This window comes from Blautia sp. AF17-9LB (genome assembly GCF_003479185.1).
Lineage (GTDB): Bacteria > Bacillota > Clostridia > Lachnospirales > Lachnospiraceae > Fusicatenibacter > Fusicatenibacter saccharivorans.
The window spans coordinates 1-54705 of the sequence record NZ_QUGU01000011.1 but is presented as its reverse complement, the minus strand read 5'-3'; the positions used below and the strand labels follow the sequence as shown (position 1 = coordinate 54705).

Annotated in this window: 84 protein-coding genes and 2 tRNA genes; all 86 read left to right on the top strand. The window is 33.0% G+C overall.

The window, feature by feature from the left end; all coding sequences use genetic code 11:
- Positions 1-38 precede the first annotated feature (38 nt).
- Positions 39-398, top strand: coding sequence for a hypothetical protein (locus DWX00_RS12440; protein ID WP_147398255.1), 360 nt, complete (start codon positions 39-41; stop codon positions 396-398).
- Between the two features lie 2 nt (positions 399-400).
- A complete protein-coding gene (locus DWX00_RS12435; protein WP_118595379.1) occupies positions 401-715 on the top strand; it encodes a hypothetical protein in 315 nt (104 codons plus the stop codon).
- Between the two features lie 2 nt (positions 716-717).
- Positions 718-978, top strand: a complete 261-nt coding sequence (locus tag DWX00_RS12430) for a hypothetical protein (RefSeq protein ID WP_118595378.1) — start codon at positions 718-720, stop codon at positions 976-978.
- Between the two features lie 30 nt (positions 979-1008).
- Positions 1009-1230, top strand: coding sequence for a hypothetical protein (locus DWX00_RS12425; RefSeq protein ID WP_118595377.1), 222 nt, complete (start codon positions 1009-1011; stop codon positions 1228-1230).
- A gap of 47 nt (positions 1231-1277) precedes the next feature.
- The gene (locus tag DWX00_RS12420) at positions 1278-2144 is read left to right on the top strand and encodes a DNA cytosine methyltransferase (RefSeq protein WP_118595376.1); all 867 of its coding nucleotides are present in this window, start codon (positions 1278-1280) and stop codon (positions 2142-2144) included.
- Between the two features lie 51 nt (positions 2145-2195).
- Positions 2196-2357 carry a hypothetical protein gene (locus DWX00_RS19660; RefSeq protein ID WP_158578832.1) on the top strand — a complete coding sequence of 54 codons (162 nt, stop codon included), beginning with the start codon at positions 2196-2198 and terminating at the stop codon, positions 2355-2357.
- Positions 2358-2370: 13 nt separating this feature from the next.
- Complete coding sequence (locus DWX00_RS12415; protein WP_118595375.1) at positions 2371-2877, top strand: hypothetical protein; 507 nt, start codon at positions 2371-2373, stop codon at positions 2875-2877.
- Positions 2878-2931: 54 nt separating this feature from the next.
- Positions 2932-3252, top strand: a complete 321-nt coding sequence (locus tag DWX00_RS12410; RefSeq protein ID WP_118595374.1) for a hypothetical protein — start codon at positions 2932-2934, stop codon at positions 3250-3252.
- Between the two features lie 5 nt (positions 3253-3257).
- Positions 3258-3536: a hypothetical protein gene (locus DWX00_RS12405; protein ID WP_118595373.1), complete on the top strand. Its 279-nt coding sequence runs from the start codon at positions 3258-3260 to the stop codon at positions 3534-3536.
- Positions 3523-3714: a hypothetical protein gene (locus tag DWX00_RS12400; protein WP_118595372.1), complete on the top strand. Its 192-nt coding sequence runs from the start codon at positions 3523-3525 to the stop codon at positions 3712-3714. Before DWX00_RS12405 ends, DWX00_RS12400 begins: the two co-directional genes overlap by 14 nt.
- The gene (locus DWX00_RS12395) at positions 3715-4134 is read left to right on the top strand and encodes a hypothetical protein (protein WP_118595371.1); all 420 of its coding nucleotides are present in this window, start codon (positions 3715-3717) and stop codon (positions 4132-4134) included.
- On the top strand, positions 4134-4682 hold the full coding sequence (locus DWX00_RS12390) for a hypothetical protein (RefSeq protein WP_118595370.1): 549 nt from the start codon (positions 4134-4136) through the stop codon (positions 4680-4682). Before DWX00_RS12395 ends, DWX00_RS12390 begins: the two co-directional genes overlap by 1 nt.
- A gap of 6 nt (positions 4683-4688) precedes the next feature.
- A complete protein-coding gene (locus DWX00_RS12385; protein WP_118595369.1) occupies positions 4689-5072 on the top strand; it encodes a hypothetical protein in 384 nt (127 codons plus the stop codon).
- Between the two features lie 8 nt (positions 5073-5080).
- A complete protein-coding gene (locus DWX00_RS12380) occupies positions 5081-5497 on the top strand; it encodes a hypothetical protein (RefSeq protein ID WP_118595368.1) in 417 nt (138 codons plus the stop codon).
- A gap of 40 nt (positions 5498-5537) precedes the next feature.
- Complete coding sequence (locus DWX00_RS12375; protein WP_118595367.1) at positions 5538-6662, top strand: hypothetical protein; 1125 nt, start codon at positions 5538-5540, stop codon at positions 6660-6662.
- Entirely contained in the window at positions 6655-7062 is a 408-nt protein-coding gene (locus tag DWX00_RS12370) for a hypothetical protein (RefSeq protein WP_118595366.1), read from the top strand. The genes DWX00_RS12375 and DWX00_RS12370 overlap by 8 nt, the downstream gene beginning before the upstream one ends.
- Before the next feature lie 17 nt (positions 7063-7079).
- On the top strand, positions 7080-7247 hold the full coding sequence (locus DWX00_RS19655) for a hypothetical protein (protein WP_158578830.1): 168 nt from the start codon (positions 7080-7082) through the stop codon (positions 7245-7247).
- Between the two features lie 45 nt (positions 7248-7292).
- A complete protein-coding gene (locus tag DWX00_RS12365; RefSeq protein ID WP_118595365.1) occupies positions 7293-7487 on the top strand; it encodes a hypothetical protein in 195 nt (64 codons plus the stop codon).
- Between the two features lie 312 nt (positions 7488-7799).
- A complete protein-coding gene (locus tag DWX00_RS12360) occupies positions 7800-8294 on the top strand; it encodes a hypothetical protein (protein WP_147398254.1) in 495 nt (164 codons plus the stop codon).
- Positions 8295-8387: 93 nt separating this feature from the next.
- Entirely contained in the window at positions 8388-8912 is a 525-nt protein-coding gene (locus DWX00_RS12355; RefSeq protein WP_199669510.1) for a hypothetical protein, read from the top strand.
- Positions 8900-9022, top strand: coding sequence for an AAA family ATPase (locus DWX00_RS20725; protein WP_442857809.1), 123 nt, complete (start codon positions 8900-8902; stop codon positions 9020-9022). Before DWX00_RS12355 ends, DWX00_RS20725 begins: the two co-directional genes overlap by 13 nt.
- 29 nt (positions 9023-9051) lie before the next feature.
- The gene (locus DWX00_RS12350) at positions 9052-9885 is read left to right on the top strand and encodes a GIY-YIG nuclease family protein (RefSeq protein ID WP_118595362.1); all 834 of its coding nucleotides are present in this window, start codon (positions 9052-9054) and stop codon (positions 9883-9885) included.
- Positions 9886-10094: 209 nt separating this feature from the next.
- On the top strand, positions 10095-10382 hold the full coding sequence (locus DWX00_RS12340) for a hypothetical protein (protein WP_118595361.1): 288 nt from the start codon (positions 10095-10097) through the stop codon (positions 10380-10382).
- On the top strand, positions 10379-10801 hold the full coding sequence (locus DWX00_RS12335) for a hypothetical protein (protein ID WP_118595360.1): 423 nt from the start codon (positions 10379-10381) through the stop codon (positions 10799-10801). Before DWX00_RS12340 ends, DWX00_RS12335 begins: the two co-directional genes overlap by 4 nt.
- Before the next feature lie 90 nt (positions 10802-10891).
- Positions 10892-13507 carry a cation-translocating P-type ATPase gene (locus DWX00_RS12330; RefSeq protein WP_118595359.1) on the top strand — a complete coding sequence of 872 codons (2616 nt, stop codon included), beginning with the start codon at positions 10892-10894 and terminating at the stop codon, positions 13505-13507.
- On the top strand, positions 13494-14267 hold the full coding sequence (locus tag DWX00_RS12325; RefSeq protein ID WP_118595358.1) for a VWA domain-containing protein: 774 nt from the start codon (positions 13494-13496) through the stop codon (positions 14265-14267). The genes DWX00_RS12330 and DWX00_RS12325 overlap by 14 nt, the downstream gene beginning before the upstream one ends.
- A 19-nt stretch (positions 14268-14286) precedes the next feature.
- Positions 14287-14925, top strand: a complete 639-nt coding sequence (locus DWX00_RS12320) for a TerD family protein (RefSeq protein ID WP_118595357.1) — start codon at positions 14287-14289, stop codon at positions 14923-14925.
- Positions 14926-14927: 2 nt separating this feature from the next.
- The gene (locus DWX00_RS12315) at positions 14928-15662 is read left to right on the top strand and encodes a PspA/IM30 family protein (protein WP_147398253.1); all 735 of its coding nucleotides are present in this window, start codon (positions 14928-14930) and stop codon (positions 15660-15662) included.
- Between the two features lie 87 nt (positions 15663-15749).
- Positions 15750-15962: a hypothetical protein gene (locus DWX00_RS12310; RefSeq protein ID WP_118595355.1), complete on the top strand. Its 213-nt coding sequence runs from the start codon at positions 15750-15752 to the stop codon at positions 15960-15962.
- 4 nt (positions 15963-15966) lie between these two features.
- Positions 15967-16377 carry a hypothetical protein gene (locus DWX00_RS12305; RefSeq protein ID WP_118595354.1) on the top strand — a complete coding sequence of 137 codons (411 nt, stop codon included), beginning with the start codon at positions 15967-15969 and terminating at the stop codon, positions 16375-16377.
- A gap of 15 nt (positions 16378-16392) precedes the next feature.
- The gene (locus DWX00_RS12300; RefSeq protein ID WP_118595353.1) at positions 16393-16608 is read left to right on the top strand and encodes a hypothetical protein; all 216 of its coding nucleotides are present in this window, start codon (positions 16393-16395) and stop codon (positions 16606-16608) included.
- 156 nt (positions 16609-16764) lie between these two features.
- Positions 16765-16845, top strand: a tRNA-Leu gene (locus DWX00_RS12295).
- Positions 16846-17001: 156 nt separating this feature from the next.
- Positions 17002-17074 (top strand) — tRNA-Ile (locus DWX00_RS12290).
- 26 nt (positions 17075-17100) lie between these two features.
- Positions 17101-17451 (top strand): hypothetical protein, encoded by a 351-nt coding sequence (locus DWX00_RS12285; protein ID WP_118595352.1) that lies wholly within the window; start codon positions 17101-17103, stop codon positions 17449-17451.
- Between the two features lie 47 nt (positions 17452-17498).
- A complete protein-coding gene (locus DWX00_RS12280) occupies positions 17499-17984 on the top strand; it encodes a hypothetical protein (RefSeq protein WP_118595351.1) in 486 nt (161 codons plus the stop codon).
- 510 nt (positions 17985-18494) lie between these two features.
- Positions 18495-18878, top strand: coding sequence for a DUF6275 family protein (locus DWX00_RS12275; protein ID WP_118595350.1), 384 nt, complete (start codon positions 18495-18497; stop codon positions 18876-18878).
- Between the two features lie 29 nt (positions 18879-18907).
- The gene (locus DWX00_RS12270) at positions 18908-19156 is read left to right on the top strand and encodes a DUF6440 family protein (RefSeq protein ID WP_118595349.1); all 249 of its coding nucleotides are present in this window, start codon (positions 18908-18910) and stop codon (positions 19154-19156) included.
- Between the two features lie 32 nt (positions 19157-19188).
- The gene (locus tag DWX00_RS12265) at positions 19189-19500 is read left to right on the top strand and encodes a hypothetical protein (RefSeq protein WP_118595348.1); all 312 of its coding nucleotides are present in this window, start codon (positions 19189-19191) and stop codon (positions 19498-19500) included.
- 210 nt (positions 19501-19710) lie between these two features.
- Complete coding sequence (locus tag DWX00_RS12260; RefSeq protein WP_118595347.1) at positions 19711-20919, top strand: hypothetical protein; 1209 nt, start codon at positions 19711-19713, stop codon at positions 20917-20919.
- Between the two features lie 68 nt (positions 20920-20987).
- Positions 20988-22130, top strand: a complete 1143-nt coding sequence (locus DWX00_RS12255; protein WP_118595346.1) for an AAA family ATPase — start codon at positions 20988-20990, stop codon at positions 22128-22130.
- Between the two features lie 12 nt (positions 22131-22142).
- Complete coding sequence (locus DWX00_RS12250) at positions 22143-22625, top strand: hypothetical protein (protein ID WP_118595345.1); 483 nt, start codon at positions 22143-22145, stop codon at positions 22623-22625.
- Positions 22618-24177, top strand: coding sequence for a DnaB-like helicase C-terminal domain-containing protein (locus tag DWX00_RS12245; RefSeq protein WP_118595344.1), 1560 nt, complete (start codon positions 22618-22620; stop codon positions 24175-24177). The genes DWX00_RS12250 and DWX00_RS12245 overlap by 8 nt, the downstream gene beginning before the upstream one ends.
- A 21-nt stretch (positions 24178-24198) precedes the next feature.
- On the top strand, positions 24199-25227 hold the full coding sequence (locus DWX00_RS12240) for a hypothetical protein (protein WP_118595343.1): 1029 nt from the start codon (positions 24199-24201) through the stop codon (positions 25225-25227).
- A gap of 22 nt (positions 25228-25249) precedes the next feature.
- Positions 25250-26809, top strand: coding sequence for a DHH family phosphoesterase (locus tag DWX00_RS12235; protein ID WP_158578828.1), 1560 nt, complete (start codon positions 25250-25252; stop codon positions 26807-26809).
- Positions 26787-30113, top strand: coding sequence for a PHP domain-containing protein (locus DWX00_RS12230; RefSeq protein WP_118595341.1), 3327 nt, complete (start codon positions 26787-26789; stop codon positions 30111-30113). The genes DWX00_RS12235 and DWX00_RS12230 overlap by 23 nt, the downstream gene beginning before the upstream one ends.
- A 25-nt stretch (positions 30114-30138) precedes the next feature.
- A complete protein-coding gene (locus DWX00_RS12225) occupies positions 30139-30636 on the top strand; it encodes an ERCC4 domain-containing protein (protein ID WP_118595340.1) in 498 nt (165 codons plus the stop codon).
- An 8-nt stretch (positions 30637-30644) separates the two neighbouring features.
- Positions 30645-30881, top strand: a complete 237-nt coding sequence (locus tag DWX00_RS12220; RefSeq protein ID WP_118595339.1) for a hypothetical protein — start codon at positions 30645-30647, stop codon at positions 30879-30881.
- Between the two features lie 12 nt (positions 30882-30893).
- Positions 30894-31352 carry a hypothetical protein gene (locus DWX00_RS12215; protein ID WP_118595338.1) on the top strand — a complete coding sequence of 153 codons (459 nt, stop codon included), beginning with the start codon at positions 30894-30896 and terminating at the stop codon, positions 31350-31352.
- A gap of 37 nt (positions 31353-31389) precedes the next feature.
- Positions 31390-32163 (top strand): metallophosphoesterase family protein, encoded by a 774-nt coding sequence (locus DWX00_RS12210; protein WP_118595337.1) that lies wholly within the window; start codon positions 31390-31392, stop codon positions 32161-32163.
- A 588-nt stretch (positions 32164-32751) separates the two neighbouring features.
- Positions 32752-33213 (top strand): hypothetical protein, encoded by a 462-nt coding sequence (locus DWX00_RS12205; RefSeq protein WP_118595336.1) that lies wholly within the window; start codon positions 32752-32754, stop codon positions 33211-33213.
- Positions 33214-33321: 108 nt separating this feature from the next.
- Positions 33322-33765 carry a YopX family protein gene (locus tag DWX00_RS12200; RefSeq protein WP_118595335.1) on the top strand — a complete coding sequence of 148 codons (444 nt, stop codon included), beginning with the start codon at positions 33322-33324 and terminating at the stop codon, positions 33763-33765.
- A gap of 17 nt (positions 33766-33782) precedes the next feature.
- Entirely contained in the window at positions 33783-34367 is a 585-nt protein-coding gene (locus DWX00_RS12195) for a hypothetical protein (RefSeq protein ID WP_118595334.1), read from the top strand.
- A 497-nt stretch (positions 34368-34864) separates the two neighbouring features.
- Positions 34865-35011, top strand: coding sequence for a hypothetical protein (locus DWX00_RS19650; protein WP_158578826.1), 147 nt, complete (start codon positions 34865-34867; stop codon positions 35009-35011).
- A 41-nt stretch (positions 35012-35052) separates the two neighbouring features.
- Positions 35053-35316 carry a hypothetical protein gene (locus tag DWX00_RS12190; RefSeq protein ID WP_118595333.1) on the top strand — a complete coding sequence of 88 codons (264 nt, stop codon included), beginning with the start codon at positions 35053-35055 and terminating at the stop codon, positions 35314-35316.
- Positions 35309-35590: a DUF3307 domain-containing protein gene (locus tag DWX00_RS12185; protein ID WP_118595332.1), complete on the top strand. Its 282-nt coding sequence runs from the start codon at positions 35309-35311 to the stop codon at positions 35588-35590. The genes DWX00_RS12190 and DWX00_RS12185 overlap by 8 nt, the downstream gene beginning before the upstream one ends.
- Positions 35591-35615: 25 nt before the next feature.
- The gene (locus tag DWX00_RS12180; RefSeq protein ID WP_118595331.1) at positions 35616-35879 is read left to right on the top strand and encodes a hypothetical protein; all 264 of its coding nucleotides are present in this window, start codon (positions 35616-35618) and stop codon (positions 35877-35879) included.
- A gap of 4 nt (positions 35880-35883) precedes the next feature.
- Positions 35884-36261 carry a hypothetical protein gene (locus tag DWX00_RS12175; RefSeq protein WP_118595330.1) on the top strand — a complete coding sequence of 126 codons (378 nt, stop codon included), beginning with the start codon at positions 35884-35886 and terminating at the stop codon, positions 36259-36261.
- Between the two features lie 197 nt (positions 36262-36458).
- Positions 36459-36656 carry a hypothetical protein gene (locus DWX00_RS19480; RefSeq protein ID WP_147398252.1) on the top strand — a complete coding sequence of 66 codons (198 nt, stop codon included), beginning with the start codon at positions 36459-36461 and terminating at the stop codon, positions 36654-36656.
- A 3-nt stretch (positions 36657-36659) separates the two neighbouring features.
- Positions 36660-36932 carry a hypothetical protein gene (locus DWX00_RS12170; RefSeq protein ID WP_118595329.1) on the top strand — a complete coding sequence of 91 codons (273 nt, stop codon included), beginning with the start codon at positions 36660-36662 and terminating at the stop codon, positions 36930-36932.
- Positions 36933-36964: 32 nt separating this feature from the next.
- Positions 36965-37171 carry a hypothetical protein gene (locus DWX00_RS12165; protein ID WP_118595328.1) on the top strand — a complete coding sequence of 69 codons (207 nt, stop codon included), beginning with the start codon at positions 36965-36967 and terminating at the stop codon, positions 37169-37171.
- Positions 37172-37305: 134 nt separating this feature from the next.
- A complete protein-coding gene (locus DWX00_RS12160; RefSeq protein WP_118595327.1) occupies positions 37306-37488 on the top strand; it encodes a hypothetical protein in 183 nt (60 codons plus the stop codon).
- A 234-nt stretch (positions 37489-37722) separates the two neighbouring features.
- A complete protein-coding gene (locus DWX00_RS12150; RefSeq protein ID WP_118595325.1) occupies positions 37723-38025 on the top strand; it encodes a hypothetical protein in 303 nt (100 codons plus the stop codon).
- A 180-nt stretch (positions 38026-38205) separates the two neighbouring features.
- On the top strand, positions 38206-38940 hold the full coding sequence (locus DWX00_RS12145) for a DNA adenine methylase (RefSeq protein ID WP_118595324.1): 735 nt from the start codon (positions 38206-38208) through the stop codon (positions 38938-38940).
- A 488-nt stretch (positions 38941-39428) separates the two neighbouring features.
- Complete coding sequence (locus tag DWX00_RS12140) at positions 39429-39752, top strand: hypothetical protein (RefSeq protein WP_118595323.1); 324 nt, start codon at positions 39429-39431, stop codon at positions 39750-39752.
- A gap of 195 nt (positions 39753-39947) precedes the next feature.
- On the top strand, positions 39948-41228 hold the full coding sequence (locus tag DWX00_RS12135; RefSeq protein ID WP_118595322.1) for a phosphoadenosine phosphosulfate reductase family protein: 1281 nt from the start codon (positions 39948-39950) through the stop codon (positions 41226-41228).
- A 30-nt stretch (positions 41229-41258) separates the two neighbouring features.
- Positions 41259-41615, top strand: a complete 357-nt coding sequence (locus DWX00_RS12130) for a hypothetical protein (RefSeq protein ID WP_118595321.1) — start codon at positions 41259-41261, stop codon at positions 41613-41615.
- 179 nt (positions 41616-41794) lie between these two features.
- Entirely contained in the window at positions 41795-42790 is a 996-nt protein-coding gene (locus tag DWX00_RS12125) for a phosphoadenosine phosphosulfate reductase domain-containing protein (protein WP_243038011.1), read from the top strand.
- Positions 42787-43056, top strand: a complete 270-nt coding sequence (locus DWX00_RS19475; protein ID WP_147398251.1) for a hypothetical protein — start codon at positions 42787-42789, stop codon at positions 43054-43056. The genes DWX00_RS12125 and DWX00_RS19475 overlap by 4 nt, the downstream gene beginning before the upstream one ends.
- Positions 43057-43128: 72 nt before the next feature.
- Positions 43129-43344: a hypothetical protein gene (locus tag DWX00_RS12120; RefSeq protein WP_118595320.1), complete on the top strand. Its 216-nt coding sequence runs from the start codon at positions 43129-43131 to the stop codon at positions 43342-43344.
- 96 nt (positions 43345-43440) lie between these two features.
- The gene (locus DWX00_RS12115) at positions 43441-43803 is read left to right on the top strand and encodes a hypothetical protein (protein ID WP_147398250.1); all 363 of its coding nucleotides are present in this window, start codon (positions 43441-43443) and stop codon (positions 43801-43803) included.
- Complete coding sequence (locus tag DWX00_RS12110; protein WP_243038009.1) at positions 43766-44050, top strand: hypothetical protein; 285 nt, start codon at positions 43766-43768, stop codon at positions 44048-44050. Before DWX00_RS12115 ends, DWX00_RS12110 begins: the two co-directional genes overlap by 38 nt.
- A 4-nt stretch (positions 44051-44054) precedes the next feature.
- The gene (locus DWX00_RS19470; protein WP_147398249.1) at positions 44055-44363 is read left to right on the top strand and encodes a hypothetical protein; all 309 of its coding nucleotides are present in this window, start codon (positions 44055-44057) and stop codon (positions 44361-44363) included.
- 17 nt (positions 44364-44380) lie between these two features.
- A complete protein-coding gene (locus tag DWX00_RS12105; RefSeq protein WP_118595318.1) occupies positions 44381-44590 on the top strand; it encodes a hypothetical protein in 210 nt (69 codons plus the stop codon).
- A complete protein-coding gene (gene ligA / locus DWX00_RS12100; RefSeq protein WP_118595317.1) occupies positions 44583-46616 on the top strand; it encodes an NAD-dependent DNA ligase LigA in 2034 nt (677 codons plus the stop codon). The genes DWX00_RS12105 and ligA overlap by 8 nt, the downstream gene beginning before the upstream one ends.
- A gap of 17 nt (positions 46617-46633) precedes the next feature.
- Positions 46634-46879: an HPr family phosphocarrier protein gene (locus DWX00_RS12095; protein WP_118595316.1), complete on the top strand. Its 246-nt coding sequence runs from the start codon at positions 46634-46636 to the stop codon at positions 46877-46879.
- A gap of 2 nt (positions 46880-46881) precedes the next feature.
- The gene (locus tag DWX00_RS12090; RefSeq protein ID WP_118595315.1) at positions 46882-47502 is read left to right on the top strand and encodes a hypothetical protein; all 621 of its coding nucleotides are present in this window, start codon (positions 46882-46884) and stop codon (positions 47500-47502) included.
- Between the two features lie 6 nt (positions 47503-47508).
- On the top strand, positions 47509-48066 hold the full coding sequence (locus tag DWX00_RS12085; protein ID WP_118595314.1) for a hypothetical protein: 558 nt from the start codon (positions 47509-47511) through the stop codon (positions 48064-48066).
- Positions 48059-48622, top strand: a complete 564-nt coding sequence (locus tag DWX00_RS12080) for a 5' nucleotidase, NT5C type (RefSeq protein ID WP_118595313.1) — start codon at positions 48059-48061, stop codon at positions 48620-48622. Before DWX00_RS12085 ends, DWX00_RS12080 begins: the two co-directional genes overlap by 8 nt.
- A 229-nt stretch (positions 48623-48851) precedes the next feature.
- Positions 48852-49022, top strand: a complete 171-nt coding sequence (locus tag DWX00_RS19645) for a hypothetical protein (RefSeq protein WP_158578824.1) — start codon at positions 48852-48854, stop codon at positions 49020-49022.
- Entirely contained in the window at positions 49019-51181 is a 2163-nt protein-coding gene (gene nrdD / locus DWX00_RS12075) for an anaerobic ribonucleoside-triphosphate reductase (protein ID WP_118595312.1), read from the top strand. The genes DWX00_RS19645 and nrdD overlap by 4 nt, the downstream gene beginning before the upstream one ends.
- A gap of 54 nt (positions 51182-51235) precedes the next feature.
- Positions 51236-51787, top strand: coding sequence for an anaerobic ribonucleoside-triphosphate reductase activating protein (nrdG, locus tag DWX00_RS12070; protein ID WP_118595311.1), 552 nt, complete (start codon positions 51236-51238; stop codon positions 51785-51787).
- Positions 51784-52062 (top strand): hypothetical protein, encoded by a 279-nt coding sequence (locus DWX00_RS12065; RefSeq protein WP_118595310.1) that lies wholly within the window; start codon positions 51784-51786, stop codon positions 52060-52062. The genes nrdG and DWX00_RS12065 overlap by 4 nt, the downstream gene beginning before the upstream one ends.
- Positions 52063-52115: 53 nt before the next feature.
- Positions 52116-52772 carry a hypothetical protein gene (locus DWX00_RS12060; protein WP_243038008.1) on the top strand — a complete coding sequence of 219 codons (657 nt, stop codon included), beginning with the start codon at positions 52116-52118 and terminating at the stop codon, positions 52770-52772.
- A 308-nt stretch (positions 52773-53080) separates the two neighbouring features.
- Positions 53081-53515, top strand: a complete 435-nt coding sequence (locus DWX00_RS20590) for a dUTP diphosphatase (protein WP_118595503.1) — start codon at positions 53081-53083, stop codon at positions 53513-53515.
- A 225-nt stretch (positions 53516-53740) separates the two neighbouring features.
- Positions 53741-53980 carry an HPr family phosphocarrier protein gene (locus DWX00_RS12050; RefSeq protein ID WP_118595502.1) on the top strand — a complete coding sequence of 80 codons (240 nt, stop codon included), beginning with the start codon at positions 53741-53743 and terminating at the stop codon, positions 53978-53980.
- A gap of 4 nt (positions 53981-53984) precedes the next feature.
- Positions 53985-54602, top strand: coding sequence for an SH3 domain-containing protein (locus DWX00_RS12045; RefSeq protein WP_158578822.1), 618 nt, complete (start codon positions 53985-53987; stop codon positions 54600-54602).
- The last annotated feature ends 103 nt before the right edge of the window (positions 54603-54705 follow it).

Here is a 54705-nt window from a genome sequence, read left to right as displayed (position 1 = left end):
ATGTTATTTTGTCGTATATCCAAATAAATGGGGTAGATATGGAATTTGAAAGACATTATCATAAGAGTGAGAAACTTTATATTGAATATTTAAATGTATATGGAACCGTGCATTTTGATTGTAATGAGTGTTTCTGTGGTAGATCATGGGTTCTTCTGACGGCAAGTAAAGGCGATGATTGGCATAAGCCATATACCATTACTGTGACTATTTGTGATCAGGATGATTATGATATTGGACAAATTTACTATTGCAGAGAAGAAAACTTTACACAGGTTCTAATAGAATTAATTAACTGGATGAATGATTTAGAACACGGAATGTGTTTTTACGATGAATTCATTGTAGATGTAGAAAACTTCTTTCCAGATTGTGGTTGTAGAAAAGAGTGGAGGTAATTATGGAACATATAGTTCAGTTTGGGATCAGTATTGATGATGATCAAATTAAGAAAACGATAGAGAACAATGTTAGATCTCAAGTTGTAGCGGAAATTAAAAAAGATTGTATGAAACAATTAATTGGAAATGACAATGCAAGTGCTTATCAATATTCTCAGAAAATTAAAGACATGGTAAATGATAACATCAAGTCATTTTTAGAAGAAAATAAGGAAACTATTATTAAAGAAGCAGTGAATCAGTTAGCAGAAAAATTATCAAGAACGAAAGCTGCGAAGGAAGCTTTAAGTAAGACGATTGGAGACATGTTTTAACAATGAAAACCAATATACATAAAGTAAATTACGATGGAACTCCAAACACGAATGGGAATTGGTGGGTATGGAGAGAAACATGTGATAGGTGTCAAAAATTGATATATGATGAGACAACGCAACATTCGGATTTTGAGGAAGCAGATGTGGATTTTTGTGCTGAATGTATCAGATATTTTATGAAAAAACATATTTCTTATAAAGAAGCTGAAATGAAATACACAAAGAAGAATTTGAATTTCAATTCAGATGAAAAATTTTAACTAAGAAATTGCACTTTCATAGGAGAAAATATGGTCAAAGAATATTGTGATATTTGTGGTAAAAAAGCGAAAACCACGAAGTACGTACTACCTTTTCGGTACAAAGAAAAAGCGAATGATAAATTTAACAATACAATCTTGTGTTTTGATGTGGTAAAACCAACGGAAGTAGATTTATGTACAAATTGTGCTTGGGATATAAATTCGTTAATATGTTATGATATTAAACAGGTCTTAGATAGAAATAAATAATTTATGAGTGTTCGCTCAAATAATTTCACAGAATAGGAAAATTAAATATGGGAATTACAGCAAAGAGTTATTTTAGTGGAGCTGGTGGCATGGATCTTGGGATTAAAGAAGCCGGTATCAACATTTTAGAGTCATTTGAAATTGACAAGAAATGTTGTGATACTTTGCGAAAGAATTTTAATCATAAGGTTAACGAATGTGATATTGCCAAAATAACAGTATTAGATCAGCAGGATGCGGACGTTTACATTGGGACATTTCCGTGTACTAAATATTCAACTGCTGCAGACATTAATGGAACACGAACAGGCGATGATTTGTTTTTACATTTCTTTCGACATATTGTATTAGCAAAACCAGAAATGTATGTTGTTGAGAATGTGCCTGGAATGCTTAAGTTTAGAGTTGTTATGGAAGCACTGACAAAACTTCCGGATTATTACGTTCGAATTGAATGTCCAGTTAATGCGAATATGTGGTTGCCACAGGAAAGAAAGCGACTGATTCTAATTGGCAGTAAAAAGCCTTTTAGTCGTTTTGAATATCCAGAAAGAAAACCATTGAGATTGAAAGATATTCTGGAAAAAGATAGTGAAGTAGATATTCCGCAATATGTTTTGAATCGTATTAATGGAAAATACAGGGACAACCCAATTGTATCTGATCCAGAAAATGATGATCTTGCACCAACATGTGTTGCTCACTATGCAAAGGATAAAGGGACAAGATTAATTAAGGATGGAAAGAGAATAAGACCATATACGGTTAGAGAATATGCGAGACTACAAGGATTTCCTGATTGGTTTCAGTTTTGCGGAACTGATAATGATGCTTATCGTCAAATTGGTAATGCAGTGGCGGTACCTATGGGTAGATGGATTGGAGAACAGATTGTAAGATATTTCGAACAATAGGAGATAGGTATGGAAGAAGATTTGTTTCATTTGGAGGGTAAAAAATAAATAATGAATACAAAAGAAAAAGAACTTAAAGAGGAATACGAAAAATTCATACTAACAAAAGAAGGTAAGGAATGGATAAATCATTGGCAGAAGATAATTGGTTCTGATACTGGCGGAGACTTTGGAGATTATTTATATGATTTCTATCCTGAAATGATTTCTTAGGAAGGAGAATATTATGAAGAAAACAAAAATTATTAGTGCATTTCCTGCTTGTGGCAAGACATATGCTTTTAAAAAATTAAATGAAAAAGGTTATAAGATTCTCGATAGCGATAGCAGTCGGTTCAGTTGGTGTTATGATTATGATCCAACCATTTCAGATCAAATTGAAGAGTATCGTAATCCTGAATTTCCAAAAAATTATATTAAGCACATTAAAGAGAATATTGGAAAAGTTGATTATATCTTTGTAAGTAGCCACAAAGAAGTAAGAGATGCTCTGATTGAAAATGGAATCTATTTTACACTGGTTTATCCAGATAGAAGCATGAAAGCTGAATGGGTTGGCAGATGTTTCTTGCGTGGAAGTGGCGAAAAGTTCTGTAAGCTCATTGCAGACAATTGGGATAAATGGATTAATGAAATGGAAGAAGTTGAGTGTGACAAATGGATTCTTGGAGATAAGGAATCAATTGACAGATATTATTATCTTGATGAATTAGCAGAGAACAAATTGATTTAACATGAGGTGAAAATTATGTATCAAAATTGCTGTAGAAAGTGTGGAAGTACATCTTTGCATACGGAAGTAAAGGGTAACAACACAGGGTTATATTGTGATGATTGTGGAGCATGGCAACGTTGGCTTGGAAAAGATGAATTGAGAGCATTTGAGCATTCACAAAAATCACAATTACCAAAAACAAGTTGCGATATTCCGATGCCGAAAGTCGTAGAATATTGCCCACCAAAAACAATTGCAAGAATCAAACTGTGTGGAGTGATGGTTTTTAATGTTACAGATATGATGCCATGGAAGAAACCGACCGAAGAACAGATTAAGAATCTGCATGATATGTTATGTGTCGATGTTGAGATTTTAGAAGATGGAGAATAGGTATTATGTACAGATGTGGTATGGGATACGAACTTCAAGATAATTTAGTTTCACTAGATAGATGTAACTCTGACGGTCATCCAGATTTTTGTAAAGATTGTCGTAATTATAATAAAGAATATGATTTAGTAGAACGTGTGATTGAGTCTGCTAAATGCCGGATATATCGGTTAAAAGCTAATTTTGGTAGCACAGAAGCACATCAAAAGAAATCAGAAAATCAGCAGGAATTGATGGAAATTACTATTAGAGCATTGGAGTTTTACAGAGATGAGTACGACTAATATTAAGAAAAATTCGAGAGGGCTTAGAGCAGAATTAAAAGTTTATGATGATTTCATGGTTGACAAGGAAGAGTACGATAAAGTTATAGAAGCATTTGCGAATATACCTGAGAAATATATTGTGCCATATGATTCGTTGTTATATGCAAGTTCTGCATGGAAAGATGGTGAAGAATAAATGGAAGTATTAGCAAACACAGAGTATCAAGATGTTTATAGAATTGTAGATGGTGTGCTGCTTATTGTAAATAAATTTAAAAGAATAATCTATGATGAAGATAAATATTTCAGAGTATCTTTTAGCAAAGCCAAGCTTAAATCATATAACAAAGGTTGTCAAAAATGGTTAAAGGTTCTTAAAGAAGATTACTATGATGCATATTCTAATATAACAGTTCCAAAGGGTACGGTTCTGTACCAAGATTATCCAATAAAATTATCAAATGTATATAAATATGAAGTAAAAACGACTGGTACTTCTTTTAGTGGCAATTATTCAACAGTAAAAAGTATCATTAATGATATTCGTGAAGTCATTGATTGCAACGAATTCAAAGATGTTGCATGTTATATCAATGCAAAGGATGGTGAAAAATAATGTCTGATCTATATGTGTATCTAATTCGTTCAAGAAATAAAGACAACAAAGATTTTCTTAATTTCAAAGAGCGTATAAAGATTATCTTAGAATATAAAGAAAACGAAGATAGAGTAATCAAAGAATTTCATAAGTTTGCAGCGGATGGAGTTCCAGGCGAACAGACAAGATTGTATCGGTCTGTAAATTCTAGAAATGAAGAAAAGATAAGAGAAGAACTTATTATTAGATTGCTTAGAGATAAACCAAGTATGACAAAGCTGAATCGTACATTAGCTTCAGTTGCACAGCAAGTAGAGAATCGTGATGAAAGCAAGTGGTTGTTTGATTTTGATGTAGACGATGAAGAAAAAGTAAATGATTTTATCGATGATATTTACTTTTATTCTGAACTAGAAAATCATGAATTATATAAAACTCCACATGGTTATGCGATTGTGGTTCCTCATAAATTTGATATAAGAGAATTAATGGAGAAGTGGAAAGATTATGATATCACATTAAAAAAAGATAGATTGTTATTCTTGGATATGATTACAAAGGAGTGAAGCGAATTGACGTTTGAAGAAAGAATACGTGAATATTGTCTACGATCAGACATAGTGTATAAAAGAATCCTTTCATCTCCATGTGAAAAAGACTTGTATGTTTTGTATCCATCAGAATTAGCAAATGAACAGATCCTTAAAGACAACATTCCAAAGATGCTAAAAGTTATAAAGGAATATATCAGTGAGTTGGAATTATGTGCATATTGTATGCGTAAAGTTGATAATCTTTATTTTGATTCTCAAAAAACAGTTATAATAAATGAAGCACATAACCATCAAGAAAAAGCAGATGAACTGGCAGAAATTATGAATGAAGGAATTAGTCCTTATGCTTGGTATTATTATGAAGTAATGAATGGATATATTGTGTGTTTAGATAAGACTTAGGAGTAATTATGGAGAAAGTAATTAGATATAAGTGTGATTATTGTGGTGAACTATTCAGTTCAGAAGAATGGTGCCTGGAACATGAAAAGGCACACAAGAGATCAGAAAAAGCCAACATGATGCTGGATGAAGGTAAAACATTGGAAGGAATTAACAATGAATGTCACTTGTGGCCCGAAGTGCCGAAATATCTAAAGAATGTAACAAAAGATAATTGCTTTGTCGTTAGTTACTGGCAATGTTGTGACAAGCCAGCTTATAGAATTGTTTCTATTACTCATAAAGGACGATTAGAACTTTGGGGTTGTGGTTCTTGGAATGGTTATTACGGTGGTGAGTTTAAGATTGGCAATGATAATTTAAAAGACCCAAGACCTAAAGAAGAGTTGTTTGTTGATCCGAGATATGAAGAATTATATTGGTAGGGTAACTTTGTAATAGAGAATAACTAAAGGAGGAAAACGATTGAGAAGTAGTATTTTTATCCCTAAAACAATTAATGTTGGTTATCAGAATCGTTCAGGAACATATACAGGAAAGCTTGCTTATGTAATTTACTATGACGAAAAGGGTAAGTTGCGAAAAGAGGCTTCATGGAATGGTTGGCGAGATGAGAATATTCCAAATAATGAATATGATAATATTCCAACCGAAGGATTTGTGCTTAATAAAAAAGCAGGTGATTATTCTACAGGTTGGGATCACAGACATGCTTATTGTAGAGTGTACGATCCACGAGGCTTTGAATTTGAGATTACTATCGAGAATTTATTATACATTCTTGAAAACGCAAATTGTATCAAGGGTAAGGGGCTTGAAGGAGAATTTGTATATGGATGGGACGGCAAAGATTTAGTTCTTATGCCAGTAGAATCACCTGATTATAAAGAGATTAGTGAGTTTAATAAGATTATCCATAATAATGAATGTGTTAAAGCAAAAGACTTAATTATAGGTGCCACATATTTAACCAAGGATAATGAGAATTGGATTTATATGGGTAAATTTGATGTCTATGATAGATATGAAAATTGGAAAAATAAAGGTAAACATTTTTGGTTTTGGAAAGGTAGTTATTTTGAGCATTATAGGTCGATGCCAAAGAATAAATTTATCAAATGTATTGATGATAAGTGCAATGAAAAGTATGCAGACATTTTTGATAAATTGGAAGGAGAATCTGAGTATTCTCCATATGATAGTAGCAAAGACGAATATAAATACTTTACACTTGATGAATTTAAAAAAGGCGATTACTGGGAAAGAATTCGTTTTATAAGCGAATATTATAGTGGGAATAAATATGTATTTGAGACTTATAAACGGGATGATAATTTATATATTATCTATAAAATACAAATGGAATATATGCATTACGGTCCATATGAAGAACGTGTTAAAGTAACTGACATATTTCCTACCACATCTAAAATGGTTAAGTCAAACCGATATCCATATAATGATAAAGAAGAAAAACATATGATTCCTGTTACTATTGAACAGATTTTTGAAACAATGAAGCCAATGTATATTCAGAAACATTTAGCAAACGGCAGAGAATATAAAAGGAGTACGAAATCAAATGAGTAAGAATGATGATAGAATTTTAGAATTAAAGAAACAAATTGAGGATAAGAGAAAAGCTATCTCTGAGAAGAAGATTAGATTTGTTCCTGAGACAAATTGTGTTCTCAATATGGATGGAATGACTATCAACCTTAATGTATGTTCAGATGATGCATTAGTGTTGTTACTTATCAGACTCAATTCATATCTTATGTCGGCAGTTGACCTTGGAATGTCTGATTTTGAAATTTCAGGATACAGCGTAACGGCTTGGATTAAGGATATTAAAAGAAAGTTAGAAGTATCTTGTCTAAAGAAAGAGGAAGCAGATTTGAAGAAGATGGAGGGTAAACTGGATAAGCTGCTATCTGATGATAAGAAAACTGAACTTGAGATTGATGAGATTGCAAATTTATTGAAGTAGTATGGGAGAATAAATCAATGGAAGAATATATTAAGAGAATTGAACAAATTGCAGCAAAATGCACAAAAAGTCAGTCAGATGGATATTCACAGATTATGAGAATCTGTGATGCCATGAGAGAAGAACAGAGATATTGCTTAGGATATGTTTCTAAAGAGAAAATTAAATCTCAGCAATTTGATTAGTAATGAATCCGACATTTCTTTCAATAGAAGGAGAGAATAAACATTATGACAATTAAATTTATTAAAGATGTTGTCTTCAAAGATCAAAAAGAAGATAGTGTAAAGATTAAAAAAGAAAAGATTCTTACAGCAAGCGTTGTAACAAATGAAGATGGTAAGGAAGAGTACGAGGTTACGCATAAGAAAAATACATTCATGATTCCATCTTCTATGAAAGATGCAATATTTGAAATTTTGTAAGCTTGTCCAGATTCTTTCGGAGAATAAGCAATTATACAAAAGTACAATTTTAAAGGGTGATCATTATGGATAAAAATGATTGGATTTCATTAAAAGAAAAATATCCTGATATGAAAGAGACTTATTGTTCGCAATGTTCAAGAGGATGATTATCTGAAAAAGTTCTTGTTCAAACAAAAAATGGAGCTTATTTCATTGCTGAATGTGCAAGAACAAGAGATTTTAAATGGAAGACGGATGAAGAAGTGTGGTATTCCTATGGGACAGGTGTACGAAGAAAGGCTGTAAGAAATAAAGTTGTTGCATGGAAGTATGATGGAGAATAAAATGTTGTGCTGTGATTGTCCTTATGGATATGAAGATTATATGAAAGTGTCTGAAATATTTGATGATTTGTCACAAGAGGAAATTTGTCGAGCTATTTGGTGTGATAAGATTGGTGGAAAAGTAGGATATATGGGATGCTGCGAAGAATATTCTCGAATGGGAAATGTTGTTAAAACTCAATCAAATAAAAAGAGAAGAACTAAACGCGAGCGATATTTGAAGCATCAAAATAATCTTAAGCACCTATATGAAATTGCTGGCGGTTATTATCCTGCGCCAGTTGGATATATGGATGAAATTAGGATTAATGGACATGGTTATGTTCAGAACACTAAACCATATTATAAAAGATGGTATCGTGGAAAACGTAGCAAGTATTTTAAGCAGCAATCAAATAGAAAGATTCGTAGATATAAGGGCGAATTACATAAAGGTAATATGGCTCATAAATTATATGATTTCTGGTGGGAATTGTGTTAATGATGAATAGCTGATTTAACTGTAGAGTCTGATAATGGACTTGCAATTACTGGAGTCTGGATAAGAGATTAGTTTACAAAGGGTGGTGAGAACGTGGGGACAAATTATTATATGATGATAAAAGATAAGGAACTTGTGACAAAGTATTTTGACAATGAGTACGAGCTTACAGATTCACCTTATTTTGGATATGAAGTGCATATCATGAAACTGAGTTATGGTTGGAAACCTTTGTTTGAGTGGCACGGTAATGCTTATAAATCAGTAGAAGATATGCTGAAGTTCTTAGAATTTCATAGAATGGATATTGAAATTTTTGATGAGTATGGCAAACAGTATACTATCGAAGGGCTGAAAGAAGAATTTACTAGCCATGTAAATAGAGAACCAAAGTATATGAAACATATTCCAGAAGGTATTCCGAATCATATATTTGGTGGTAGAGATTATCTTGTTGAGTCTACAGAAGATGATTATGACATTAAAATGCCATATGACCATGTAGAGTATCATAAATTAGATCCTTATAGCGAAAGAAGATATATTGATGAAAGCAGAGAACCATTATATTTCCATGATAAGGATGGTTATGATTTTACGAAAGAATGTTTTGCATAATGAATAGACCTACGCTTTGGGTTATGTGCGGGCTGAGTGGAAGTGGAAAATCAAGTGTAGCAAAAGAAATTGTAAAAAATAATCCAAAGAAGGAGATGAATAATAAATAACAAAAAGAAAAATTTATTGTGGAATATATATGATACGCAATAAAATAAACGATAAAAAATATATAGGTCAAAGTATAGATATATGGTATAGATATAGAAATCATTTGAGTGAATCATATAATGCACAAGTAAACAAAAAAGCTTACAATATGGCAATTCATAAGGCAATAAGAAAATATGGTGAAAGTAATTTTGAATTAATTGTTTTAGAAGAATGTTCACAAGAAGAATTAAACGAACGAGAAATTTATTGGATAGAATATTACGATACATACAACGATGGTTACAATCAAACAATTGGTGGAGATACATTAAAAAATACAATTGATAGAGCAAATATATATCGTCTGTGGGATGAAGGAAAAACTATTAAAGACATTCATGAAATAACTAAACATGGAAAATATCAAATTATTCATATTTTGGAAGGTTATGATAAATACTCATCTGAAGAAAGCAAGAGAAGAGGATTTTCGTCTGCTTCAAAGACTAGGGGCAAAACTGTATATAGATATCAAATGGATGGCGAATATATAGATGAATTTTGGTCAATTGCTGAAGCCGGAAGAAAAACAGGAACAAGAAATACAGATATAAGTTTATGTTTAAATGGCTCTCAACAATCTGCAAATAATTATAGATGGAGTTTTGAGAAAAAAGGTAATATCGGAGAATATAAAGCGACGATGGCAAATAAAAAGAAAGCAGTTATGAAATGTGATGAGAACAATAATTTTATTGAAGAATTTGCATCAATTACAGATGCGGCAAAATCAGTAGGGCTAAAAGGTTTGTCTGGAATAATAAAATCATGCGAAAAAGATGTTTTGTGCAAAGGGTATAAGTGGAAGTATAAATATTAAAACAAAAAGAACGTTGGAAGAAAAGATTTGGAGAATATAAGTATCAGATGCTTTTAAATTTTCATGAATGCGATAAAGCGAGGTGAGATACATGAGGATGCAATGCAGATTTAGAAACTTGGCTGCATGATTTTTCTGACAGGGTATATAGGATTTTGGAATACAGAAAACCTTATGAATATACACCATATGAGATGGAGAATGAGTAAATGAAAGAATTGTTAGAGTATATGGACAGCATTAATGCTGATGGAATAGATTTCGTAGAGATTAGTTTTCCTATCAATGATAAAATAATTGCTTCGTACACAAAAGAAGAATTTGCAAAAGATGGAGTTTACTATAAAACCAATAGGAAATATTGGAGAATAATTAATGGGGAGAAACATTATTACTGTGGTGAAAATGATTCAGGGTATGCGATTTGGAAAGACTTGGAGCAACTTAAAGAAGAAAACGATGACAGTTTGTTAGAAGTTCGGAGAATACAGAAATGAAGAAAATATACAAAGTGACATTGACGCAAGGATTCAATGCACATAAAAGAAAAGAAACATCTTCTATGGATATATTTCTTAATAGAACAAGATATGAAAAGGAAATTTGCTATCATCATGTGACAGGAAGAGAAAAATACATTTATACCGAGTCAGAAAAACAAGCAAAATTATTATACGAAAAAAGATATCCTGTTTCAAAAATAGATAGTATTATCAATTCCTTTTATGGAAGTTGGGATGATTATGAACATAAGAGTTTTGAATTATATAAAGAAAATCCATGTTTTTCATATTCGTTAGATGCAGAGGTTATAGAGAATATGACTTTAAATGGGATGAAGAATTATTTGACAGCAGATGATTTTCTGGAATATTGCAAGGATCACTTATATCCGATAAATGTGGTTATAGATTGAGAATAAATAAGTATGACTAAGATGGTCATTATTATTTTTGACTCATCTTTGTTATAAATGTTCTAAAACAAATAGAAAAGGAGTGTAAAATTGAAAGGACTAACAAACGAACAAGTAAAAATGAGTCGGGAAAAATATGGCTCAAACAAACTACCAGAACCAAAACTTAAAAAGTGGTATGAATTTGCGATTGAAAATATCTTTGGTGATAAAACGCTGATGCTGTTATTAGCATTATCTGCATATGGGATTTTCGCTGCAGTATTTGGATTGGCATCATTTTCAGAACCAATCATGGTGATTTTAGTTATTTCATTATGTACATATATTGGTGTAAAAATGGCGCTTGGTATTCAAAAATCAACACAAGAACTAAGAGCAAAGACATCAACTAGGTATTGTGATGTTATCAGAGATGGGCAAGTTCAGACAATCAACAAAGATAATTTAGTTGTTGGTGATGTGGTTTGTATTGGAACTGGACAGGAAATTTACGCGGATGGATATATTATTGAGGGTAAAATTTCTGTAAGCAATGCTGCTATCAACGGAGAAAGTAAAGAATGTCAGAAAATTCCAATTAATGGTTATGTATACAAAAAATCAACATCCACCGATGATTTTACGAATCAAAATAGCTTATTTGCTGGAACAACGATTCTGTCTGGCGAAGGAAAGATGATCGTAGGCGAAGTTGGCGTAAACACCATAAATGGTGACACACTTGTAAAAATGCAGACACTTGAGCCACCTAAAACAGCACTTCAGATTGCGATCGATAAACTTTGTGATACAATTTCGAGATATGGAACGATTGCTGCAGTCGTCACGTTTATTGCACTGATGGTAACGGATATTGCGCATATTGGATTCAGGGAATATATCAATGGTGGTGTGCTAGAAGTTATCCAAAAGATTGCACAGAATATTTCGGTTGCTCTAACAATCATTGTGGCTGCTGTTCCAGAAGGACTTCCATTAATTATCAAGCTTGTTACAAAACAGAATGTCAAGACAATGGAACGATTCAATATTCTTGCAAAAAATCCAAACAAGATTCCAGAACTTGCATACGTAGATCTAATTTGTACTGACAAAACAGGAACTCTTACAACAGGAGTTATGACACCTACGACTGTCATTGACGGATATGGCAATGAAGTTGATCAGGGTACTAATCTTTGGGATTGCATCAAACAAAATATCTGTTTGAACAATAGTGCCACATATGATGCAGAGAATAATATCACAGGCGGAAACTCTATTGACAGAGCAATCTTAAAATACGTTGATTTTACTGAGTTTTTTGACATTCAGAAAAACAACAAAATTATTATGAAACAGGTATTTCAAAGTGAATATAAGTACTCTTCCTGTACGTCTGAGAGCGGAATTTCCTATTATAAAGGTGCGCCAGAGAAACTTATCGAACATTGTTCTAAAATGTTAATTTCAGAGCCTGTAGCGTTTAATAAACAAGATAAAGAGAGACTTTTAAATGTTATCAAATCAATGACGAAAAAATCCATGCGCTGCATCGCATTGGCGATGGCGAATGGGAACATTGTTGAGAATACATTACCAGATGATATGGTATTTCTAGGAATTATTGGCGTCGTTGATCCAGTAAGAAAAGAAGTTCCACAGGCTGTACAGATTGCGCATGAAGCAGGTATTCAAGTTATTGAAATTACTGGTGATTGCCATGAGACTGCAGTAGCAGTAGCGACAGAAGCTTGTATTTATAAAGAAGGGGATCTTGCTCTTACAAATGCACAGTTCGAGGCAATGTCTGATGATGAAATTAAGAAGATTATTCCAACTCTTAGAGTTATTTCCAGATGCTCTCCTAATACAAAGCTTAGACTTGTAAGTCTTGCACAGGAGCTTGGTAGATCTGTTGGAATGACGGGAGATGGGACAAATGATTCTCCTGCTTTAAAGAAAGCGGATGTAGGCTTTGGCATGGAAGCTGGAACAGATGTTGCAAAAGAAGCATCCGATATTATTCTAACAGACAATAACTTCGCAAGTATTATTAGAGGCGTGGAACTTGGTAGAACATTTATGCACGATATCATGATGTTTTTGGAGTTTCAGTTGCCAATCAACTTTTCACTTCTGGTTTTAAGTATTCTATTTCCTATTTTATCTGGCGGAGCATTACTAGCTTCCGTTCAGATTCTGATTATCAATATTATCATGGATTCACTTAATTCATTGTCATTTGGCGGGGAACCTCCGAAAGCTGAATATATGACAGAGAATCCAATTAAGAAGGGTTCTGGATTGTTTATTCGAGGTGCAAAGAAACGAATTACTATTAGCACAGTAACATTTATTGTACTATATGGAATTCTTATGTTTTCACCAGTATCAAAATTATTTACAACAGATGTCGAAGCTATGACTGCAAGATTTGCAATGCTTTGCATCATGTCTGTATGCAATGGATTTGGTATTCGTACAGAACATATTAATTTGCTCAATGGACTGAAAAACAATAAAACATTTGTATATATTGCAGCAGGTATTGTACTTGGAACTATTGCTTTATGTAATGCACTCGGCGGACTTATCCAGGCAACAGCAATGAATATGAGTCAGTGGATCGCAATCATTGGACTATCACTCACTGTAATCGTGGTTGATGTTATTCGAAAATTATTTATCAAAGGAGAGAATAAAAATCATGGGACTATTTGACAAACTTTTTGGAAAAAAGACTACAACAACAAATACTATGGCGGATAATACATCCGCTGTGGTACATGAAGAAAATACAGCGCAGCAAGTTGTAATTGATATGTCTAAGTCAGCAGAAAATTTAAATAATGTGCTAATTAATATGTCGAAATCAAGCAAAATTGATATGACTAAGCATCAAGCAAGGGTTGCGCTCGCTATGGATTACTCTGGAAGTATGGGTAATCTTTTTAGAAACGGATCTGTACAAGATGTAATTACAAGACTTTTGCCAATCGCTCTTAAATTTGATGATAATGGGGAGTTAGAATCTTGGCTATTTTCAAATGATTTTGATTCTTTGAAACCAGTGACAATTGATAATTATAAGAACTATGTTCGAAAAATTATGATGAATTCTCATATGAGTATGGGTGGAACTAATTACGCTCCAGTCTTGAAAGATATTGTTTCCTATTATAAGGATATTGAGCCAAGTACAATTCCAGCATTTATCATTTTTATTACAGATGGTGAAAATTGGGATACAGACGAAACAAATAAAATTGTGAAAGAGCTTTCTAATTACAATATGTTTGTACAGTTTGTTGGCATTGGAAATGAGAATTTTAGTTATCTGAGATCTCTGGATGATATGAAGGGTAGAAAATGTGACAACACTGGATTTATCGCAGTCAAAAACATGAACAGAATGACTGACGAAGAACTATATACAGAGCTTTTGAGACCATACAAAGATTGGCTAAATAACAAACAGTAAAAAAGGAGAATACATAATTATGGCAAACGTAATTAATATGAGCAAAAATCAGAAAATTAGTATGACAAAAGAAGATGGAACTGCAATCAAAAACTTTTTCATTGGTGTGAATTGGGATCAGAATCGTTATGCAGGTGAATCAGATATTGATTTTGATATTAACGGATTTCTTACAAATTCAGATCGAAAAGTAGCTTATCCAAAAGATATTGTAAACTATAATACATATGGTGATGGTAGTGGATATCCGTGGGTAGAATATTCTGGAGACAATCTTACGGGTGACGATTCTCAGGGAATTACTTTTGATGGACATCATTATGATGAATATTTTATTGTTCATGCAGATACATTTCCGTCAGACAGAACAGATTTTACAATTTGTCTTACTATTTTCAGAGCTGTACAGAGACTACAGAATTTTGGAATGGCTAATAACGCAACTATGATGATCTGTGATTATGACAATCCGACAACAAAGTGGGAATATGATCTTTCTGAAAATGAGAATTTTGAAAAGCTCAATGCCGTTGAGATGGGTAGACTTTATAGATACGGTGATGGATTCAAATTCCAGGCTCTTGGATCAGGATATATGGGAGGCATGACAGAGCTATTTAAAAACTTTGGACTTGATATTGACGAAGGTAGGGATTAACTATGACAGTATTGATTATCGTAATTCTTGTGATTGCGGCAGTTGTATTTTTTACAACAACTAAAACGGGTAAGAGACTAAAAATGAGAGCATCAGGAACAGCAGATGAAATCATTGGCAATGATGCATCTACGCCAGATGGAGCAAAAGCCTACTATAATTCTATTATTTGGAAGAAGGAAGATACTTACACCAAAACAAACTCTTTATATACCCAGGTCGAGGGTAAAATCCAGAATTATGAAACACAATTAAGACAGTTGCAGAAAGAGAATATGCAGATGGATCTTAGTGTTGCATCCTGTATTGATAGAAATGATGACGAAGGTGCAAAAGTATATCTTGCAAGACAGCAGGAAATCACGGACAAAATTGAAACGATTAAGACAACTCTGAAAGAATTAAAAGAGAATAGAGATGTACAGAAAGAAAATTTAACAGCTCTGCAGGAAGAAATTAAATCTTTAAAAGCAGAAAAGGATAAAGCAGTATTCACACTCGAGGCTGCAGAAACCGTAAAATCTTTACAATCTGCCACAAGCGCTTCAAGTCAAGAAGAAGATAGAATGCTTGAAAAGGTTCGTGAAGGCGTTCAGAAAACAAAAGAACAGGCTGACGGTACAAGAATCGCTTACAAGAATTCCATTGACGTTCAGATGAAGCGTCTGGATAAAAAGATGAAAGATGAAGAGCTTCAAAAGAAATTAGATTCATTAAAAGCAGCTAAGAAAAAATAATATATTTTACTCTGTATGGTGTAATAGCCATGCAGAGTATTAAGTGAAATAACATTATACAACAAGAGAGAATATGGAGGTGTAAGGATGCGAAATTTGGATAGGTTGAGAATTATGCCGGTCGATGGATTAGCGGAATATTTAGTTACAAAGACACAAGATAAAGCAGGTATTCCAACTAATTATTTTGTTTTTGAATCATCTTTTGTATGGGAGTCACCATCTGGACAGAAATTTATTTACAGGTCTGATGCGATCAACGACTGTGTTAAATGGCTAAATGAAGAGATTGGAGAATAAGATCATGGGTAAGAATATTAACGAAATTCTAGATCAGCTTGTAAATAAAGAAAATCAGACTTCATACATTGTCAAAAACGTTGAAGATGGATTGAAAAAACGTGACGAAGAAATTGCTCGACTGCGAGAAGAGAATAAAAGATTAATGGAAGAATCTTATAAAGACTCAGAACTGCAAATGATGAAAAGTAAATGCGAAGCTATGCAGGAAGATTTACGGAGAGGATTTCCGATTTCAGAAGATGAAAAATCAACAATTAATTTATGGATGGATTCGCACGTTGTAAATAAACATAAAAGATTTAATTGCAAAAACGTTCAATTCAAGTATGAATTTCAAGAATTTGCAGAAGTTGAAATTGGATCGGTTGTCTGTACTGAGTGTGGTGAGGGTTTTACTTTTAGACAGTATTAGAAGGAGAATGTACATATGAATGAATATTGGTTAATGTTATTTTTAACGTTAGTATTAGAAATTGTCGCAATTGCAGTTGTGTCTGTATTTGGAATGACATTTATCGCAAAATCTTATGATAAAATTATTACTTATGTTGAAAAACGATGGGGAGAGGATGTAAGTTTTGGAGTATCATGCGGAATCATTTTAATTTTCTTGTTTATCACGTTAGCTGTGATTTTTTGTTAGAGAATAAATAATTGTCCAAGCATGAAAGACATAAAACTTATCATGTATCGCAATACAAGCCTCCACTTGTAATAAACTGATCACTTAAGCGATGGGTTTGGATCAGCATCCTCGTTAGAAGATGTCTTAAACGGATGAAGTAACTATCGCACACATGCTGGCGTGGCGGAATTGGCATACGCACTGGCTTCAAACACCAGGATCACAGATATGTGGGTTCGAGTCCCACCGTCAGTATTTAGCATCATGAAGTATGCAACTTTGTTTAGTTGGAAGTAAAAGAATATCGCAACACAAAAATCGTATGTTTTGTGCAACTAAATGTAGCGAAAAGGTATTATGAAAGACTAATCCATTGGAGGTCGTGCATGGCTTCGCTTTATGGTGCAACCAGGAGCTTTAGCTCAGTTGGGAGAGCATCCAGCTCATAACTGGACGGTCGCATGTTCAAGTCATGCAAGCTCCATTTAAAACTTAAGAAAGGGGTAAACAATGCAAACAGATAAAATCAAATATACATTAAAACATAGAAAAGCATTCAGAATAATCGAAAGGCAATTACTTGGGCACAATACAATTCGTGGTTACTTGCATGATTTGGATAAAATATTCCTATACATGATTATGGATTACGAACGTGTATACAAGATACATAGAGGGCATTCCAGGCATCATGCTTTGAGAGCAAGGACACATGCGGATTATGTACAAATGGTTATAGACTGGGAATGTGCCAGACTTACAACACAGAATAAACAAATGAACGCTAGAGAAACATTGGATAAATTATATCCTAAGTTAAAAGACAAGGTTCTTCCTATAATCGAAGAATTGGGTTTATAATCTTAACGAAAAGTAAATTTCATAAATTTTTAAGAAAGGAAGTAGTTATGAGATTAGTAGATTCACTTTTAGAAAAGTGGAATAAGTTATCCGAAAAAGATAGAATAAAATTTGACAAAATAATTAAACTTGAAGCGTCAGTTTATGATTTTATTACACGCTATAACGAAGATAATAGACCAGAATGCTGTAAAGTCCATGACAAATATTTTTCTACTTGCGATACATGTGAGTATGGAGAATCGGAAGAAGAAAATGATGAAGAGGAAGAAGATGCAGCGGCAATAGACTTTTACACTGGAATTGCGAACAGAGAATGGTATGACTTTGATAATATATGGAAGAAAAGTTTGGCACTTAAAAGAATTGTTGTTTGTGCAGAGAATAAAGAAATAGCAAAAGAAAAATTAATATTTTCTATTGATAGCCTTAATAAAGAAATGAACATAGCGGGCGAAAGATATATGTTAGATGAAGAATCAATTAAAAAAGTACATGGATTCATCTCTGCAGTGGATGTAATTTTAGATTAAGAAAATAATCTTATGTGGAAGTACAAAAGGTCGAATCTGTGATTAGACACAAAATTCGACCTGATGAATAATAAAAAGTTATAGATTAAAAGGAGAAAATAAATAATAAACAGATTATTTTGGTAGCTTTTTCAAAAACGGGATGTCCCGATGTTGTTTGGAAATCATGTTGGTAATACATTCCACTTTCTTATCTGATAATTCAGATGAGTACCTGCAAATCATATCGACTGCATGGTTTTTGGAATGATAATACATACCAACGGCGATTAGTCCAACAACTGCACATATAATTGTTGCTAATATGTACAATATTTACCTCCAATCTGAGATTTATTTTCTCATGTTTTATACGCACTACATAAGTAGTACTTCCGCATGAGTTATTTTATAAACTCCAGGAATAGCCGTGCTGTTGAGTCAGTATGCGGTGGAACTTGGCTGCTATAACCTGTATGGGTATTATAGCAGAAAACTAAAATATTTCAAGAGTTAAAGGAGAATGAATAAATGAACGAACAATTTTTATTAATCGTAGAAAGCTTAGAAAAGTATAAGGATCTTTTAGAGAGTAAGAATGATGAAGTTTGCGATGGAATGACTGATGGTGAAAAGAGAGCATATCAGTTAGGAATTACAAATATATATGAGATGCTGCGGCAGATAATTGAACATGATCGTAACGAAGGTAATTATAATGTATTTGTTCCTGAGATCAACGAAGAAGAATCTGGCGAGTATGATTTAGAGGATTTTGTTAAATGGGATTCTAAGAGCAGAAATAAGTATGCAGAAGTAACTTATAATAGAGACAAAGATGAAATATATGTGGATATCTATCAGAAAATCAGCAATACAAAAATCACATCTGATGAATTCAATTTTGAAGCATAATAAAGAATAAGATGGAGAATATGTAAAAGATGAAGAAGAAATTTGTGTTATTTGGAATAACATCAATGCTATTATTTTCACTGACAGGATGTGTGAAAGGAACTACAACGGATCTTAGTGGAACGACTCCAAAAATCTATAATAATGATATTTATGAATTCGTTGATCCTGATACTGGGGTTCATTATTGGGTTTATTCACATCAGGAAGGATATTCTGGAATGGGTGGTATGACTCCAAGATTAAATTCTGATGGAAGTGTTATGGTTAATAAATAAATTATTAGATTGTAGAGAATATATAGAAGGAGATGATATACATAGAAGTAATTGAAACAAATCTAATTATTGATGAAAATAATATGATTCGAGATCATCAATCAAGAATAGTTGAAGCAGACAGTTGGAATGAATATTGTGAGGCACATAAGAATTATGATGGTAAAGCAGTTTTCTTCAAGTCAAAAGTTATGAAAGGTAACAGTATACAATCTAATTGTAAAATTTCGAATCTAAAATATGATGAAATGCATTTGTCTTGTAACATAACAAAACTAAAAGATAATGGAGAAGAAATATTTACAGATAAAAGATTAGCATATCGAATAGTAAATCCGACTTAATCAAGTCAAAAAATCCAAAAAAAATAAATAATTCAATAGAGAATATAAAATTGGGTGGCTAACAGCATACCTTGGGTTTGTGCGCCCTGAATCACTGTTTACATAGTTAAACATAGATTTAATTCTGTGTTCCGTCCATGTATTGGGCGTTAAAATAGATTGTTTTATTTAACAATAATATAAATTTTAATTTTAGGAGGACAAAAATTAATGAATTTTGAAATGACAGGAAAACTAAGTATTGGAAAAGATACAGAAAAATTTCATCCATATTCGGAAAATAAGTATGAATCTGGTTGGGTGAGAAAACAACTTCTTTTCAATGCGACATGCGGAGACAATCGTCATATGCTTACTGTAAATGCAGGAGCTTTCGGTGATGAACACGGATTTGTATATACCTTCAGCAAAGGTGGTACAGATGAAAATGGTAAAAAAACTAAAGGCGAAAGTATTCAGATTCCGTTTAAAGAACGTCTGACTTCTCCAAAACTAGCAGAAGTTGCTGAATTTAAAAAATTCATCTTTGATCTTGAAAAACCGGGACGAAGATACAAACTGCAGAATATGGCAGATAAGCTTCATGAGGGTAGTGAGCTAACGGATGAAGAACTAAAAGAAGTTGGACTGACATCTTCAGATGAGGTATCCGACGCGCTTGAGAAGAGTATTAAAAAACGTCATGAGTTTATTTCTGAATGGGATTATATCGATTTCATTAAGAAAGTAATTGACAGTGGAAAATATGCTGATAAAAAATTCTTTATTCGAGGAAATGGAGAATATCAGTATTCCGACAATAAAGGAACTGTTTATGAATCTTATATGCCAAATAGAATTTATCTAGCAGCAGAAGATGCAGAAGAATCTTCGACAGCAACATTTAATATTCTATTCAATTCCGAAAGCTTTGATGATATGAGCGTTGAAGAAAAGGGCAAATATTATGTTAATGGTTACATGATGGAGTATGACAACAATAGAAAAGCCAATATTCCAGTGCCGGTTACGGTCGCAATCCCAGTAGCAGCAGAAGATGCAGATGAAAAAGCTAAGAAAAGAATCGAAGCAATTAAACATAAATTTATCGTCGAGGATGATGGTTTTAAGGAATATGGTGTAATTGTTAATATGCTGAATGGCGCACAGAGAATTGAAATTACAGAAGATATGTTGACCGATGAGCAGAAAAATGACCTTGATTGTGGACTTATCGCTATGGATGATATCCGTGCTGAATATAGCAAAGGAGTTTATGGTGACAGAATCAAGGAGTATCAGTTTGTAAAACCAGCTCGCGGATTCACTCATGGAAGAGTTGACACGGTGTATACAGAGGACGACATGACAATCAAACCACTTGAGGAAGAACTTCCGGAAGGAACAGAAGATCTTTTCGACGAGGATGATGAACTATAAGAATTAAAAGGGCTATGCCTTCCTGATTCTTCAATAATAAACTACATATATAAAGGAGATATATATTTATGGCATTTCAGAAACCAACAATCAATGTAATTAAACCAGACATCAAAAATCTTTCTATTTACCTCAGAAGTACTAAGAAATTTGGTAAGACGACACTTTTCCGTGATGTAGTTCTGGAAAAATATGGAGATCCTGCAAAAGGTCTGCTTGTCGGATGTGGAAACGAGAAAGGTTATAAAATGCTTGACAATTTAAATACCACACAGGTCAAGACATATAAAGATCTTCAGGAGTTAGCAGACTGGCTTATTAAAGAAAAAGGTAAAGAGCATGATATCGAAATGGTGGCGTTTGATACCGGTGATGAACTTGCTCTAATTGCAGATGCGGAAACAATTCGTCAGAGTAATGTAGAGAATCCAACCAAAAAATGTAAATCAATTAAGGCTGCATTTGGAGGATATACAGCAGGTGAAAAATTCTCCGCAAATGACATCATTAAACCGTATATGACTCGTCTTGAAGATGCTGGGTTTGGCGTGTGGGTTATTGCTCATACAAAATTCAAAACAATTAAAGAAAAGGGTGGACTGGAAGAAGATGGTTATATGCAGCTTTCTTCAAACATGGGAGCAGATTATGAAGCAGCATTCGGAGACATTTTTGATGTAACCCTTACTGGTGTTATTGACCGTGATCTTGAGGAGAAAAAAGTTGGAGATAAGACCAAAAAATATGCGACAGATACTATTCGCAAACTTTATTTCAGAGGAACAACACTCATTGACGCAGGTGGTCGTTTTGCAGATGGCGCTGTGCCAGAATATCTGGTATTTGATAAACCTAATATGGCGGCAGATTTTATTCGAGTTGTCGAGGAAGGTATGGAGAAATCTAAATCTACTCTTGGTAAAAGATCTAAACCAGTTGTGGAGAAGAAAAAAGTAGAACTCGATCCGGAACCGATTGAAGAAGATGAGGATATTGATGATATTCCAGTAGAGGAGACAGTAGCACAAGAAGAAACCGCGACAGAAACTTCTGATTATCCAGAAGATCTCGCTGCTGTAATTCGCACAATGTTCAAAGAGTGTACTGATAAAGATAAGAAAGCAAGCGTCAGAAAAGTCATTGCAGAATATGGCAAACTTAATGATGTAGATGAAGATGGACTGAAACGAATTTACGATATGATGAACTAAGGAGTATCATGTATGCTTGTTAAATGCAGATATTGCAATAACAAGGTAGATAGAAAAGATGCTTTCAAAGTGGTAGTGGATGGTAAAAACATCTACTACTGCAATGAAGCAGAATATCTAACTGTATTGCATGACAGAAAAATAAGAGACGATACATACGAGTGTATTAATGAGATTTTTGGTTATAAAATAATTAATACTGCATTGTTCAAAGAGTTAAGTTTTATACTTGGATCTTATTCTTATGATCAGATTTTAGCCTATTTAAAAGAGAATAAAGATTACATGACATCTGTCATTCAGCAAAGAGATTATTCGAGTGAATACGCTAAAATTAGATATTTTTCTGCAATGATCAAAAATGGTATCGCAGATTTTAAAGTAAAAGAAAAAGAAGCACCTAAACAGGTGGAAGTTGATATACCGGATGGTCATTATAAACGACGACAGAAGAAAAGAAGTTTATCTGATATTGAAGAACAGGTAGGTGAGTAATATAGCTGAATTTATTACAGGTGTCAAAGAAAAGTATCCTGCGCAGCTATTAAAAGGACGAATCGAATATGAAGGAAACGTTGTAAGCTGTTTCTTTAAGGATATGCTTCTTTTGGATGATACGACATTCGAAAAGGACGATTTTATCACTGTTGATGGTCGGTTTTATTTTTCATTACTGAAAGATTTACGAAAAAAAGGATTCTACTCTCTTGATGAAATAACTATTCTGTCAAATTCAAAACAAGAAGTCATTGATCGATATGAGGATTGTGGTGGATGGGATTCAATTCAGCATCAGATGGACATTATCAATACACAGAATTTTGATACATACATTGATATCTTGTATCGAGAAAATGTTATGCTTCGCATGTGCGATGATGGATTTAATCTTTTAAAAGAGATTAATATCAAGGATAAGAAAGTTATTCCTATTAAATTATTTCGAAAGATGACTGCTGAAGAGGTAACGGATTGGTATGAGGCAAGAATAAGCACTTATGGTACCGGATATTCGAGCAAGATCCTGGAAGAAGAAGAAATAGATTTCGATGACGAATTTATTGAATCATGTGCAGAAGGTGAAGAAAATGGTGTACCTTTTGATATAGCAGGATATGATAAAAATGGAGAAGAAATTAATTGTTTTCCTTTTTTATCTAGGCAAATAATGGGATTGTTAGAAGGAACTCTCACAATGATGGGAGGATTCAGTAGCGCAGGAAAATCCACTTGGTGGATTACAGTTCTCATGGCTCTTCTATATTATGATCGGAAAATTCTTATTATTTCCAACGAAGAAAATATTAAAAAATTTAAAATTAAATTTATGGTTTGGCTCCTTGGCAAGAGGAACAGATATTTTAAACTCACGAAAAAGAAAATGTCTGTGGGTGATATAAACAAGGAAAGTCGTGAGCAATTAAAAGATGTGCAAGCATTCTGGAGAAAGAATTATAAGGGTCGCGTAAAGTTCATTGCTATGAACGATGCAGACATGGCTGTTATTAAAAAGAAAGTACGCGAGAATGTTCTTAAATTTGGATATGATACAGTTCTATACGATACGTTTAAAATCCAGGAGAGCGATTTTTCATCCTCCAGACAAGATTTGTCTTTAGTTAGAGACAGTAGAGAGTTAGATAAGTTGGCAAAAAAATATAATTTAATCATGTTGGCATCAGTCCAGTTGGCAGAATATATGAAAGGAAAATTATTCCTGGATGCCAGTTGCCTTAGTAATGCCAAGCAGACGAAAGAAATTCTTGAGAATTTGTTCCTTATGCGAACTGTTTATGCTGAAGAACTTGATGAAAAAAGTAAATATTATTGCCATCCATTTAGACTGAAAAAGATTAACGATAAATGGATTGAAGAGGAATATAAAGCAGATCCAAATGCAGTATGGAGAATGTTATTTGTAGAAAAAACTCGGAATGGTAATAACTCCAGTGATACTGGTATTGCGTATCTTTTAAAGTTTTCAGGTGATCATTCTATCTTCAGAGAAGTGGCACAATGCCGTCCGAAACATGGAGAAATAAGATAAAAAATAACTTGGTGGTGATATATGTTAGAAGATATTAAAAAAGAGCTATTAAATAATCCAGAAAAACTAAAAGAGGTATTGGAACATTTTGGATACTGTAATATAGTCATTCGGCCTACATACATGCAATTTGGGCGAGATGAAGAATCTTCGAAAAAAAGTATTGTAATTAAGCTTGAAAATAATAATTGGCTGTACGTACATGATTATGCTCGAAATATTCAAACTGATATCTTTTCATATATCACCAATCAAAGAAAAGTAGAATTTGTAGACGTCTTAAATGAAATAAAAAATGTGTTACATATACAAGATTATATTGGACACTTTCAGAAAAAAGGAATCTTTGGAGGATTTTATGAAAAGATTAGACAAAGAAACACTATTCAATCGAAAATATATGACGAAAAAATATTAGATGAATTTCAATTCTATCCCAATATTCGATTTTTGAAAGATCATATATCATTAGATGCACAGCAGTATTTTGGAATAAGATATGACGTCGAATCACAAGGAATTGTTATTCCCATCAGAAATGAATATGGACAGCTTATTGGGGTTAAGGAACGTTTTAATTATGAGATTTCAGATGGTGCGCTGAAATATTTTTATTCTTATCCTGGGCGTTGCAGCACTACATTATTTGGTTATGCTCAAAATTATCAATATCTTGTTGAAAATACTGTTTTTGTAGGAGAAGCAGAAAAATTTGTCATGCAATGTTATTCATACGGATATAGAAACGCTGTTGCGCTTATGAGTGGAAGTTTAAGTGTACAGCAAGCACGGTTGCTTGTGGAGCTACATCCAACAAAGGTAATTTTTCTACATGATCAAGGATATGAATTGGACAATATAAAGAGAAACGTAGAAGTTTTACGTCATTATTCTAAGTTTACGGAATTTGAGATTGGATATTGGGATTGGACAAAATCATATTATGCTCCAAAGGTTTCTGCAAGCGACATGGGTAAAGAAAAATTTGAGTATATCATAAATAATGAAATTTTAATACTAGGAGATGATAAGGACGAAGAAGAATTATAATATTTTAAACGATTGTAGAGGAATGTATGAGGATGAAGTATTTGATACGATTCTTCAACAAAGAGGAGTTCAAGATGCGAAACATTTTTTAAATCCAATAGAAGAAGATTTACTTCCACTGGATTCTTTATATAGGATTGATGAAGCATACATACGTATTAATCGGGCAATTGAAGAAAACGAAAACATTGGTATTTTATTTGATACAGATACTGATGGAATCGCGGCAGGAACGATTATGACACGATATTTGAGATATTTTACAGACGATATTTTTACATATATTGATGACGGTAAGCAGCATGGACTAAAAGGACAAAATTTGCAGCAGTTTGCATCTTTAGATTTATTGATTGTTGTAGATAGTTTAGACGAAGACGAAATTCAGTATAAAGAATTGTCAGAAGCAGGAATCGATGTACTTATTTTAGACCATCATGCAATTAAACGGGAAATTCCATATGATACATATACAATTCTTATTTCTTCTCAAAGAGATTATGATAATTCGCAATTATCTGGAGCAGGGGTGGTATGGAAATTCTGTAAATATTTGGATGAACAATTTCTTACAGATTATGCAGATGAATTAGTAGATCTTGCGGCATGTGGTCTAGTTGGAGATATGATGGATATGACAGTTATGGAAAACCGTTATATCGTGTCGAAAGGACTTGAGAAGATTTATAATCCAGCAGTTAAGAAGATTGTCGGCGGATTTGAATTCAACAGTACGGCAATTGCATTTAGTATTGCTCCAATTGTAAATGCAGCGAACCGTATGGGTGAAAATGAAACTGCTATGAATGCATTTCTAGAAGATAATAACAAACAAGTGCTTGCCTATGTAAAAGCATTAAAGAAATGTAAGGAAGAACAAAATCAAGAAGTGGAGCGTTTACTGCCGAATGTTTATGAACAATGTGAGAAACAAAAGGATCAAAAGGTAATCACTGTATATATTGATACACAATATGGTATTGCTGGTTTATTAGGAAATAAGCTACTAGAAAAGTATCAAAAGCCGATCTTAGTGTTGAAAGATGTCGGATCAAAATACGCAGGTTCTATGAGAGCCGTAGGTGTTGATGATTTTCGAAAAATCTGCAATGATAGTGGTTATGCAAAAGCAGATGGGCATGAACTTGCATCGGGTATTCAAATCAAAAAATCAGATCTTAACAATTTCTTGTCTTATGTCGAAACAAACCTTCCAGAGTTTAAAGAACCAACAATTGACATTGATATTCAAATTGATGTCGAAGATATTACCAGACGATTAATAGAGAATATCAAAAAGATTGATCGTATTTCTGGCACAAATTTTAAACCAGTAAGAGCTTATATGGATAATATTTGTGATTACGAAATTGGTCAGATGAGTGATTATAAGCATTTAGTTCTAAAACCGAATGATTACTTGCAGATTATCAAATGGAACTTCGACGGTTCATTTGATGATATGGAGGATCATAGCACTATGAATGATGAATTCGAAGCCGTATGTAGTCTGGATAGTGGATTTTTAGGTAGAAAATTTGTACTAAAAGCAGTATGCGATGTACTTTCGGAGGTGGATTAAAATTTCTAATATTGAGTTGATAAAAAAAATTATTCCTACATTGACATTTGAATTCCCTTATTCACCAGAAGAATATGAAAAGAATTTATATTTAGAGAACTATCATTGTCACAAAGATTTTAGTAACACATCAACACCGGACTGTGCGGAATCTATAGAAACATATGCGGAAAGAATACATGAATTTGGTGCAAAGTGTTTATACTCAGGAGAGCATGGATCACAGGGGAATCAATTTCAAGTATATAAAGTTGCTGAAAAAGAACATCTTAAATATATTCATTCTTCGGAAGTTTACTGGGTAAAAGATAGAAAAGAAAAAGACAGAGCAAATTGTCATATGATCATAGCAGCAAAAAATGCAGAGGGACGTCGAGATATTAATTTTGCTTTATCTATGGCAAACATTGATGGATATTACTATAAACCACGCATTGATTTAGAACTATTATTTAACATCCCAAAAGACAATGTGATCATTACGTCTGCATGTTTAGCAGGGTGGAACTATGAAGATGCTGAAGAAGTTTGGCTGAAAGTCCATAAGTATTTTGGAGATAATTTTTTTCTTGAAGTTCAATATCACAATACCGATAAGCAAAAAGAACTCAATAAAAGAATATTGAAAATTGCAAAAGAACATAATATTCAGATCATCTGTGGCCTTGATAGTCATTATGTTAAAGAAGAAAATTCTATTAAACGTGATCAGATTCTAAAATATAAGAACATCAATTATCCAGACGAAAAGGGATGGTATCTTGATTATCCAGATACTCAGACGGTTATAAAAAGGTTTATAGAACAGGGAGTTCTAAATAAAGAGGAAATATTTAGAGCGATTATGAACACCAATGTTTTTGTATCGGAATGCGAAGTAATTGTTTTAGATAGAAAATTTAAAATACCAAGTGTTTATAAAGATAAAACCTATAAAGAAAAATGCAAAATTTATAAAGATATTTTAAATCGGGCTTATGCAAAAGAAAAGGATAAGTCTAAAGAAAAAGCTGATGGCATTCGTTATGAAGCAAAACAGGTTATGGAAGCTGGCGTAGTCGATTACTTTTTGACGAGCAAATCAATTATAGATGATGCAGTTAATAATGAAGGAGGAATTTTAACTACTACCTCAAGAGGTAGTGCTGCATCATTTATTACAAACAAATTGTTGGGACTTACTACTGTAGACCGTTTTAACGCCGACATTCCAATTTATCCGGAACGATTTTTAACGAAAGAACGTGTTCTTGCAGGACAAATGCCTGATATTGACATGAACGTTGCCACACAAGAGCCTTTTGTAAGAGCGGCGAGAAAATTGCTAGGTGAACATGGATGTTATCCATTAATGGCAATAGAAAAATTAAAAGAAAAAGCTGCATGGCAATTATATGCGGGAGCAAATGATGTGCGCCCAGAAGATGCGAACCAAATTTCGAAGTATCTGGACGAATATAATAAAGCATTGAAATATGCCGACGATGATGAAAAGGAAGAGATTCATGTTGAAGATTATATTCCAGAAGAGTATTTAGAGTTATTTAAGCAAAGCAATGATTATCAGGGAATCACAATCAACTTAAAAGTACATGCTTGTGGACATTTCATTTTTGATGGAGACATTCGAAGAGAAGTAGGATTAATTAGTGCTGTTTCAGAATCGACTGGGAAAAGAACTATATGCGCTGCTATTGAAGGTGGTTATCTTGATGAATTTGGGTATGTAAAAGAGGATTTTCTTATTGTAGATAGTGTATATCTTACGTATAAATTTTTTCATAGTATTGGTAAGGAAGTTCCTACGTTTGAAGAACTGAGACATATGATTGATGGAGATGAAAAGACATGGGACATTTATGCAAATGGTATTACATGTTGCATAAATCAATGCGAAAAAGAAGCTACTACCAATCGAGTAAAAAAATATAAACCGCAGAACCTGGCAGAATTAAGTAGTTTTATTGCAGCAATTCGACCAGGCTTTGCTTCACTACTTAGTACTTTTTTAAATCGTGAACCATATACAACTGGAGAAAAAAAGATTGATGATTTGTTATCTGATACAGCTCATTTCATGCTTTATCAGGAATCAATTATGAAAGTACTATCCTTCTTACAATTAAGGATGACAGAAACATATGGTGTTATTAAAAATATTTCAAAGAAAAAATATAGGCTGCATCCTGAAATGTTAAAAGAATTACAAGAGCGATTAATTAAAGGTTGGAAAAAAGAGATTGGTAAAACAGATAATTTTAATAATGTTTGGAATGTAATTGAGTCTTCTGGCCTGTACGCCTTCAACTCTCCTCATGCTTATAGCATGGGTGGTGATTCTGCTTATCAGGCATGGTTTAAAGCTCATCATACTAAGATTTTTTATGAAGTAGCAATTAATCATTATCAAGAGAAGAATAAAAAAGATAAAATTGATGCTCTTGTGAAAGAAGCAATTAAATTTTGGGGATATAAACTAGGAGATTATGAATTTGGAGCAGACAATAGAAAAGTCACAATCAATGAAAAGAATATGATTATATATCCTAATTTATCAAGCGTAAAAGGGTTTGGTGAAGGAGTCGTTAACACTCTTTATGAATTGGGAACATCGGAATATAAAACATTTACTGATGTACTTGATGTGCTGTTTCTAAATTCAATCAATAAAACTATAGTCAATAAACTTATTAGAATTAATTATTTTAAGAAGTATGGTGATGTGAATACATTGCTTGAGACTGCAAAATTATATGATTTGTTAAAAGGCGCAAAACAAATTTCAAAGGATAAGGCAGAGAAAAATAATATCTCATTTGTTATACTTGCTCAATATGGAAATGAGACAGCAAAACAGTTTAATAAACTTGATTCTGAAAAAGTCTTATGTGAATTAATTTCTAAAATACCATACAAAAAAGTAACTTTAAAAGAAAGACTTGACAATCAGAGGGAAATTATTGGAATTGTGAGTGGTTCAGATCCAGAAGTGAATAGACGTTTATATTATGTTTCTGAATTAGACATCAAAAAATCTATTGTGAATGTTAAGTTATTTGAAATCTATAGCGGTAAAACACGAACAGTCAAAATGTGGACAAGTCAATATAATCGTAATCCATTCGAACTTGGTTCAATTCTATACATAATTTCCCTGGAAAAGAAAAATAAAAAAGAACCAACGGGCGAGGTCGATCCCAAAACAGGAAAGAAAATATATAAGGAAGTTCCGGATAAATTCGAATTTTGGCTTGGAAAATTCACAGTAAAAAATAATGTAGAGGAGGTGGTTCAAGATATTTAGCAATTACAAATATACAGATAAAGAGATGAAGGAACTAATCTCCTCCATCGTTATTCTGATCGATACGAGGGAAAAATCGTTCTCTCACATCACTGATTATTTCGATAGAAAAGACATCAAATATAAAAAGAAAGCACTGGCATATGGTGATTATAGTTTTATGCTCGAACAGAATGAAAAGCTTTCTATTCCAAGACCATTATACTTTGATAAAAAGATTGTCGTGGAGCGCAAAGGCAGTCTGGAAGAAATTAGTGGTAATTTGACAAATGGCAGAGATAGATTTGAGAAGGAACTATGTTTGGCACCAGAGAATAAAGTACTGTTGATTGAAAATGGTTCTTATGCCGATATTGCATCTGGGAATTATGATACTCAATATAATAAGAAATCATTTTGGGCTTCGCTGCATTCTATATGGTTTAAGTACAATATTCCAATCTTCTTTATGCCAGACAATAAATATTCTGGATTATTTATCAGAGGATACTTTGAATATTACTTAAAGAATTTATTTAAATAGGAGAATATATGTTTACAGCACAAGAAGCAAGAAATATCTCGAACAAAGCATACAAAGAGCAAATAGATGCCGAATTAGCGTCTATTGTGCCTGAAATCGAGGCAGCAATGCGTAAGGGTGAGTACAGTTGTTGGATTTATGAAACTAACATTTCATCAGCCACAATTGCTTACCTGAAAGAACTAGGATACAAAATTACATCTTCAACACAGTATAACGAAACAGAATATAAAATTGCGTGGTAGGAGAATAAAAATATGAAGTTAAGTGAAATAGCGGAATACATTGTAGACAATTATCCAGAATCTAATATCGCATATAACAACGATGTCATAAAGGGATATAGAAAAGAATGGTACGAAGAAAGTCTTATCGATCCACTGCTAGATTTTTACATGCACGAAGAATTGGGTCTATGCGGATGTGGAAATCCAGAATTTACATATGAGACGATAAGAAGATATCTAAATATACGAAACGAATTTGTAATATCAAAAATTGATTATCAGGAGGTTATTGATAGATACAAAAATGATCTTTTGCTTGATTATAATAACGACATTCAATATGGTCTGTTACAATTCATGATGTATATTCTTGATGACAAAGATTTTACAACACATGGGAGTAGTATTGGTGGATGCTGGTTAACTAAAAAAGGACAAAGATTATTGACAGTTCTGGAAGCATGGAGAGCAAGAGAAGATAAAGAATAATTTGTCAGGATGATAAAAGATGGAAGGCTGATGAGCTATGGCAGTATATGTGACTGGTGATATACATGGAGATCCTACCAGGTTAAGTAAAAATAGTTTCTACGAACAAAAGGATTTTTTTAATAACAAAGATGAAAATGTAGTTATTATTCTTGGAGATTTCGGTCTTGTTTGGAATAGAGATAAGGAAAGTAAACAAGAAAAGTACTGGTTAGATTGGCTTAACAAAAAACCGTTTACAACAGTATTTGTAGATGGGAATCATGAAAATCACAAAAGACTTTCAACTTATCCTATAAAAGAATGGCATGGCGGCAAAGTACATGAGATAAGAACCCATGTATTACATCTTATACGGGGAGAAGTATTTACAATTGATGAAACAAAGTTCTTCGCTTTTGGTGGGGCAAGCAGCCATGATATTCAAGATGGCATTCTTGATTACAATGATTCTAATTGGCAGGAAAAAGCAAAGAAACTTGATAAACAAGGTAAATATATGTATCGTGTTAAGAATTTATCTTGGTGGGAAGAGGAATTGCCAACTGATGAGGAAATGCAGCATGGAATCAATGTATTAAAAGAGAATAACAATATGGTCGATTTTATTATCACCCACAGTCCTTCGACGTCAGAATTATATCTTATGAGTGGTAATAACTTATATGAACCAGATGTCCTTACAAATTATCTAGAAGATATAAAAGTTACGACAAAATATAAAAGACATTTGTTTGGGCATATGCATATTAATAAAGCTATTAATGACAAAGATATTTGCTTATATGAACAAATTATTAGACTATTATAAGGAAGTGATTATGTAATGTGCAGATATTGTAACTATGAATCTGATGATAATCGAATTTTTATCGATCCACTGACTAATGAATATTATTTGGATATCGAAACGATGGTATGTGATAGTTATGATGATGGTTTTTTCATGATAAAGAATATATCAATTATTGTCCATGGTGCGGAAGAAAATTGACGAAAGAATGAGATATCGTTATGGAAAAGAAAATTGTTGACTATAGAAAAAGACATAGACGATGTAAATACTGTAAATATAATGTGCTTGTAATGCCAAAGGACATGTATACACCAGACTACTATGTATGCAAAGTGAAAGATAAAATTATAGAAGATTGGTTTGTCGAGTATTTACCAAGAATATTTTGTTCATGTTATGAATTAAAATAAATAATGTGTGGTGGCGGAATATGTAGACGCTAATGACAGATAGGTTGCTCTAACGGTTCAATTCCGTCGGTATCTGAAACAGTGAAATAGCTGATGATACTGGGTCTGATTAGGCAGAAGGGTGTGAGTAGCTATGTATGGTGAAAATCCATACCCACATATTATAGAAAAATTGAAAGGAAGAAACTAAAAGATGAATAAAGAATTAGAAAATAAAGCATTAGAGATTATTCAGAAATTGCAAACATATAATCCAGCAGCGGGAGATGATTCTAGATGGTTTAAACAATGTTTATTAGATTTAGAAGATATAATTATTGATGATGAAATTTCGCCAAAAGAGCGCGAAAGATTGAAACGCATTGAAAATCGTAAAAAGCTTGGCACAAATATGGATAATACACTTTATGTTAATATAAATAAAAATAATATTCAAATTGCAGTGTCTGCACCGCAAGCTGAAATCGTATATTCAAAATGGTGTTCTAAAACAGACGCTGCAGCAGATATTATTATAGAAATGTGTTCCAGATATGGTGTAAAACAGATTTTCATTCAAGATGATCATTTTGGAACTAATCTTCTCGATCTGCTTAGTCAAAAAGGGATGGATGATTCTATGGATATTGTCAAATTTAATTATATGGAAGCATAAAGTATCTTAATTAAGTGTATGTGTTTAAATCTAGAGAAATTCATGAAAGATAATTAATGAATCTTGATTTATTGAGGATCTGAAAAAAAATGGAGACAGTAGAAGATTATGAATAGAGAAATACTTTTTAGAGGGAAACGTGTCGATAATGGTGAATGGGTAGATGGATATTTGTTTGACGATGGTTATCAAAAACCTAGGCACGTTTTTGTCGGTGATTTGGTGATTGCCGAGTATAATGGAATGGCTTGTGACGAATGGGACATTGAAGGCATTGGTTTTTATGATGTTGACCCGAATACAGTTTGCCAGTACACAGGGCTGACCGACAAGATCGGAAAGAAAATCTTTGAGGGAGATATTGTTCAGGTTGGATGGTATAAGGGAACAGTTGTGTATGAAAACGGATGCTTCGCAATTAAGTGGAACAATATTAAGTTTCTCGGAAAAGACTTGGGATATTGGGCGGATTTAGATGGTTTCCATACTGTAGGCAACATATTTGACAATCCTGAACTGTTGGAAGATGAAAATGAAAAAACGCAAAGATAATAAAGGAAGGAAAAAGAATGATGAAATATAAAGTTGGAGATAAAATTAAAATTGTCAGAGCAACTACTGGTTGTTATGGCGCAGAAGGAAAAATTGGTATTATTACTAATAGACCTTCTACAGATGGTCTTACTTGTTACCAAGACGGTTTTAACGTAGATTGTGGCGATGAACATGTTTGGAGAATTGGTTTTGAATCAGAATTCGAACTATTAGACGAATTGACAGCAGCGGAAGCAACTAAGATTTTAGGCGAAATTTGTTGCGAACATAAATGCCTTAATGGATGTCCTATTGGTAAAGTAAAAGGGAAGATAACGTGTCAAGATTTCCGAAAAGATAAACCTGAACAAGTTATTGAAATCCTTAAACAGTGGAAGAAAGACCATGAGAAAAAAGAAATAGAGACTGAAATCGTAGACCTTATTCGAGTTATGAAAGAAGTATATGATGACGAAACATGTATATATGCTTATGAAATTGACGTAAATAAGGAAGACATTAACGAGAAAATGAAAGAGTTGGTAAAAAAGTATTCTAACGAACAAAACGGAAAAATTTACGCCAAATATGAGCGTATTTGTAGAGTAATACGAGCATGAAATGTCGATTTCAATTGAGTGATGGTATAACAGTGTAGTTTAAATAGTTATCTACCATGTGAGCCTAATAGCAGCATCTCAAGGGTAGAACAGCCATTAACAGAAAGGATTAAAAATAAATGTGTGAATTTTGCGATGGGCTTGAATTAGAATTGAATGCAACTCATCCAATTAACAGAGAAGGGTTTATCAATTGTATTACATATGACAACATAAATAATATCTATTGTATCTGGCATAAATGTGACGATGATTATTATACATGTAATATTAAAATTAATTATTGTCCTATATGTGGAAGGAAATTAAGTGATGGATAATTTACCTTACTCATTGGCTTGCTTATACATAGGGATGACGGAAGAATATGATAGATAATTGATGCAACAGTGTTCAAAGATAATCAAGAATGCAAACAAGCTATAATTCATGGGATGGTAATAGCTTCAATGCTGACAAGTAGATGCAAACGGATCGAGATAAAAGAGGTAACTGTTATGAAAAAATGTATTATTTTAGAGATAGAAAATAAGACAGACTTTGAAAACAAAATGAATGAATATTTATCTGAGGGATATAAAATCGAAGCCAGTTCGTGTAATAGCAAATATTACAAAGCAATTATGGTGTTAGAGAAAGAATAACGAAATCACTCTTTCATTGGAGAATTTAAGGAGATAATAATATGATTGGTATGCACGAAGATTATAATTATCACGATATTTTCAAAGAATATGCAGAAAATATTTCGGGAAAATGGTTTAAAGAAAACTATCTTCAGATTGTTGGAACTAAAACTGTAGATGATTATATGTATGTAAAAGGATTTGATGGTGGATTTCCACATGCAAGTGCTTATGTAAAAATTGACATGAAAGAGAATAAGATTGTTAATTATTATGATGCACATAACTGTCCTGTTAAAGTAAAGGATGGGATATATGAATAAGGTAATTTTATTAGTGTTTTGTCATTTGGTTGGTGATTATGTTTTACAAAGTGACTTTATTGCAAAGACTAAAGGAAGTAATTGGTATCATTTATTCGTACATTGTGCGTTGTATTGTTTACCATTTTACCTTGCATTTGGATTAACCTGGCAGCTTGGAGTTGTTTTTTTGACACACTGTATTATTGATCCGCTAAAGGCGAGATATCAAAAAATATCATATGTAACTGATCAAGTTTTGCATTATTTGGTATCATTCGTTTATTTTTTGTAAAAACAGGAACGAGGTGAGTAAAGCTATGAAACCTGATAGATTTACAATTACAACTAAAAAATTTGATTTTATGAAACTAAATGAAAAGATTCACACTTATAAACTTGAGAACGGATATAAACCATATTTGTTTATGAATGAAGATACAATTGACGAATTAGTAAACATAATTGGACTTTCTTGTGACGGATTAACAGGTGCTCAGTCAAATGGTTTGTGCGGGACGTATTGTGCGATGAAGACTTTTTGTGATAATACAATGCAATTTGGTGAAGTAGAAATGAGGTGAGAACATGAGAATTTTGACAAAAGAACAATTGTTAAAAGAGCCTAGTGGAACCGTATATGCAGAGTATGTATCTGAATTTATAAATGAAAATTTGCATATTAAAGTTGGAAATAATTGCAATTTAAATATAATTCCAACACATAATTATAGTACAGAAAAAGATATAAATAGACAAACAAATTGGTCTACTGATGATTTGAATATTATTGCAGACTATGACAAGAATCAATTATTTGCAGTATTCAATAAATCAGAAGTAATGAAAATGATAAATTGTTTATCATGGGCTTTATCTGGATGTGATGGTTATTTTGATATGGATGAAGTGTATTGTGAAAATGAAGAAGTATATAGAGATCCAGAATGGATGCCATACGATTGAGAGGTGAGAATTATGGAAAGTAATAAAATTCAGATTGCAACAAATGAATCCGATGACTATATAGTTCTTCACTATGAGGATTTTTCAGAAAGGGATATAGAATTGATTATGATGATTAGATTGATCTCCTGAAATATCTAGGATATGAAGTAGAATATAAAGAGATTTCTGATGAAGAGGTGGAGGAATTGTAGTAAATGGCAGTAATTGAAGTGTGTGATATTTGCAGAAAAGAAATATCTAAAAGTAATGGAATTACACTAGATTGTTCCGATTGGAATGGATGGGACTATCCTGTAGGAGTGCCTATAAGAACAGAAAGAAATTATAAAGTAAGAATTTGTGACAAATGTAAAGATAATATTATTAAGTACTGTAAAAGAAATGCGAGGTAAAAGATGAAGAAAATTAAAGGTTTAATATTTGCAACAGGTTTTGTATTGTGTGGATTTGTTATTGGAGCATGTGGAACTTCTGTCGAAGCAAAACAAGATAAACCATTAAAAATATGGTTTGAGAATCAAAATGGAAAGATGGAAACTTATCAGCTTGTAGACGAAGAGACAGGAGTAAATTATATTGTCGTGTCTGGTGAACTTTATCAGAAAGGGATTGGTACTGCAATAAATCCAAGATTAAAGGCTGATGGTAGTTTGTATATAAGCAAATAGCATGAAATATGTTTTTCAATGAGAGGTGGAGCATGAGTCGAATTATTACACATGAAAAATGTGACTGTTGCAAAAAAGAATACAAAAATTTTTACATAAGCTTTGGTCATCCAGATCATGATATTACATGGAAATGGAAGTGTGATAAGTGTTGGTATATAAATGAAAGATTAATCAAAGTTTGGAAAGTACCTGATGATTTAGGTTGGATTAATTTGAAAGATTTAGAAGAGGGTTAATATGAGTATACTTTGGTTTATGTTTATGATGTTTTGTTATGGCAGTGGAGCAAAGGTTACAGATATGAATTTTATGATGATTGCCTTATTTTACATTGGAGATTGTATTCTATTAACAAACAGGAGGTAAGATAATGACATTTGAGACAAGTAAGAGAATAGACAATTGGTGTAAAAGACATCAAGAAAATGGATGTGTGTCACATGCAACAGCCGGTGAACAGTTTGTATATAAATTCTTGCCAAGTGGTATTGTAGAATGCCAGACCGTCAAATGCTTATGCTGTGGCAAAGAATTCACGGATTATGTGGAGTAAGAAGGAAAATAAAAATGGACAGAAGTTTTATTGGTAATCTTAATGAAGTAGAAATACGACACGCAAAAAAGGGTTGTATGTGTAAGGTATGTGACAGAGAACTAAATGATGATATGATTGTATATCTTAGATCGTGTCGTCTACATGGGCAACTATATCATATATGCATTCCTTGTTGGAGGAAGATTAACGCATTAGTCGAAGAAGAGTTAGATAATCTAGGAGGTAAAAATATTGGCGGTAAGCAATGATTCTTATTATAAACCAGACGAAGCCTTGCATGAATTACAGATGCAGGAAACTATTATGAAAGCATTGGTTGATGTACAAGTAGTGTTGCGAATTCTAGTGGACAAAGAAATTGTAACTCGTGAAGAGGTGCAAAAATATAGGAATGAAGTAGGCAATAGTCCAAAGTATAAGCCCGTACTAGATGATATTCAGAGACAGAAAAGAGGATTCCAGGCTGCAAAAGATAATCCACAAGAATATCTGAAAGCTATCTTCAATGCAAAGATGAATGGAGATATCAAATAGTAATTTTAAAATAACTTCTTAGAGCGTTTCTGCTCGAAATTTCCAATTGGACAAGAGAATAATATATTAGATGGTTGCAAACATCTAGTTATGAAATTGAATTTTTATTAAGAAAACTTAACGAAAGGAGTATGAGATTTGTACGTACATTAAAGAATTCTTTGCTCTTAATAGTTGTTAATGAAATACATGGGATCAAAGTCTCGAATATCGAAATATATAATTCCGATTATTCAGCAGAGAATAAAAGATTATGATATAAAAACATATATAGAGCCGTTCTGTGGTGGATGCAATATCATTGACAAGATTCAATGTGATACAAAAATTGCATCCGATAATCATAAATATCTTATAGAAATATTCAAGAATCTAAATCGGATTCAAAGTCTTCCAGATTTTATTACAAAAGAACATTACTCAAAAGTAAGAGAATGCTTCAACAAAGACTTAAATACATATCCTGGCTGGTATATTGGAGCAGTTGGATTTCTTGCGAGCTATAACGGACGATTCTTTGATGGTGGATATTCAGGCGTTGTATGTACAAAAGCTGGAACTGAAAGAAATTATTATGATGAAGCAAGAAGAAACCTATTAGAACAGATTCCACGATTAAAAGATATTCTGTTCCAATGCGGAGATTATGAAGAGTTATATTCTGATAGAATTGACTGTTTATTCTACTGTGATATTCCATATTGCGGAGTAAAACAATATGGTACAAGCAAAAACTTTGATTATGATAGATTTTGGAATTGGGCGGAAAAAATGAGCGAAAAGAATATTGTTCTGGTTAGTGAACATAAAGCACCTTCAGGATGGGATTGTATTTGGGAACAAGAAGTAAAAAGAACAATTGATAATAACAAGCGTGTAAAAGCAGTGGAAAAATTATTTGAGATAAGAGAATAAATGTCATGGGGGTAATTAATTTATGCATGAATTACTTGGATATGAAGTAAAGATTGGCAATAAAAATAGTAAAATCACAAAGAAATGTCCGATGTGCGGAAAATCTATGGTTAGAGAATGTGTGTTAGAGAATAATAAGTTTGTATATAAGGAAAGATGCTGCAATCTTTTCTGTGGAAGATATACTCCGTATTTTAATTGGAAATAAAATAATAAAAAGATAAATGCGGTGAAAGGAACTGAAAGTCTGAGATGGTGAAAAGGTAAAGGTGAAGACTGTTAGCAATATTTCAGTCAACCGATGGGTGTATGAGTTGAACCTGTGAATTCAGAATATAATACTCTGGAACAAACCGCAACCCTCACGTAGTCAGGGACAAGGATGCTCTCATGAAGTACGGAAATGAACGTGCTTCTAATTATGAAATTAATTTTTCATTTGATTTTTGTCGAAGTAGAGAATAAATAATCAGGAGGTGAGAGTCAAAATGAAAATATCTGAATTACAAGCAGTTTGTAAGTACGATGACAGTGAAATGGAAGAAGTTAAAAACTGCCATCCAAAACAGATTGCAAGTGAAGTAATTCCTATTCCAACTTGGAAGATTAAATATAAGTATACAACTGCTCGTGGAAATCCAAAAGAAGCAGTAAAGTATATGTTCTTAGATAAGAATGCATGGGATTCTGTCGATCAGGAATTCATGAATCATATTAAAGAACTTAATGAAAAACATCCGGAAAGAACGATATCAAACGTAGAAATTCTTGATGCGGTTTATTTCGGAAAACTTTATTTAGAACTTGAATAATAAATATTTTTCAATTGTAATCAAATCCCTGTAATCAGGGTTGTATAGCGAGATGGCTTGTATTACCAAAGCAACATAGCGACATAAGGTTAAAACGTAAAATCTTACACTATGACCTAAAATAATTGGTTTCTAAGCATAAGATAGACTCCTTTAACTAATTGGTAAAATCCAAAAGTTAAAGGAAGATTACAATTGAATCCGATATACAATGAATATATCAAATTTTTAAGAGACACTTCTGGCGAAGAATTACCTTATTTAAAAGAAGGATTCTTTTGGCTTGATAAACAGATTATAAAAGGCTTTGATAGTCAACTTGTAGAACATAAATTTTGCAGAGTTAAAGTATCAGATAACCTAGAAAAAGTAGAAATTCTAAAATTAAAATCTTATGAAGATTCATCTGAAGTAGACCTAATAGATTGGAGAACAATGGTCAATCTCAAAGAAAATCATTTGAGAGAAATTGAACATGAAGCTTTATGCCTAATACGTGAAAAGATCAAAGATTATGATGTATATACTCCAATAATACCTGTTTCTATGGGTAAAGATTCTATGGTTACATGTCATTTAGTTCGACAACTATATCCAAACACAAAAGCAATATTCAACAACACATCACTTGATTGTGCTGACACATATAAGATGGTTAAACGGTTTCCGAACTGTAAAATCATGAATCCAGACAAAGGGTTTTATCAATATGTGAAATCTGATTCTATGATTCCATCAAGATTTTCAAGATTCTGTTGTAGGATTTTTAAAGTTGGAGTTATGGTCTCTCAGCTTGATAATAAGCATCCGTATTTAATTTTTATGGGAATGAGAAATGAAGAATCCAATACAAGAAGCAATTATCAAGACGAATGGGTTAATACTTCCGAATGGGGAGACACATGCTGGCAAGGAATACTTCCTATTAGAAAGTGGACGGAATTAGATGTTTGGCTTTATACATTTTGGAAAAATATTGAAGTTAATCCAAAATATAAAAAAGGATATTCAAGAGTTGGATGCCATTGTGCTTGTCCATATTATGCGAAGTCAACATGGATTCTTGATAAATATTGGTATTCAAAAGCATATAAAAGATGGAGAGATATTCTAAGAGAAGATTTTATAAGTAATCAGAAATGGCTGATTATGAACTGCACAATTGAAGAATATCTTACTCAAGCATGGAATGGTGGTGTGTTTAGAAGTGAGCCAACACAAGAAGTTATTGATGAATTTGTAAAGTATACAGGAATTGATAAACAGATTGCGCTGCAATATTTTAATAAGAAATGTTGTGAGTGCAATAAGAGAATAAAACATAAGGAAGTTCTTTCAATGAACTTAAAAATACATGGAAGACAAGTTAATAAATTCTATTGTAAGAAATGTTTGATGAAAGAATTTGATTGGACAAAAGAAGAGTGGGACAAGCAGGTGGAGTCGTTTAAGGCTCAAGGTTGTGCGTTGTTCTAGGTTTTATTGGTAGAAAGGTGGTGAAAAGTAGTGCATCCGAGTGAGTTTTTTAAAAACTGTTCTCTAAGGACAGGAATTGACGTATTTGAAATTTATGATTCAGATTTAAAAGAAAAACTAAGAAATATACATCCAAAGAATTTCTTGAAAACAAAAATTACATTGCCGGTATATAAAGTCAATTTATCTTATCTTACAGAAAAAGGTAATTATAAAACAGTTGATAGATATGCAGTAATGGATTCAAGTGCAGATGATGAGTATTTTGATTTCTGGCTAGATATGTTTATGAGAGATTATAATAATGATAATCCAAATCACAAGATGGTAAATTGTGAAATAAACAACATAGAAAGACTTTGCGAAGCTGTACTACCGATTGGTTAGCTTTTTACCATATGTATTTAATACCTTTGTGCAGCAAAGGTTGTCACGATGATTTATAGAAGACGGATCATTGGTTAATATAAATCGAAAAAGCAATGTGATAGTGACGTAAAAAGACACTCACGAAGTATGGCTTTGCCTCATTGAAATGAAATAATTTTCAGTGAGGAAAGTACATATTGGTACAGAAAGCTAATACAATTGAGGAATTATTAAATGGTTGTCCTGTAAATCAAATGATTTGTGACAACTTGATTCGTGCATGGGCAATTATTAACAATACAAAGTATAAGAAAATTGTTTGTGCAATCTCTGGCGGTTCAGACAGTGATGTAATGTTAGATATTGTTTGGAGATGTGATAAAGATAACAAGGTAGATTATGTATGGTTTGATACAGGTCTTGAATATCAAGCCACGAAAAATCATTTAAAATATCTTGAAGAAAGATATGATATTACGTTTGTAAAGAAACGTCCTAAAATTCCAATTCCTGCAAGTTGCAAGAATTATGGAGAACCGTTTATGTCTAAGATTACAAGTGAATTTTTACAACGGTTACAAAGACATAACTTTCAGTGGGAAGATGAAGACTTTGATACATTATATAAGAAGTATCCGAAATGTCAATCTGCATTACAATGGTGGTGCAATACAAATCTAACAGATAACTTCAATATTCGTAGAAATAAATATCTAAAAGAATTTATGATTCAAAACAATCCAACATTTAAAATTTCAAATAGATGCTGCAAATATGCGAAAAAAGATTTAATTCATAACCTGCTAAAAGAGGAAGATTATGATCTGAATATATTTGGTGTACGAAAAACTGAGGGTGGTGCAAGAGTTAGATATGGTAACTGCTTCGATGAGAGTGATAAGTATGACAATTACAGACCGTTGTTTTGGTATAAAAATTCAGATAAAGAAGATTATGAGAAAGCGTATGGGATTATACATAGCAAATGTTATACGGAATATGGATTAAAACGTACAGGATGTTGTGGTTGTCCTTATGGAAGAGATTTTGAGAATGAATTAGATGTAATTGAGAAGTATGAACCTAAACTATATAAAGCAGTAACGAATATTTTCAAAGATTCTTATGAATATACAAGAAAGTACATGGAGTTTAGAAAAATGATGGATGAGAAGGAGAGAATCAAACAATGAGAATATTAGCAGTACATAATGACCATATAAAGAAACCAGATCCAGAAAGAAAGTATGGTTGTGTTTGTAACAAATGTGGTACAGTATTTATTTTTGCAAGGTCTGAAGCTTGTATTCCAAGATGTATTAACCCAAAACCTAGTCAATGCACAGTTAGATGTCCAAATTCTAGTTGTCAGAACGTTATGACATTTGATTTGTGTAAGGAATTAAAAACTCTTACAGATGAGAATGATTTTTGCGATTTCTATGCAGATGATAAATAAATATATGAATTTTGGGTTTCATTTATCTTTGCTATTATAACCAAAATAAGGTAATACACTGAGGAATCGACTATGGAAGAAATGATTGAAAAATTAAAAGAATGGGTTAATAAAAACTATGATCCATATGCATGTGGATTTACACCACAGCGTTCAGAAGGAAATTATTATGATTGTTTCTTTGATGGAGAATCTTGTGGTACATCGTATGCTGCATATGAAGTAGGACAAATCTTAGGTTTAGAGCTTGCTCCACCAGAAGATGACGGAGAGAATAATGAATATTAATTATTGAATGAATGAGCGTGTATGTGGTGGGATTACCATGGTAGACCCAAAATCAAAGAAAAAATATGTTTCTTTAATGACATACAAGAGATTAATATGACACGAAATACAGTCGAACAATGTCATGATTATATAAGGTATAAACCAATCATTACAAAAGATGAAAGAACTCTTTCGTTTTCAGCAAATATATCAAAGATCAATCCAGCAATTCTTAGCGCTGATCTTTCTAAGACGCCAGATCAAGTTAATATTTTGTATGTCAAGAAAATCCAAGCAAGAAAACATCATAAGAAGAGAATTAATAAAAAATGGCTTAAACGTTATGGGTACAAAGAGCAGTTGTTTAATTTAGGACGATGGAATTGTAAATCAACTGATCAATTTGGTGAAGAATATAAATTTACAAGAAAGGTAATAGATGATGCTAATTCCGACAGTACCAGCAAAAGAATTTGAAAAATTCGGATTTAAAAAATGTAAAGGAATGCCAAAAGATACAGAGTGTTATTATCTTTGTGTAGCACGAGGGTCTAAGATGTTATTTGTTAGTAATATATATTTTGGAGTAAATGATTGGATAAAGGACGATCAAAGAATTCATAAAAATGCCAATTGCAGATATAGCGATAAAAGAGATTATCTTGATATTGTTTATGAATTAATTAAAGAAGGTATGTTAAAAAGCAGTTTTTATAAGAGGTAAAACCATGAAAAACAAATTACTAATATTTTTGTGTGTCAGTATTTTACTATCATTTTCAGGATGTAGAGTAGAATCAGCACAAGCAAATGTAAAAACGAACGATACTGTAACAGTAAAATCTCTTGGAACCGATAATTTAATTAACATTGGTGGATATTTATATTATGATAGTACAACAAAAATCGTGTATTTTTGGAACGGATCAATTGGATATGGTCGAGCTTCAACAACACCATCACCATATTTTGCGCCAAATGGTCTTCCATATAAGTATGAACCAGAAACAAATACATTTGTAGAAATCACAGAATAGTCGAGAGGAAAGAAAATATGAGAGATCCAAATAGATTATATAATTTTTATAATGAAGTAACAAGATTACACATGACATATAGACCAGATTGGAGAATTGGTCAATTTTGGGATGGTTTTAAAAAATGGCTGGATGGATGTAAACATATTGATATTTATTATCTGGAAGACAATGAATTGCTTGAATATTTAAAAGAAATGTGTGGGGAGAAATCGGTAAATGGATAAGATCAAACGAATGAAAGAACTGATTCATGATCTGAATAGGGCATCAGATTCTTATTATGGATCAGGAACAACACTTATGAGTGACGCCGAATTTGATTCAAAGTTACTTGAATTAAAGCAATTGGAAGAAGAAGCAAATACAGTATTTCCGAACAGCCCAGTCAATAGAGTTGGTGGAGCAGTACTAAAATCACTTATCAAAGTAAAACATGAGACTCCTATGTTAAGTCTTGACAAATGCCACTCTGTAGAAGAAATCAAAAAATTTGCAGCAGGACACGATATTGTAGCTTCTATTAAACTTGATGGTATTAGTTGTAGATTGATTTACCAAGATGGTGAATTAATCGGGGCGGAATCTCGTGGCAATGGTACAGAAGGAAATGATATTTTACAGCATGTAAAACAGTTTATGAATGTTCCACTACGTATTAATAAAAAGGGCAAATATGTTATCGATGGTGAAGCTTTAATCAAGCTTGATGACTTTGAAGAGATCAATAAAAATGGAGAATATAAAAATAGCCGTAATCTTACTGCAGGAACACTTTCAAGTTTGGATACATCGGTCGTCAAAGACAGAAAACTAAGTTGGTATGCCTGGGAAGTGGTAGAAGAAGTTGATCCTATTCTAGCAATTAGCAATAACGATTATGAAGCACATGATAGTTTTTATTTCAGATTACTTGAAGCAGGGAAGCTAGGGTTTAGTATTGTTCCGTGTGAAGTATTAGGTTTAAAGTATTATCAAAATGAAGAGCTACAATGTAAAATTGATAATTTTATTAGTCTTGCTGCAGAAAAGCACCTTCCACAAGATGGGGTTGTATTTAAATTTGAAGATGTAGAATACGGTAAGTCTCTTGGTAGTACAGAACACCACAACAGGAATGGTATCGCATTTAAAGTAAAAAACGATTCCGTAGAAACTACATTGAAAGATATCGAATTCACAATGGGTAAGACGGGTATTCTAACACCGACTGCAGTATTTGAACCTGTGGAAACTGAAGGGAGTACTGTAGAGAGAGCTTCTTTACATAATGTTTCTGTCATGCGAGAACTAATGCCTCGTCCATTCAGAGGACAAAGAATTGGCGTATTTAAAGCCAATCTTATAATTCCCCAATTGCGTTGGGCAGAAGAGTTCATTTCAGATGGATTTGAAAAGGATATGGAAAAATCTTTTATTCATATTCCTGATAAATGTCCAGTATGCGGCGAACCAACTAAAATCATTAAAGAAAACGATTCAGAAGTTCTATGGTGTACAAACCCTGAATGTAAGGGCAAATTACTTGGCAAACTAACTCATGCAGTTAGTAGAAACACACTGAATATTGATGGTTTATCTGAAGCGACAATTCAAAAATTCATTTCTCTAGGATGGTTAAATTCTATCCAAGACATCTATTATCTCACCAAGTACGAAAAACAAATGAAAAATCTTGATGGTTTCGGTTCGAAATCAGTTTCCAAACTATTTGATTCAATTGAAAAGAGCAGAAATACCACACTGGATAGATTTTTATATGCATTATCAATTCCTCTTGTTGGCAAAACAGCAAGTAAAGTTATTGCCGAGGCGGAAGATTATCAATTCGAAAGTTTTGTACGAGATATGACGCATCCAGGTGCAAAATTCTTTTCTCATATTCCTGGCATTGGAGATTCTATTATTAATTCACTTGATGAATATTTCAATAGAGAATGTAGTAACGTGTGGGAACTTGGTAAAGAATTTACATTCGAAACGCCAAAGAAAGTATCTCTCAAAACAAGTAGCGGAAAAGATTTGACGGGACAAACATTTGTTGTTACCGGTAGTTTGAAACATTTCGAGAATCGAGATGCACTCAAAGAGAAGATTGAATCTCTAGGTGGAAAAGTATCTGGATCGATTTCGAAGAAGGTTACTGCATTGATCAATAATGATGTTAATTCTACGTCAAGTAAAAATACGAAAGCAAAGAGCCTTGGTGTAAAAATTATGAGTGAAGATGAATTCCTAGAATACATCAGCTAAGAAAGAAGGTGAAAAATATGAATGATCGCAAAATTAAAATCTGTCTTAAAACAGTAAACAATGCAAGTTTATTCGTAGCTAAATGTGGAGAATATAAAGATTGGGATATCAATTATATTCACGGAAGACTTGTTCTTGATGCTAAATCTCTGATGGGTGTACTAAGCGTTGCGATTGACGCACCTGCGTATGTGGAGATTTTAACAGATGATGAAAAAGTTCTTGATAATTTTAAAAATGATATGACATTATGGGAGGTATAAAAATGGGAATAACAATTTTTAATTGGATTAATGATGACTGGAAACGAGTGAAAAATCATTGCAGAACTACAGATAACAAAGAGTTTACTGACAAAGATGCCACAGAAAAATGGATGAGTAAACTACTTGTGTCTGAACATTCGCCAATTAGATTACTTGAATTTGATTGGTCGTGGAAAAAAATTCCATACTGGGTTAGTACAGAATGGAGCAGACATAAGTTTGAAAAATTTATTAGTACTCAACGAGATGATAGATTAAAAGATGATATTCCAAGATCAGGAAAACCACAAGATGCGCCTGTTAATTTTGATGGATATGCAAATATGCAAAATGTTATTGATTCTTGGAGAAAAAGATTATGTGGAGCAGCAACTGATGAAGCAAAAGAATTGGCGGAAGATTTTAAGATTGAATTACATAAAAATCATCCACTCGAATCAAATATTCTTGTTCCAAATTGTATTTATAGAGCAGGATGCCCTGAATTTACACAGTGTGGATTCTTTTCCCGTTTTCAGAAATGGCTCAGAGAGAACAACAAAGAAATGGATTGGCTAAATATTCAGAAAAGATATGATTTATATAACGAATACTTCTACAGTTTACATGGAGAGGAGTGATTCCTTTTGCACACACTATATTGTATCCTTGGCAGAACTTCTTCTGGCAAATCCTCTATTGCCAAAGAAGCTGCTAAGAAATTAAATATGACGGTTCTTAAATCTTATACAACCAGATCTATACGACCAGGCGAAACAGTTGATAATTCAGATCATATTTTTATTTCACCTGATGACGTTGAAAAATATAAACCAAACATGGTGGCATATACAGATCGAGTTGGATATTGCAGTTTTGCAACAAAAGAGCAAATCTTAAATTCTAATTTCTATATCATTGATCCAGTCGGATTATATACACTTAAACTCAAAACAAGAGATATAGATGTCCGTCTAGTATCTATCTATATTACAACCCCATATACAACTGCAGAAGAACGTGCAAAGAAACGTGGTGACTATGATTCATGGAAACAGAACTATGCTGCAGAAAATGATTCGTTCAGCAATTTTGAAAAATCTAATCTAATTGATTATCGTATTCTCAATGACAGGTCATTGGAAACTTCTGTAGAAAAAATGATAAACATTATTCGAAAGGATTTGAATAAAAACAATGTATAGACCAGATATTAAAACGATCTATATTGACTTCGATAATACGCTAGTGGACACGATCAAAACGATTGTGTCCCTATACAACGAAGACTTTGAATATTATAAGAAATTCCATCATGTTAATTGGTGGGAGATTAACTCATATGATTTTAAAGAATTGACCTGTACATCTAAGGAATACATTAATACATACTTTAACACACCACGATTCTTTTATGAACTGGAATTTATGCCAGATGCACATGAAATTATTGATGAACTTGGAAAAGTATATCAGGTAAAAATTGTTAGCATGGGTTATTCTCCAAACTTAAAACAAAAAGAACAGTGGATTAATCAGTATCTTTTCTATCCAGAATTTATTGGTGTAAATATGAAAAAATACAAAGATAAATCACATATAGATATGAGCGATGGCATTCTTATTGATGATTCGGTACATATGTTAGAAACAAGTAATGCTCAAGAAAAATATTGTTTTGGGGATATTTATAGTTGGAATAAAGATTGGGCTGGAAAGAGGTTAATGAATTGGACGGATATTGCACATTTACTATTATGAAAGGAAGAAAATTAGACATTGTATATTGGAACAAGCGGCGAGCTATGCCGTACACTAAAACAAATGGGAGATGATTTTATTACTGTAGAAATCGAAGGACAAGACAGAGAATATATCATTGAAGCTGTAACAAGACAATCAAATTACAGTGAATCGCCTTGTAGCCATATCTGTATTAAATGCAGAGATGGTGGTCAAGGATATATCAAAAGGTAGGAGGTAACTAATAATGAGTGTACTTTATGTGGTACTTGGAGCAGTTCTTGGGATTGGGTTTTGCACAACTGTAATGTCGTTGTGTAAAATTTCCAAGAGTGCTGATGAAGAATTGGAGCAAATGAATAACTGCTGCAATTACACTTGGAAGAAAGAAGAAATTCATGAGGAGGTGGAGAAATGAGAGTAGTAAAGAAAGATGGAACAATTGAAGAATATCAAGAGCAAAAAATCATTGATGCTTGCAATAAAGCTGCAAGAAGAGCAATGGTTGAACTAAGTAATCAAGACTATGAAAAAATCCTGAATGATGTTTGGGAAGAAATCGAAGAAAACTACGATGATGATACAAGCATCGAAATTTATGATATGCATAATATCGTCGAAGCTGTATTGGAAGAAGACTACCCAAAAGTAGCCAAAATGTATAAAGAATATCGGAATTACAAAAAAGATTTTGTACATATGATGGATAAAGTATATGAGCGTAGCCAGTCCATCCGCTACATCGGAGACAAGAGCAATGCCAACACAGACAGCGCCCTTGTTGCAACGAAGCGAAGCCTGATTTTCAACGAGCTGAATAGTGAATTATATAAAAAATTCTTTTTAACATATGCAGAAAAACAAGCAGCAAAAGATGGATATATTTATATCCATGATAGGTCTGCTCGACTCGATACGATTAATTGTTGCCTTTTTAACGTAGGGGATGTTATGAAAAACGGTTTTGAAATGGGTAACATTTGGTATAATGAGCCAAACTATTTGGATACGGCTTTTGATGTTATGGGAGATATTATTTTATCAACAGCAGCGCAACAATATGGTGGTTTTACCGTTCCAGAAGCAGATAAGATTCTTGAACCATATGCAGAAAAATCATATAGAAAATATTTTGATGAATTTAAAGACATATCTTTTTGTGTAGATTCAGAATTCGATAATGATTTACTCAATGATATAGCAGATAAATATGCAACCAATAAAGTACATCGTGACTTTGAACAAGGTTGGCAAGGAATTGAATATAAATTGAACTCGGTTTCTTCGAGTCGAGGGGATTATCCATTCGTTACGATAACTATTGGTCTTGCTACGTCTAAATTCGGCAAAATGGCTGCAATTACGCTTCTTAATGTACATAAGGACGGACAGGGTAAAAAAGGATTTAAACGTCCTGTATTGTTCCCTAAAATCGTATTTCTATATGACAAAGAATTGCATGGTGATGGATCGGATAAATATCCGAGTGCAGATGTGTTTAATGCAGGAATTGATTGCAGCGCAAAAACTATGTATCCGGATTGGTTATCTTTAACTGGCGATGGATATGTAGCAGAAATGTATAAAAAATATAAAAAAGTGGTTAGTCCTATGGGGTGTAGGGCTTTTCTTAGTCCATGGTATGAACGTGGTGGTATGCATCCAGCAGATGAAAATGATACACCAATTTTTAAAGGAAGATTTAATCTTGGGGTTGTTTCCTTGCATCTTCCAATGATTCTTGCAAAAGCTCGTAGAGAGTCAAAAGATTTTTATGAAGTATTAGATTACTATCTTGAACTTGTTCGTGGATTACATAAAAGAACCTATGATTACATTGGAGAGCTTCATGCCAGTGTTAATCCGGTTGCTTTCTGTGAAGGTGGTTTTTTAGGTGGACATCTAAATCCAGATGATAAAATTAAATCTATTCTTCCTCCAATGACAATGAGTTATGGTATCACTGCACTGAATGAACTTCAGAGACTTTATAATGGAAAATCTATTAGAGAAGATGGGCAATTTGTCTTAGAGGTCATGCAGTATATCAATGATTACACAAACAGAATCAAGGAAGAAGACCATATTTTATATGCAATTTACGGTACGCCCGCAGAGTCACTTTGTGGTTTGCAGGTAGAGCAATTCCGTAAAATTTATGGGATTATTGAAAACGTATCCGACAAAGAATATGTAAGCAATAGTTTCCATTGCCATGTATCAGAAGATATGAATCCGATTGAAAAACAAGATAAGGAAGGAAGATTCTGGAATCTGTTTAACGGTGGGAAAATTCAATACTGTAGATATAATCTTGGCTATAACAAACAGGCAATTAAAACACTTGTACTTAGAGCAATGAATAAAGGGTTCTATGAAGGTGTAAATCTTGCAATGTGTTATTGTGAAGATTGTGGATACCAGCAAGTAGAAATGGATACTTGTCCAAAATGTGGAAGTAAAATGATTACAAAGATCGACAGAATGAACGGGTACTTAGGGTTTACAAGAGTTCACGGTCAAACTCGCTATAACGAAGCAAAGAATGCAGAAATCAAGGACAGGGTAAGCATGTAATCATTAAATATTATATGGGCTGGATGTATTATTTCCAGCCCTGTTAGGAGAAATATGAATTATCACAATATTACATATCCAGACCAAAATAATGGAGACGGACTAAGAGTTGTTGTGTGGGTGTCTGGATGTAGCCATCATTGTTCAGAATGCCAAAATCCTCAAACCTGGAATCCACACGGTGGCATTGAATTTAATAATGATGCAGAACAAGAAGTTATGGATCAAATATCAAAAGACTATATTAGTGGCATTACTTGGAGTGGTGGAGATCCAATGTTTGAATCTAATATTGAAACTGTATTAGATATTACACAAAAAATCAAAAAACAATATCCGAATAAAACGATATGGTTATACACAGGCTACAAATTTGAACAATTAATCTGGCCTGTTATAACTGGTGATTTTAATCCAGAAAGAGATAAACGTCTGAAACAAACAAGAAAACTAATCTCTTTATGTGATGTCATTGTTGACGGTCGGTATAAAAAAGAACTACGTGATGTCTCTTTACATTGGTGTGGGTCATCCAATCAACGAGTAATTGATGTGCAAAAAACTCTTGCTCAAAATAAAATTATTTTATACGAGGATAACAAATGACACAACAACTACATAAAAATGACATTTTATACTACGCCAGAATTATGCCAACATTGGGCTTATACGATGTATACGAGCTTAAAATTCGTACTATTAATGAAGAAAACAGATGGTTCTGTGGCATGGAAAAACGTACTAAAATAGCATATCTTTTCAGCTATGATAATATTGGCAAGACGATCTTCTTTGATCGAAAAGAAGCTCTTAAAGCAGTTAAACAAGCTGAAAAGAATAAAATCCCAGTTAGCAACGAAACACTGTACGAAGAATACTAGGAGGTGATATTACGCCAAGTCCACTAATGAAATACAAAGGAACATATCGTCTAATGGCTAATCTAGATCATGATACAAATGATTTTCCACGAGACGATAAAGGAAATCTTGATACAGATGATATCTATATCAAGTGTCAATATGGTAATCAAATCTATTATTATGGCAGAAATGATCTTGTAGCTTACATTCCATCAATTGGAAGGGGTCACAACATTCTCAGAACAATTGCGTTAGATAAACTTCAAATTGAAGATAAAATCCCATACGAAGAACTTTATCCTCAACTATTGTCAGAAGGAACAGTAAAACATATCATGGAAAATGATGAAGAAATTGAATTTCATTTTCATCCAAAAGACCTTTCTTATATTGCAACACTTCTTAAGGCATTCACATATGGAGCAGATATTTCACCATTCTCAACTAGAAATCTCCCAAAACAAAAATATGAAATACCAGAATCTGATCTTGAACAGTATAAACAGGTTGTAAAAGATGTCCCAAAAGATAAATTTCTTATCATATCTCGTGCTACATCCAATTATATCTTTGAGCATATGCAGAAAATGAAACAATATAAGCCTGAGCCAATTAAAAAACTGATGCGTAAAAAAATGCTTAAGGGTAAGGAATTTATCCATTCTGAGAAACAATGGGATGATTTTCTCAAATATCTAAGCAAGGAGGTATCTGTATGCTTGACTTAAACAATTATGAATTAGTAACAGATCTCTCAAATAATAAGCTCAGAAAGAATGGATTCGCCTTTGGTTGTTATCGAAGGAGTGTATATAAAGATACGATTGAGTTTCGTCTATATATTGATATTGAAGAACAGGACGTATTCTATCAAGTGTTCGACTCAGATCATAATCAGCTCTATATTCCTTATTACAACAGAGAATATGGTAATAACAAGATTGTAAAAGAGATTGATAGAAAAATTAATCGTATTATGAAAACTATGGTGAACCAAAAAATCCTAAAGAAAACAAAAGAAGAGGAGAATAATACTATGGATACAGAAACAATTAAAATTAAATACTTTGCAGACATTGAACCGATTGCACCAATTCAGAATGGTGATTGGATTGATTTAAGAGCTGCAGAAGATGTTCACATCAAAAAAGGTGAATTTAGACTTATTTCTCTTGGTGTTGGAATGAAACTTCCTGATGGATATGAAGCTCATATTGTACCACGTAGCAGTACATATAAGAATTTTAAAATTATCCAAAGTAACCACCAAGCGGTCATTGACAACATGTTCTGTGGGCCACAGGACTGTTGGAGATATCCAGCTATTGCTATGGAAGATACAGTTATCCATAAAAACGATCGTATCTGTCAGTTCCGTATCATGAAGAAACAGCCAGAAATTCATTTCGAAACTGTTAAAGAACTAAGCGGCAAAAGTCGTGGCGGCTTTGGAAGTACAGGTAAAAACTAATATGGACGACGATCTACAATACAGAGAAGAAAACTGGGCATGGGATGCTCAATGTGCAGCAGTGGATGAGAGAATATTAACTTGTCCACGCTGCGGATCAATTATGCTTCCTCAGTTCCAAAAATATGAATATATGGGAGCTGGATGGGAAGAATGGTATGAATGTACCAATGCCTCATGTGGGTATTGTTGCAAAATATAAATTATGCAAAGGAGAACAAAACAATGAAACTACAAAAACAAATCATTCTTGATAACGTTGATAAAGTAAAAGCGTTTGTTATGACAGTCAGCAAATATCCTGGAGATGCAACACTTGTATCTGGAAGATATGTTGTTGACGCCAAATCAATTATGGGTATCTTTTCACTAGCTCTAAATAAACCAGTGGAATTTACCTATGAAGGTGAACTAACAGCAGAGCTTGCTAAAGAAGTACAAGTATATGAAAGTCAGGAGGTCTAAACCATTGAATAATTTTAAGAAAAAACTAGCAACTACTGTAACTCTACTAACCGTTTTACTCACCCCAACATTGGCTAATGCAGAGACTAAATATGTTGAACCTACCATCGGTCTTAATTATCGTGTTGGAAATTCCACTAACACAAAGAAAATCGGAGCTTTACCGTATGGATCTTCTGTAGAGGTTTTAGAAATTACAGATAACAACTGGGCAAAAGTAAAGATTGATGATCAGATGTTCTATATGTCCAACGAATATCTTTCTGATGTACCTCTAGTTCCTGAACCCATTCTACAATCCCAATCAATTGAGTCATCACCAGTAACGACATCGTATTCTGGATATAGTCTCGGTACATATCGAATTACTCACTATTGTGGATGCGTAAGCTGCAATGGTTCTTGGGCTGGCAGTCCAACGGCATCTGGTGCATATCCTGTAGCTGGCAGAACAGTTGCCATGGCTGATTTACCGTTTGGAACTGAAGTAGAAATTAACGGTCAGATCTACACGGTAGAAGATCGTGGAGTACCGAGTGGATGCGTTGATATTTATGTCGACAACCATTCTGAAGCTCTTAATTCAGGTATGTATTATGCAGAAGTTAGAGTAGTGGGATAGTTGACATGGAGAAAATCTGAGGTTATAATATCCCCAACAAGGTTTTCTCTATGTCCCAGGGCAACCCAGTTGATCCTCAAAAGGGCAAAGTCACTGATCCTCT

What these genes read in the sequence shown, in the direction of transcription:
- DWX00_RS12225 (WP_118595340.1), top strand. Translation starts at nt 30,139, where the DNA reads ATGAAGGAACTAATCTCCTCCATCGTTATTCTGATCGATACGAGGGAA.
- DWX00_RS12180 (WP_118595331.1), top strand. Translation starts at nt 35,616, where the DNA reads ATGAAACCTGATAGATTTACAATTACAACTAAAAAATTTGATTTTATG.
- DWX00_RS12395 (WP_118595371.1), top strand. Translation starts at nt 3,715, where the DNA reads ATGGAAGTATTAGCAAACACAGAGTATCAAGATGTTTATAGAATTGTA.
- DWX00_RS12105 (WP_118595318.1), top strand. Translation starts at nt 44,381, where the DNA reads ATGAGAGATCCAAATAGATTATATAATTTTTATAATGAAGTAACAAGA.
- DWX00_RS12175 (WP_118595330.1), top strand. Translation starts at nt 35,884, where the DNA reads ATGAGAATTTTGACAAAAGAACAATTGTTAAAAGAGCCTAGTGGAACC.
- DWX00_RS12430 (WP_118595378.1), top strand. Translation starts at nt 718, where the DNA reads ATGAAAACCAATATACATAAAGTAAATTACGATGGAACTCCAAACACG.
- DWX00_RS12185 (WP_118595332.1), top strand. Translation starts at nt 35,309, where the DNA reads ATGAATAAGGTAATTTTATTAGTGTTTTGTCATTTGGTTGGTGATTAT.
- DWX00_RS19470 (WP_147398249.1), top strand. Translation starts at nt 44,055, where the DNA reads ATGAAAAACAAATTACTAATATTTTTGTGTGTCAGTATTTTACTATCA.
- DWX00_RS12280 (WP_118595351.1), top strand. Translation starts at nt 17,499, where the DNA reads ATGAGATTAGTAGATTCACTTTTAGAAAAGTGGAATAAGTTATCCGAA.
- ligA (WP_118595317.1), top strand. Translation starts at nt 44,583, where the DNA reads ATGGATAAGATCAAACGAATGAAAGAACTGATTCATGATCTGAATAGG.
- DWX00_RS12255 (WP_118595346.1), top strand. Translation starts at nt 20,988, where the DNA reads ATGGCATTTCAGAAACCAACAATCAATGTAATTAAACCAGACATCAAA.
- DWX00_RS12270 (WP_118595349.1), top strand. Translation starts at nt 18,908, where the DNA reads ATGAAGAAGAAATTTGTGTTATTTGGAATAACATCAATGCTATTATTT.
- DWX00_RS12065 (WP_118595310.1), top strand. Translation starts at nt 51,784, where the DNA reads ATGACACAACAACTACATAAAAATGACATTTTATACTACGCCAGAATT.
- DWX00_RS12320 (WP_118595357.1), top strand. Translation starts at nt 14,287, where the DNA reads ATGGCAAACGTAATTAATATGAGCAAAAATCAGAAAATTAGTATGACA.
- DWX00_RS12240 (WP_118595343.1), top strand. Translation starts at nt 24,199, where the DNA reads ATGTTAGAAGATATTAAAAAAGAGCTATTAAATAATCCAGAAAAACTA.
- DWX00_RS12400 (WP_118595372.1), top strand. Translation starts at nt 3,523, where the DNA reads ATGAGTACGACTAATATTAAGAAAAATTCGAGAGGGCTTAGAGCAGAA.
- DWX00_RS12095 (WP_118595316.1), top strand. Translation starts at nt 46,634, where the DNA reads ATGAATGATCGCAAAATTAAAATCTGTCTTAAAACAGTAAACAATGCA.
- DWX00_RS12335 (WP_118595360.1), top strand. Translation starts at nt 10,379, where the DNA reads ATGAAGAAAATATACAAAGTGACATTGACGCAAGGATTCAATGCACAT.
- DWX00_RS12115 (WP_147398250.1), top strand. Translation starts at nt 43,441, where the DNA reads ATGACACGAAATACAGTCGAACAATGTCATGATTATATAAGGTATAAA.
- DWX00_RS19650 (WP_158578826.1), top strand. Translation starts at nt 34,865, where the DNA reads ATGAAAAAATGTATTATTTTAGAGATAGAAAATAAGACAGACTTTGAA.
- DWX00_RS12090 (WP_118595315.1), top strand. Translation starts at nt 46,882, where the DNA reads ATGGGAATAACAATTTTTAATTGGATTAATGATGACTGGAAACGAGTG.
- DWX00_RS12370 (WP_118595366.1), top strand. Translation starts at nt 6,655, where the DNA reads ATGAGTAAGAATGATGATAGAATTTTAGAATTAAAGAAACAAATTGAG.
- DWX00_RS12210 (WP_118595337.1), top strand. Translation starts at nt 31,390, where the DNA reads ATGGCAGTATATGTGACTGGTGATATACATGGAGATCCTACCAGGTTA.
- DWX00_RS12340 (WP_118595361.1), top strand. Translation starts at nt 10,095, where the DNA reads ATGAAAGAATTGTTAGAGTATATGGACAGCATTAATGCTGATGGAATA.
- DWX00_RS12145 (WP_118595324.1), top strand. Translation starts at nt 38,206, where the DNA reads ATGAAATACATGGGATCAAAGTCTCGAATATCGAAATATATAATTCCG.
- DWX00_RS12110 (WP_243038009.1), top strand. Translation starts at nt 43,766, where the DNA reads ATGATGCTAATTCCGACAGTACCAGCAAAAGAATTTGAAAAATTCGGA.
- DWX00_RS12305 (WP_118595354.1), top strand. Translation starts at nt 15,967, where the DNA reads ATGGGTAAGAATATTAACGAAATTCTAGATCAGCTTGTAAATAAAGAA.
- DWX00_RS12350 (WP_118595362.1), top strand. Translation starts at nt 9,052, where the DNA reads ATGATACGCAATAAAATAAACGATAAAAAATATATAGGTCAAAGTATA.
- DWX00_RS12380 (WP_118595368.1), top strand. Translation starts at nt 5,081, where the DNA reads ATGGAGAAAGTAATTAGATATAAGTGTGATTATTGTGGTGAACTATTC.
- DWX00_RS12120 (WP_118595320.1), top strand. Translation starts at nt 43,129, where the DNA reads ATGGAAGAAATGATTGAAAAATTAAAAGAATGGGTTAATAAAAACTAT.
- DWX00_RS12165 (WP_118595328.1), top strand. Translation starts at nt 36,965, where the DNA reads ATGAGTCGAATTATTACACATGAAAAATGTGACTGTTGCAAAAAAGAA.
- DWX00_RS12415 (WP_118595375.1), top strand. Translation starts at nt 2,371, where the DNA reads ATGAAGAAAACAAAAATTATTAGTGCATTTCCTGCTTGTGGCAAGACA.
- DWX00_RS12405 (WP_118595373.1), top strand. Translation starts at nt 3,258, where the DNA reads ATGTACAGATGTGGTATGGGATACGAACTTCAAGATAATTTAGTTTCA.
- DWX00_RS12425 (WP_118595377.1), top strand. Translation starts at nt 1,009, where the DNA reads ATGGTCAAAGAATATTGTGATATTTGTGGTAAAAAAGCGAAAACCACG.
- DWX00_RS12215 (WP_118595338.1), top strand. Translation starts at nt 30,894, where the DNA reads ATGAAGTTAAGTGAAATAGCGGAATACATTGTAGACAATTATCCAGAA.
- DWX00_RS12205 (WP_118595336.1), top strand. Translation starts at nt 32,752, where the DNA reads ATGAATAAAGAATTAGAAAATAAAGCATTAGAGATTATTCAGAAATTG.
- DWX00_RS12195 (WP_118595334.1), top strand. Translation starts at nt 33,783, where the DNA reads ATGATGAAATATAAAGTTGGAGATAAAATTAAAATTGTCAGAGCAACT.
- DWX00_RS12080 (WP_118595313.1), top strand. Translation starts at nt 48,059, where the DNA reads ATGTATAGACCAGATATTAAAACGATCTATATTGACTTCGATAATACG.
- DWX00_RS12310 (WP_118595355.1), top strand. Translation starts at nt 15,750, where the DNA reads ATGCGAAATTTGGATAGGTTGAGAATTATGCCGGTCGATGGATTAGCG.
- DWX00_RS12360 (WP_147398254.1), top strand. Translation starts at nt 7,800, where the DNA reads ATGATGGAGAATAAAATGTTGTGCTGTGATTGTCCTTATGGATATGAA.
- DWX00_RS19475 (WP_147398251.1), top strand. Translation starts at nt 42,787, where the DNA reads ATGAGAATATTAGCAGTACATAATGACCATATAAAGAAACCAGATCCA.
- DWX00_RS12390 (WP_118595370.1), top strand. Translation starts at nt 4,134, where the DNA reads ATGTCTGATCTATATGTGTATCTAATTCGTTCAAGAAATAAAGACAAC.
- DWX00_RS12300 (WP_118595353.1), top strand. Translation starts at nt 16,393, where the DNA reads ATGAATGAATATTGGTTAATGTTATTTTTAACGTTAGTATTAGAAATT.
- DWX00_RS12435 (WP_118595379.1), top strand. Translation starts at nt 401, where the DNA reads ATGGAACATATAGTTCAGTTTGGGATCAGTATTGATGATGATCAAATT.
- DWX00_RS12230 (WP_118595341.1), top strand. Translation starts at nt 26,787, where the DNA reads ATGTACTTTCGGAGGTGGATTAAAATTTCTAATATTGAGTTGATAAAA.
- DWX00_RS12050 (WP_118595502.1), top strand. Translation starts at nt 53,741, where the DNA reads ATGAAACTACAAAAACAAATCATTCTTGATAACGTTGATAAAGTAAAA.
- DWX00_RS12275 (WP_118595350.1), top strand. Translation starts at nt 18,495, where the DNA reads ATGAACGAACAATTTTTATTAATCGTAGAAAGCTTAGAAAAGTATAAG.
- nrdG (WP_118595311.1), top strand. Translation starts at nt 51,236, where the DNA reads ATGAATTATCACAATATTACATATCCAGACCAAAATAATGGAGACGGA.
- DWX00_RS19655 (WP_158578830.1), top strand. Translation starts at nt 7,080, where the DNA reads ATGGAAGAATATATTAAGAGAATTGAACAAATTGCAGCAAAATGCACA.
- DWX00_RS12440 (WP_147398255.1), top strand. Translation starts at nt 39, where the DNA reads ATGGAATTTGAAAGACATTATCATAAGAGTGAGAAACTTTATATTGAA.
- DWX00_RS20725 (WP_442857809.1), top strand. Translation starts at nt 8,900, where the DNA reads ATGTTTTGCATAATGAATAGACCTACGCTTTGGGTTATGTGCGGGCTG.
- DWX00_RS12315 (WP_147398253.1), top strand. Translation starts at nt 14,928, where the DNA reads ATGACAGTATTGATTATCGTAATTCTTGTGATTGCGGCAGTTGTATTT.
- DWX00_RS12190 (WP_118595333.1), top strand. Translation starts at nt 35,053, where the DNA reads ATGATTGGTATGCACGAAGATTATAATTATCACGATATTTTCAAAGAA.
- DWX00_RS19645 (WP_158578824.1), top strand. Translation starts at nt 48,852, where the DNA reads ATGAGTGTACTTTATGTGGTACTTGGAGCAGTTCTTGGGATTGGGTTT.
- DWX00_RS20590 (WP_118595503.1), top strand. Translation starts at nt 53,081, where the DNA reads ATGGATACAGAAACAATTAAAATTAAATACTTTGCAGACATTGAACCG.
- DWX00_RS12420 (WP_118595376.1), top strand. Translation starts at nt 1,278, where the DNA reads ATGGGAATTACAGCAAAGAGTTATTTTAGTGGAGCTGGTGGCATGGAT.
- DWX00_RS12265 (WP_118595348.1), top strand. Translation starts at nt 19,189, where the DNA reads ATGATATACATAGAAGTAATTGAAACAAATCTAATTATTGATGAAAAT.
- DWX00_RS12260 (WP_118595347.1), top strand. Translation starts at nt 19,711, where the DNA reads ATGAATTTTGAAATGACAGGAAAACTAAGTATTGGAAAAGATACAGAA.
- DWX00_RS12170 (WP_118595329.1), top strand. Translation starts at nt 36,660, where the DNA reads ATGAAGAAAATTAAAGGTTTAATATTTGCAACAGGTTTTGTATTGTGT.
- DWX00_RS12160 (WP_118595327.1), top strand. Translation starts at nt 37,306, where the DNA reads ATGACATTTGAGACAAGTAAGAGAATAGACAATTGGTGTAAAAGACAT.
- DWX00_RS12220 (WP_118595339.1), top strand. Translation starts at nt 30,645, where the DNA reads ATGTTTACAGCACAAGAAGCAAGAAATATCTCGAACAAAGCATACAAA.
- DWX00_RS12140 (WP_118595323.1), top strand. Translation starts at nt 39,429, where the DNA reads ATGAAAATATCTGAATTACAAGCAGTTTGTAAGTACGATGACAGTGAA.
- nrdD (WP_118595312.1), top strand. Translation starts at nt 49,019, where the DNA reads ATGAGAGTAGTAAAGAAAGATGGAACAATTGAAGAATATCAAGAGCAA.
- DWX00_RS12325 (WP_118595358.1), top strand. Translation starts at nt 13,494, where the DNA reads ATGGGACTATTTGACAAACTTTTTGGAAAAAAGACTACAACAACAAAT.
- DWX00_RS12250 (WP_118595345.1), top strand. Translation starts at nt 22,143, where the DNA reads ATGCTTGTTAAATGCAGATATTGCAATAACAAGGTAGATAGAAAAGAT.
- DWX00_RS12235 (WP_158578828.1), top strand. Translation starts at nt 25,250, where the DNA reads ATGTATGAGGATGAAGTATTTGATACGATTCTTCAACAAAGAGGAGTT.
- DWX00_RS12200 (WP_118595335.1), top strand. Translation starts at nt 33,322, where the DNA reads ATGAATAGAGAAATACTTTTTAGAGGGAAACGTGTCGATAATGGTGAA.
- DWX00_RS19660 (WP_158578832.1), top strand. Translation starts at nt 2,196, where the DNA reads ATGAATACAAAAGAAAAAGAACTTAAAGAGGAATACGAAAAATTCATA.
- DWX00_RS19480 (WP_147398252.1), top strand. Translation starts at nt 36,459, where the DNA reads ATGGCAGTAATTGAAGTGTGTGATATTTGCAGAAAAGAAATATCTAAA.
- DWX00_RS12365 (WP_118595365.1), top strand. Translation starts at nt 7,293, where the DNA reads ATGACAATTAAATTTATTAAAGATGTTGTCTTCAAAGATCAAAAAGAA.
- DWX00_RS12060 (WP_243038008.1), top strand. Translation starts at nt 52,116, where the DNA reads ATGGCTAATCTAGATCATGATACAAATGATTTTCCACGAGACGATAAA.
- DWX00_RS12285 (WP_118595352.1), top strand. Translation starts at nt 17,101, where the DNA reads ATGCAAACAGATAAAATCAAATATACATTAAAACATAGAAAAGCATTC.